Annotated in this window: 61 protein-coding genes, 1 tRNA gene and 1 pseudogene (2 of these 63 only partly in view); 21 read left to right on the top strand and 42 right to left on the bottom strand. The window is 36.9% G+C overall.

Going from position 1 to position 56548, the window contains the following annotated elements:
* Positions 1-806 carry the end of a tetratricopeptide repeat protein gene (locus AC5SLP_RS09380; protein ID WP_495254896.1) on the top strand. The gene continues 895 nt to the left of window position 1, outside the view, so only the last 806 of its 1701 coding nucleotides appear in the window; its start codon lies off the left edge, out of view; the stop codon is at positions 804-806.
* Positions 807-858: 52 nt separating this feature from the next.
* Here AC5SLP_RS09380 and AC5SLP_RS09375 read toward each other — a convergent pair whose 3' ends face one another.
* The 3 genes from AC5SLP_RS09375 to AC5SLP_RS09365 form a co-directional block, all read right to left on the bottom strand.
* Entirely contained in the window at positions 859-1299 is a 441-nt protein-coding gene (locus tag AC5SLP_RS09375; protein WP_495254895.1) for a heme-binding domain-containing protein, read from the bottom strand.
* 65 nt (positions 1300-1364) lie between these two features.
* Complete coding sequence (locus tag AC5SLP_RS09370; RefSeq protein WP_495254894.1) at positions 1365-3428, bottom strand: molybdopterin oxidoreductase family protein; 2064 nt, start codon at positions 3426-3428, stop codon at positions 1365-1367.
* Positions 3429-3431: 3 nt separating this feature from the next.
* Positions 3432-3716 carry a hypothetical protein gene (locus AC5SLP_RS09365; protein ID WP_495254893.1) on the bottom strand — a complete coding sequence of 95 codons (285 nt, stop codon included), beginning with the start codon at positions 3714-3716 and terminating at the stop codon, positions 3432-3434.
* 85 nt (positions 3717-3801) lie between these two features.
* On the opposite strand from AC5SLP_RS09365, the gene AC5SLP_RS09360 reads away from it, so the two are divergent.
* Positions 3802-4368: a YqiA/YcfP family alpha/beta fold hydrolase gene (locus tag AC5SLP_RS09360; protein WP_495254892.1), complete on the top strand. Its 567-nt coding sequence runs from the start codon at positions 3802-3804 to the stop codon at positions 4366-4368.
* On the opposite strand, the gene AC5SLP_RS09355 is transcribed toward AC5SLP_RS09360, so the two are convergent.
* The 5 genes from AC5SLP_RS09355 to AC5SLP_RS09335 form a co-directional block, all read right to left on the bottom strand.
* Positions 4331-5230, bottom strand: coding sequence for a DMT family transporter (locus tag AC5SLP_RS09355; protein ID WP_495254891.1), 900 nt, complete (start codon positions 5228-5230; stop codon positions 4331-4333). The genes AC5SLP_RS09360 and AC5SLP_RS09355 overlap by 38 nt on opposite strands.
* A gap of 79 nt (positions 5231-5309) precedes the next feature.
* Positions 5310-6203, bottom strand: coding sequence for a DMT family transporter (locus tag AC5SLP_RS09350; RefSeq protein ID WP_495254890.1), 894 nt, complete (start codon positions 6201-6203; stop codon positions 5310-5312).
* A gap of 36 nt (positions 6204-6239) precedes the next feature.
* Positions 6240-7043 carry a helix-turn-helix domain-containing protein gene (locus tag AC5SLP_RS09345; protein WP_495254889.1) on the bottom strand — a complete coding sequence of 268 codons (804 nt, stop codon included), beginning with the start codon at positions 7041-7043 and terminating at the stop codon, positions 6240-6242.
* A gap of 51 nt (positions 7044-7094) precedes the next feature.
* The gene (locus AC5SLP_RS09340) at positions 7095-7481 is read right to left on the bottom strand and encodes a hypothetical protein (protein ID WP_495254888.1); all 387 of its coding nucleotides are present in this window, start codon (positions 7479-7481) and stop codon (positions 7095-7097) included.
* 68 nt (positions 7482-7549) lie between these two features.
* On the bottom strand, positions 7550-8032 hold the full coding sequence (locus tag AC5SLP_RS09335) for a DUF6622 family protein (RefSeq protein WP_495254887.1): 483 nt from the start codon (positions 8030-8032) through the stop codon (positions 7550-7552).
* 116 nt (positions 8033-8148) lie between these two features.
* On the opposite strand from AC5SLP_RS09335, the gene AC5SLP_RS09330 reads away from it, so the two are divergent.
* The 5 genes from AC5SLP_RS09330 to AC5SLP_RS09310 all read left to right on the top strand — a co-directional run bounded on the left by AC5SLP_RS09330 (position 8149) and on the right by AC5SLP_RS09310 (position 12252).
* Positions 8149-9234 carry an amidohydrolase family protein gene (locus AC5SLP_RS09330; protein WP_495254886.1) on the top strand — a complete coding sequence of 362 codons (1086 nt, stop codon included), beginning with the start codon at positions 8149-8151 and terminating at the stop codon, positions 9232-9234.
* 14 nt (positions 9235-9248) lie between these two features.
* Positions 9249-9791, top strand: coding sequence for an AmmeMemoRadiSam system protein A (gene amrA / locus AC5SLP_RS09325; RefSeq protein ID WP_495254885.1), 543 nt, complete (start codon positions 9249-9251; stop codon positions 9789-9791).
* Positions 9791-10783, top strand: a complete 993-nt coding sequence (gene amrS / locus AC5SLP_RS09320) for an AmmeMemoRadiSam system radical SAM enzyme (protein WP_495254884.1) — start codon at positions 9791-9793, stop codon at positions 10781-10783. Before amrA ends, amrS begins: the two co-directional genes overlap by 1 nt.
* The gene (gene amrB / locus AC5SLP_RS09315; RefSeq protein WP_495254883.1) at positions 10773-11564 is read left to right on the top strand and encodes an AmmeMemoRadiSam system protein B; all 792 of its coding nucleotides are present in this window, start codon (positions 10773-10775) and stop codon (positions 11562-11564) included. The genes amrS and amrB overlap by 11 nt, the downstream gene beginning before the upstream one ends.
* 82 nt (positions 11565-11646) lie before the next feature.
* Positions 11647-12252 carry a class I SAM-dependent DNA methyltransferase gene (locus tag AC5SLP_RS09310; RefSeq protein ID WP_495254882.1) on the top strand — a complete coding sequence of 202 codons (606 nt, stop codon included), beginning with the start codon at positions 11647-11649 and terminating at the stop codon, positions 12250-12252.
* A 398-nt stretch (positions 12253-12650) separates the two neighbouring features.
* Here AC5SLP_RS09310 and AC5SLP_RS09305 read toward each other — a convergent pair whose 3' ends face one another.
* The 3 genes from AC5SLP_RS09305 to AC5SLP_RS09295 all read right to left on the bottom strand — a co-directional run bounded on the left by AC5SLP_RS09305 (position 12651) and on the right by AC5SLP_RS09295 (position 17031).
* Complete coding sequence (locus AC5SLP_RS09305; protein WP_495254881.1) at positions 12651-14468, bottom strand: citrate/2-methylcitrate synthase; 1818 nt, start codon at positions 14466-14468, stop codon at positions 12651-12653.
* A gap of 10 nt (positions 14469-14478) precedes the next feature.
* Complete coding sequence (locus tag AC5SLP_RS09300; protein ID WP_495254880.1) at positions 14479-15795, bottom strand: ATP citrate lyase citrate-binding domain-containing protein; 1317 nt, start codon at positions 15793-15795, stop codon at positions 14479-14481.
* A gap of 264 nt (positions 15796-16059) precedes the next feature.
* On the bottom strand, positions 16060-17031 hold the full coding sequence (locus AC5SLP_RS09295; RefSeq protein ID WP_495254879.1) for a malate dehydrogenase: 972 nt from the start codon (positions 17029-17031) through the stop codon (positions 16060-16062).
* Positions 17032-17290: 259 nt separating this feature from the next.
* Between AC5SLP_RS09295 and AC5SLP_RS09290 the strand changes: the two genes are divergently transcribed.
* Entirely contained in the window at positions 17291-18859 is a 1569-nt protein-coding gene (locus tag AC5SLP_RS09290; RefSeq protein ID WP_495254878.1) for an L-aspartate oxidase, read from the top strand.
* A 44-nt stretch (positions 18860-18903) separates the two neighbouring features.
* Here the strand turns inward: AC5SLP_RS09290 and AC5SLP_RS09285 are convergent, their stop codons facing one another.
* The 4 genes from AC5SLP_RS09285 to AC5SLP_RS09270 form a co-directional block, all read right to left on the bottom strand.
* Positions 18904-19749, bottom strand: a complete 846-nt coding sequence (locus AC5SLP_RS09285; protein WP_495254877.1) for an AraC family transcriptional regulator — start codon at positions 19747-19749, stop codon at positions 18904-18906.
* Positions 19750-19850: 101 nt separating this feature from the next.
* Complete coding sequence (locus AC5SLP_RS09280) at positions 19851-20273, bottom strand: DUF3995 domain-containing protein (protein ID WP_495254876.1); 423 nt, start codon at positions 20271-20273, stop codon at positions 19851-19853.
* Positions 20274-20310: 37 nt separating this feature from the next.
* Positions 20311-20838 carry a histidine phosphatase family protein gene (locus AC5SLP_RS09275; protein WP_495254875.1) on the bottom strand — a complete coding sequence of 176 codons (528 nt, stop codon included), beginning with the start codon at positions 20836-20838 and terminating at the stop codon, positions 20311-20313.
* A 5-nt stretch (positions 20839-20843) separates the two neighbouring features.
* Entirely contained in the window at positions 20844-21410 is a 567-nt protein-coding gene (locus AC5SLP_RS09270) for a TetR/AcrR family transcriptional regulator (protein ID WP_495254874.1), read from the bottom strand.
* Positions 21411-21517: 107 nt separating this feature from the next.
* Between AC5SLP_RS09270 and AC5SLP_RS09265 the strand changes: the two genes are divergently transcribed.
* The 5 genes from AC5SLP_RS09265 to AC5SLP_RS09245 all read left to right on the top strand — a co-directional run bounded on the left by AC5SLP_RS09265 (position 21518) and on the right by AC5SLP_RS09245 (position 25919).
* Positions 21518-22066 carry a cysteine hydrolase family protein gene (locus AC5SLP_RS09265; RefSeq protein WP_495254873.1) on the top strand — a complete coding sequence of 183 codons (549 nt, stop codon included), beginning with the start codon at positions 21518-21520 and terminating at the stop codon, positions 22064-22066.
* A gap of 11 nt (positions 22067-22077) precedes the next feature.
* Entirely contained in the window at positions 22078-22611 is a 534-nt protein-coding gene (locus AC5SLP_RS09260) for a carboxymuconolactone decarboxylase family protein (RefSeq protein WP_495254872.1), read from the top strand.
* Positions 22612-22688: 77 nt separating this feature from the next.
* Complete coding sequence (locus AC5SLP_RS09255) at positions 22689-24281, top strand: aspartate:alanine exchanger family transporter (protein ID WP_495254871.1); 1593 nt, start codon at positions 22689-22691, stop codon at positions 24279-24281.
* A gap of 1 nt (position 24282) precedes the next feature.
* A complete protein-coding gene (cheQ, locus tag AC5SLP_RS09250) occupies positions 24283-24759 on the top strand; it encodes a cheVAW transcriptional regulator CheQ (protein ID WP_495254870.1) in 477 nt (158 codons plus the stop codon).
* Positions 24760-24842: 83 nt separating this feature from the next.
* A complete protein-coding gene (locus tag AC5SLP_RS09245; RefSeq protein ID WP_495254869.1) occupies positions 24843-25919 on the top strand; it encodes a methyl-accepting chemotaxis protein in 1077 nt (358 codons plus the stop codon).
* A gap of 350 nt (positions 25920-26269) precedes the next feature.
* Here AC5SLP_RS09245 and msrP read toward each other — a convergent pair whose 3' ends face one another.
* The 5 genes from msrP to AC5SLP_RS09220 form a co-directional block, all read right to left on the bottom strand.
* Positions 26270-27205 carry a protein-methionine-sulfoxide reductase catalytic subunit MsrP gene (msrP, locus tag AC5SLP_RS09240; RefSeq protein WP_067172650.1) on the bottom strand — a complete coding sequence of 312 codons (936 nt, stop codon included), beginning with the start codon at positions 27203-27205 and terminating at the stop codon, positions 26270-26272.
* Between the two features lie 20 nt (positions 27206-27225).
* Positions 27226-28362: a sensor histidine kinase gene (locus tag AC5SLP_RS09235; RefSeq protein ID WP_067172647.1), complete on the bottom strand. Its 1137-nt coding sequence runs from the start codon at positions 28360-28362 to the stop codon at positions 27226-27228.
* Positions 28355-29011, bottom strand: coding sequence for a response regulator transcription factor (locus tag AC5SLP_RS09230; RefSeq protein ID WP_067172645.1), 657 nt, complete (start codon positions 29009-29011; stop codon positions 28355-28357). Before AC5SLP_RS09230 ends, AC5SLP_RS09235 begins: the two co-directional genes overlap by 8 nt.
* A gap of 65 nt (positions 29012-29076) precedes the next feature.
* On the bottom strand, positions 29077-29487 hold the full coding sequence (locus AC5SLP_RS09225) for an HvfX family Cu-binding RiPP maturation protein (RefSeq protein ID WP_067172642.1): 411 nt from the start codon (positions 29485-29487) through the stop codon (positions 29077-29079).
* Positions 29488-29493: 6 nt separating this feature from the next.
* Entirely contained in the window at positions 29494-29730 is a 237-nt protein-coding gene (locus AC5SLP_RS09220; protein ID WP_495254868.1) for an HvfA family oxazolone/thioamide-modified RiPP metallophore, read from the bottom strand.
* Positions 29731-29840: 110 nt separating this feature from the next.
* Here AC5SLP_RS09220 and AC5SLP_RS09215 point away from each other — a divergent pair, with 110 nt between their 5' ends.
* Both AC5SLP_RS09215 and AC5SLP_RS09210 read left to right on the top strand, forming a co-directional pair.
* Complete coding sequence (locus tag AC5SLP_RS09215; protein ID WP_495254867.1) at positions 29841-30329, top strand: gluconate 2-dehydrogenase subunit 3 family protein; 489 nt, start codon at positions 29841-29843, stop codon at positions 30327-30329.
* Positions 30326-31969, top strand: a complete 1644-nt coding sequence (locus tag AC5SLP_RS09210; protein WP_495254866.1) for a GMC family oxidoreductase — start codon at positions 30326-30328, stop codon at positions 31967-31969. The genes AC5SLP_RS09215 and AC5SLP_RS09210 overlap by 4 nt, the downstream gene beginning before the upstream one ends.
* A gap of 61 nt (positions 31970-32030) precedes the next feature.
* Here the strand turns inward: AC5SLP_RS09210 and AC5SLP_RS09205 are convergent.
* The 6 genes and pseudogenes from AC5SLP_RS09205 to AC5SLP_RS09180 form a co-directional block, all read right to left on the bottom strand.
* A tRNA-Ser gene (locus AC5SLP_RS09205) sits at positions 32031-32118 on the bottom strand.
* 64 nt (positions 32119-32182) lie between these two features.
* Positions 32183-32794, bottom strand: coding sequence for a hypothetical protein (locus AC5SLP_RS09200; protein ID WP_145973089.1), 612 nt, complete (start codon positions 32792-32794; stop codon positions 32183-32185).
* 31 nt (positions 32795-32825) lie between these two features.
* A complete protein-coding gene (locus AC5SLP_RS09195; protein ID WP_067172630.1) occupies positions 32826-33206 on the bottom strand; it encodes a hypothetical protein in 381 nt (126 codons plus the stop codon).
* 35 nt (positions 33207-33241) lie between these two features.
* Positions 33242-33376 (bottom strand): annotated as a pseudogene (locus AC5SLP_RS09190) (sigma factor-like helix-turn-helix DNA-binding protein); the annotation flags it as partial.
* 402 nt (positions 33377-33778) lie between these two features.
* Positions 33779-34666, bottom strand: coding sequence for an HAD family hydrolase (locus AC5SLP_RS09185; RefSeq protein ID WP_067172625.1), 888 nt, complete (start codon positions 34664-34666; stop codon positions 33779-33781).
* Positions 34667-34702: 36 nt separating this feature from the next.
* A complete protein-coding gene (locus tag AC5SLP_RS09180) occupies positions 34703-35554 on the bottom strand; it encodes a DUF429 domain-containing protein (RefSeq protein ID WP_067172622.1) in 852 nt (283 codons plus the stop codon).
* A 140-nt stretch (positions 35555-35694) separates the two neighbouring features.
* On the opposite strand from AC5SLP_RS09180, the gene AC5SLP_RS09175 reads away from it, so the two are divergent.
* Entirely contained in the window at positions 35695-35907 is a 213-nt protein-coding gene (locus tag AC5SLP_RS09175) for a helix-turn-helix domain-containing protein (protein WP_495254865.1), read from the top strand.
* Here AC5SLP_RS09175 and AC5SLP_RS09170 read toward each other — a convergent pair.
* The 5 genes from AC5SLP_RS09170 to AC5SLP_RS09150 all read right to left on the bottom strand — a co-directional run bounded on the left by AC5SLP_RS09170 (position 35897) and on the right by AC5SLP_RS09150 (position 40343).
* The gene (locus tag AC5SLP_RS09170; protein WP_316721381.1) at positions 35897-37279 is read right to left on the bottom strand and encodes a YfjI family protein; all 1383 of its coding nucleotides are present in this window, start codon (positions 37277-37279) and stop codon (positions 35897-35899) included. The genes AC5SLP_RS09175 and AC5SLP_RS09170 overlap by 11 nt on opposite strands.
* A complete protein-coding gene (locus AC5SLP_RS09165) occupies positions 37276-37488 on the bottom strand; it encodes a helix-turn-helix transcriptional regulator (protein ID WP_316721382.1) in 213 nt (70 codons plus the stop codon). Before AC5SLP_RS09165 ends, AC5SLP_RS09170 begins: the two co-directional genes overlap by 4 nt.
* Positions 37476-37841 (bottom strand): hypothetical protein, encoded by a 366-nt coding sequence (locus AC5SLP_RS09160; protein WP_316721383.1) that lies wholly within the window; start codon positions 37839-37841, stop codon positions 37476-37478. Before AC5SLP_RS09160 ends, AC5SLP_RS09165 begins: the two co-directional genes overlap by 13 nt.
* A 127-nt stretch (positions 37842-37968) precedes the next feature.
* The gene (locus AC5SLP_RS09155; RefSeq protein WP_316721384.1) at positions 37969-39138 is read right to left on the bottom strand and encodes a hypothetical protein; all 1170 of its coding nucleotides are present in this window, start codon (positions 39136-39138) and stop codon (positions 37969-37971) included.
* Between the two features lie 80 nt (positions 39139-39218).
* Positions 39219-40343: a tyrosine-type recombinase/integrase gene (locus tag AC5SLP_RS09150; RefSeq protein WP_316721385.1), complete on the bottom strand. Its 1125-nt coding sequence runs from the start codon at positions 40341-40343 to the stop codon at positions 39219-39221.
* Positions 40344-41008: 665 nt separating this feature from the next.
* Here AC5SLP_RS09150 and AC5SLP_RS09145 point away from each other — a divergent pair.
* The gene (locus AC5SLP_RS09145) at positions 41009-42226 is read left to right on the top strand and encodes a tyrosine-type recombinase/integrase (protein ID WP_495254864.1); all 1218 of its coding nucleotides are present in this window, start codon (positions 41009-41011) and stop codon (positions 42224-42226) included.
* 535 nt (positions 42227-42761) lie between these two features.
* Here the strand turns inward: AC5SLP_RS09145 and AC5SLP_RS09140 are convergent.
* The 3 genes from AC5SLP_RS09140 to AC5SLP_RS09130 all read right to left on the bottom strand — a co-directional run bounded on the left by AC5SLP_RS09140 (position 42762) and on the right by AC5SLP_RS09130 (position 45301).
* Positions 42762-43682: a toprim domain-containing protein gene (locus AC5SLP_RS09140; protein WP_495254863.1), complete on the bottom strand. Its 921-nt coding sequence runs from the start codon at positions 43680-43682 to the stop codon at positions 42762-42764.
* Between the two features lies 1 nt (position 43683).
* Positions 43684-43950 (bottom strand): hypothetical protein, encoded by a 267-nt coding sequence (locus AC5SLP_RS09135; RefSeq protein ID WP_495254862.1) that lies wholly within the window; start codon positions 43948-43950, stop codon positions 43684-43686.
* A gap of 238 nt (positions 43951-44188) precedes the next feature.
* Entirely contained in the window at positions 44189-45301 is a 1113-nt protein-coding gene (locus AC5SLP_RS09130; RefSeq protein WP_495254861.1) for a plasmid recombination protein, read from the bottom strand.
* Positions 45302-45526: 225 nt separating this feature from the next.
* Between AC5SLP_RS09130 and AC5SLP_RS09125 the strand changes: the two genes are divergently transcribed.
* Positions 45527-48667, top strand: coding sequence for a type ISP restriction/modification enzyme (locus AC5SLP_RS09125; protein WP_495254860.1), 3141 nt, complete (start codon positions 45527-45529; stop codon positions 48665-48667).
* Positions 48664-49611: a DUF2971 domain-containing protein gene (locus tag AC5SLP_RS09120; protein WP_495254859.1), complete on the top strand. Its 948-nt coding sequence runs from the start codon at positions 48664-48666 to the stop codon at positions 49609-49611. Before AC5SLP_RS09125 ends, AC5SLP_RS09120 begins: the two co-directional genes overlap by 4 nt.
* A gap of 339 nt (positions 49612-49950) precedes the next feature.
* Here the strand turns inward: AC5SLP_RS09120 and AC5SLP_RS09115 are convergent, their stop codons facing one another.
* From AC5SLP_RS09115 to AC5SLP_RS09105, 3 genes are all read right to left on the bottom strand, one after another.
* Positions 49951-50484: a lipocalin family protein gene (locus AC5SLP_RS09115; protein ID WP_495254858.1), complete on the bottom strand. Its 534-nt coding sequence runs from the start codon at positions 50482-50484 to the stop codon at positions 49951-49953.
* Positions 50471-50857: an SRPBCC family protein gene (locus AC5SLP_RS09110; RefSeq protein WP_495254857.1), complete on the bottom strand. Its 387-nt coding sequence runs from the start codon at positions 50855-50857 to the stop codon at positions 50471-50473. The genes AC5SLP_RS09115 and AC5SLP_RS09110 overlap by 14 nt, the downstream gene beginning before the upstream one ends.
* 146 nt (positions 50858-51003) lie before the next feature.
* Positions 51004-51609, bottom strand: a complete 606-nt coding sequence (locus AC5SLP_RS09105; protein ID WP_495254856.1) for a TetR/AcrR family transcriptional regulator C-terminal domain-containing protein — start codon at positions 51607-51609, stop codon at positions 51004-51006.
* A gap of 252 nt (positions 51610-51861) precedes the next feature.
* Between AC5SLP_RS09105 and AC5SLP_RS09100 the strand changes: the two genes are divergently transcribed.
* Together AC5SLP_RS09100 and AC5SLP_RS09095 are read left to right on the top strand one after the other, a co-directional pair.
* Complete coding sequence (locus AC5SLP_RS09100; RefSeq protein WP_495254855.1) at positions 51862-52278, top strand: CidA/LrgA family protein; 417 nt, start codon at positions 51862-51864, stop codon at positions 52276-52278.
* Positions 52275-52988, top strand: coding sequence for an LrgB family protein (locus tag AC5SLP_RS09095; protein WP_495254854.1), 714 nt, complete (start codon positions 52275-52277; stop codon positions 52986-52988). The genes AC5SLP_RS09100 and AC5SLP_RS09095 overlap by 4 nt, the downstream gene beginning before the upstream one ends.
* 11 nt (positions 52989-52999) lie before the next feature.
* Here the strand turns inward: AC5SLP_RS09095 and AC5SLP_RS09090 are convergent, their stop codons facing one another.
* The 5 genes from AC5SLP_RS09090 to AC5SLP_RS09070 all read right to left on the bottom strand — a co-directional run.
* Positions 53000-53743 carry a phytanoyl-CoA dioxygenase family protein gene (locus AC5SLP_RS09090; RefSeq protein ID WP_495254853.1) on the bottom strand — a complete coding sequence of 248 codons (744 nt, stop codon included), beginning with the start codon at positions 53741-53743 and terminating at the stop codon, positions 53000-53002.
* Between the two features lie 80 nt (positions 53744-53823).
* Positions 53824-54456 carry a tetratricopeptide repeat protein gene (locus AC5SLP_RS09085; protein ID WP_495254852.1) on the bottom strand — a complete coding sequence of 211 codons (633 nt, stop codon included), beginning with the start codon at positions 54454-54456 and terminating at the stop codon, positions 53824-53826.
* Between the two features lie 10 nt (positions 54457-54466).
* Positions 54467-55138 (bottom strand): hypothetical protein, encoded by a 672-nt coding sequence (locus AC5SLP_RS09080; protein WP_495254851.1) that lies wholly within the window; start codon positions 55136-55138, stop codon positions 54467-54469.
* A gap of 114 nt (positions 55139-55252) precedes the next feature.
* Positions 55253-55759: a 3-isopropylmalate dehydratase small subunit gene (locus AC5SLP_RS09075; protein WP_495254850.1), complete on the bottom strand. Its 507-nt coding sequence runs from the start codon at positions 55757-55759 to the stop codon at positions 55253-55255.
* Positions 55756-56548 carry the 3' portion of a 3-isopropylmalate dehydratase large subunit gene (locus AC5SLP_RS09070; protein ID WP_495254849.1) on the bottom strand. The gene runs 473 nt beyond the window's last position, so only the last 793 of its 1266 coding nucleotides appear in the window; the start codon falls outside the window, past its right edge; its stop codon occupies positions 55756-55758. The genes AC5SLP_RS09075 and AC5SLP_RS09070 overlap by 4 nt, the downstream gene beginning before the upstream one ends.

Raw genomic sequence — 56548 nt, 5'->3', positions numbered from 1 at the left:
TTTGGCTAGGAAAAGAAGATTTAAAAGATAAAACACTCCTTATTCATGCAGAACAAGGTTTAGGTGACACCATACACTTTTCTCGCTATATCGAACGATTAGCTCATCTTGATAGCAAAATCATTTTTGAAATCCCAGAACCTTTATACCAATTATTTCATCAATTCAAAGGGGTTCATCACTTCGTTTTAAAAGGTGATGTCTTACCGCATTTTGACTATCATTGCCCGTTGATGAGCTTGCCTTTAGTCTTTCAAACATCTTTAGATAATATTCCTTGTTCCATGCCTTATCTAACAGCTAATATTCACAAGAGAGATTATTGGAGAGAAAAACTCAAGCATCTCATCAAGCCAAAAATTGGACTTGTATGGAATGGTAGCCCCCTGCATAACAACGATCATAATCGCAGTCTCGCTTTATCGCTATTGTTAGCTTATTTACCTCAAAGATTTGAATATATTGCCTTACAAAAAGAGATACGAGCAAAAGATAGACCGATACTGCAAAACAATCCACATATTCACTGTTTTGAGGATGAATTAAATGATTTCACCGATACGGCTGGACTTTGCGATTGTATGGATTTAATCATCAGTGTCGATACAAGCGTAGCTCATTTAGCATGTGCCATGAACAAAGAAACGATTATTTTGCTACCCTTTGTACCCGATTGGAGATGGATGAGCGATAGAAGCGATAGTCCATGGTACCCTTCCGCACAATTGATGCGACAAACAAAAATCAATGATTGGGATAGCTGTTTGGTGCAGTTAAAGGCTTTTTTGGACGATAAATTTCACTAAATAACGATTCGTGTATTTAGAAGTTCTAAATACACGAAATGATAAAACATCATTATGATTGTTGAAGTTGTTGGAGTTGTTGGTCGAAAAATTGCTCAAGTGTCTTTTTATCTTCTGCGTTTAATTTCGATTTTTCATGCATGAACGTATAGCTTCCTAATGGCATTAAGCCATTATTGATAAGCTGTTTTGCACGTTCAATTCTTTTTATTCTTATATCCGCATTGATATTTGCCCATGTTGAGAAATTAAGCGCTTTTCTTCCCTCATCAATATGGTCAGCCATAAACCAAGAAATAGGTGCGACATTGTGATACCAAGGATATGTTGTTTCATTGGAATGACAATCAAAACAGGCTTTTTTGAGAACCACCATCGCTTTGTCATCCGCTTTTAATGCAATTCTTTCATCAACTTTTGGATTATTAAAATTGGGGCGTATAAATTGAATCACTATCACAAGAGCAAATAATCCAAAAAGTATTTTTTTCATCGAAAGCTTCCTTAAAATTAAAATATCATTATTTTAACACGCAAGTATAAACAAAAACCAAATTGTTAAACATTGATGACTTCCACTTTGATGGACTTAAACGCTGCCGTTAAGATAAGTTCATCACATCTGTCGCCAAAAAGAGTGTTGATGTGTGAATTGGCATGATGAAAGGTGCAAAAAAGCGTTTTGGGTTGGACTTTATCGGTCAATTTGACTCTCAGTGGTGCGCTTTGCCCATACGGCGTTTTTAAAATTACTTTTTCACTGCTAAAATCAGCCACGTCGTTTTCATTGACCAGCAAGATGGTCTCATCGTAACGTTTGTTGAGTTTTTCACAGCGACTGGTTTGAGAAGCGTTATTGTACTGCGCAAGGGTTCGCCCCGTCGTGAGATGATACCCTACAAGTCGCTTTTCACTCAATTCTTGCACCATGCCTCGTAGTTCATATTGGTGGTAATGAAATCTACCATACCCATCTTCCGTTCGAAAGTCCAGTTGATGCAACACAGGCGTATCTTCGGTATGCACAGGCCATTGAAGCCCACGCACACGGTGACGCTCAAGCCGATTGTAGCTTGCCCCTGAAAAACGTCGGTACGCCACTTCGCGCACTTCATCCCAAATCTGTTTGGAATCTTTGTAGTTGTACTTTCCGCCCAGTTTAGTATCAATCAATTGAATTACTTCCCAATCGTCTGGCAAGTCCGATTTCACGAGCGGTTGCGAAAGATGCAGCCGTCGCATAGCATTGACATAAACACCTGTTTTTTCATATGCCGATTTGACGCCCACGACAATGTCTGCACGTTTTGCGATTTCCGTCATAAACAGCTCTTGAACGAAAATAAACTCCAGTGTATCGAGTGCGGCATTGACTTTATTGCTATTGGGATGCACATGCGTCAAGTCTTCACCCATATTGATTACCGCTTTAATACGCCCTTCAAACATTGCCTCCACGAGTTGCGGTGTCATCAATCCAATCTCTTTAGGCGTTTGATAATCGGGGTCGTAGTAAGGAAGCATACCCATATCGCACGCCCCTTGGACGTTATTTTGTCCGCGAAGAGGCATCAAGCCTGCGCCCACTTTTCCAATGTTGCCTGTCATGAGTGCAAGGTGCGTGATTGCCATGACTGCGTATGAACCGTCAATGTGCTCCGTAATGCCAAGCCCCCAGAAAATCATCGACTTTTTGAGCGCATATTCGCGTGCCACTTTGGGAATCAATTTGCTTAGGTATTCATAACCTTCAATCGTTTCAAAATACTTCGGATTGGCAAAAGGGTCGTTCAAAATTTTCTCTTTAAACGCATCAAATCCAAGCGTGCGATCTGCTAGGAAATGCTCATTGTAAAGCTCTTCGGTGATGATGACATACGCCATCATATTTAAAATCAGTAGATTAGACTCGTGAGGAATGATGCCTTTGTATTTTGCCAAACGATGCAAGGTAATTTCACGTACATCAAAGACGGCTAAATTATCGTGCTTCGTTGCCATATCGACGATACGATTGGAAATGATGGGGTGCGCTTCGGTGGTATTGGAGCCAATGACAATCATAAATTCTGCTTGATAAATATCGTTGTACGGATTGGTCGCAGCACCCTCGCCAATGGTCGTGCGCATCCCTTTAAGGCTAGGCGAGTGGCAGATGCGCGCACAGTTATCAACATGGGGAGAGTTTAACGTGTGGCGAGTAAATTTTTGAAGCAGGTATGAACTTTCGCACGAGGTTCGCGCCCCACCGATGGAACAGACACTTTTTTGCCCGTATTTCTTTTGAATCTCGTGAAGTTTCATCGCTGCTGCAGTGGTTGCGGCATCCAGTGTGGTTTCAACCCATTCTTCATCCAATTCGTTTACATGTAAAGCGATGGCTTCGTAAATGGCAGGGTTATTCGCTAAAAAACGCTTGCGAATCCGTGGCGTTCTGAGACGATCGGGGGCATTGACAAACTCAAAACCGTATTTGCCTTTGACACATAAATTGCCCTCTGAAACGACACCCTCAGGGTGAGCAAAAATGCTTTGAATCGTATTGTCTTTGACGTTGGCGGCAATATCACACCCCACACCACAATAAGTACAAACGCTGTCTATGACTTCCATTTGCTCCATGTTTTATTCACCTTTGGTATAGTAAAAATCTCCGTGAACGGATTCATTTTTAATTTTTTTAATAGCACTCGCTTTGAGCGCATCGTAACGTACTGCATCTATTTTTTGCTCAATCATCGTCGCTTCTTTATCTTTACCAGAGACCTCTGTATTTAAAACTTCGCACTCTTTTTTGGTCAATCGCTTTTTAAGAAGCAGTGCCAGCTCTTCATCGCTTTTTGTAAGTTCACGCTTCTCACCCATCACCATCTGAATGATTTTTCGAGCCTCTAATTCATTTAATTTCATGCTAACCTCTTGAAGTAATTGTGCGTATTATAGCCTAACGAAACTTTTGCTATACTCACCTTTATTTGTTACATAAAGGCATGCTATGATTATTTATATTCACGGATTTGGCTCAAGCGGAGAGGCAAGTAAAGCGAAACTGCTTCGTGCATATTGCCAAAAAGAGGGTATTCGTTTTATTGCACCATCCTTGCCCACCATTCCCGATCTTGCGATTAAAACACTCAGCGAACTGATTGAATCCTATCAAGAACCTGTGTATCTAATGGGCTCATCTTTGGGCGGCTATTACGCGCTTTATCTCAGCGATAAGTACAACCTTAAAGCCGTGCTGATTAACCCCGCCATCAATGCCCCTGAGACACTGGAGCGCGCCATCGGACATGGGGTGAATTATTACGATAACTCAGCGTACGAGTGGAACGAATCGCATCTTGAAATGTTAGAGAGTTACGAGATTGAAGAACCCAATCTTGAGAACCTGCTCGTCTTGCTTCAAACAGGCGATGAGGTACTCGATTACGAAGAGGCGTTTGATGTTTTAGAGGGTGCAAAAATAATCGTAGAAGAGGGTGGCACTCACAGTTTTGAAGGACTAGAGCGCCACTTTGAGACTATTCGACGTTTTTTCGGCGTCGCTTTAAAATTGTAATATTATTGAGTAACTTGACCGCATAAAGCGTTAAAACCGTTCCAATGATGATGAAAAGATCGACTTTTTCACCTAAAAAAACGGCACTGAGAATGATCGCCGAAAACGGTACCAAAAAGACGAACGAGCTCACCTCGGCAGCGCCTAATTTTTCAATACCTAAGAAAAAGATCGTATTGGCAAAGGTAGACGCTGCGAGAGAGATCAACAGCGTGTTAAGCCAAAAAATGCCATCAAATGATGCAAAAGGTATCGTGCTCACATCGACAAAGAAAAGCCAATCAAAGACAACGGACATAATGTACATGTAAAACGTAAACACGATGGGCGAAATCTTGGTTGATTTGGAACTGATAATCGTCAAAACTGCCCACAAAATAGCCGCCAATAAAAAATAGAGATTGTGAATCACTAAAATATGGGCTAAATCAAACGTCCAAATATGCAGCATCGTCAAAACTCCCACCGCACCCAAACCTAGCGCAAACAGGTCTTTAGAACTCACTTTTTTAGTGCCTAGTAACGCTAAAAAAACAAACGTTAAAATAGGAATCATCGTCGTCACCATCGCACCACCCAAAGAGGCCGTACCAAACTTCGTTCCAAGGTAATAATATTTGTTGTAAAAAATCAATGCCAACGCCGCCAATACAACCAACCCAAAGCTTTTAAGGTCAATTTTGAACGAATGCTTAAGCCACACAATGATGGGAATCATCGTAATCGCCGTAATGCCAAAACGCAAGAAAATCATCTCAAAAGCGCTGATGTAATGTCCTAAAACTTTCACATTGACCCACGAGCCACCCCATGCAACCATCGCAAGAAACAGTAAAAAAAAGAAAATATTTTTTTGTGTCATGGAAACTCCTTGGCGCGAATTTTACTCTTTTTGGTTGTCGTTATATAGAATGAAATTGCTTTTTATAACACATTTTCATTTAGGAGCGTACTTTTTTTCTTCCTATGCGAATGTTATTGAGAAGTTTCACTGCCCACAGCGTGAGAATGGTACCCAACACAATAAACAAGTCCACTTTTTCATCCAAGAAAATGGCGCTGAGAATAATCGCTGAAAACGGCACCAAAAAGATAAACGAGCTTACCTCCGCCGCACCCAGTCGCTCGATGCCCAAAAAGAAAATGGTATTGGCAAAAGCGGTTGAGAGAACAGACATGCACAGCATATTGAACCAAAAAGATGTATCGTACGTATGCGATAGTATCGTATGTGTATCAATCGCAAAAATCCACACCAAAACAACCATCACAACGTACATATAAAAACTAAAAATAATGGGCGAAACCTTCGTGGCTTTGGAGCTGACAATCGTCATAATCGCCCACAAAAGAGACGCCACCAAAAAATACATATTTTGAATCACCAAGATATGTTTTGCGTCCAAGCTCCAAACATGCAGCATCGTTAAAACGCCTACAGCCCCTAAAGCTAGCGCAAAGGTGTCTTTTCGACTCACTTTTTTTGAACGCAATAGCGCCATTAAAATAAAAGTATTAATCGGAATCAGTGTCGTCACCATCGCGCCACCCAGCGATGCCGTACCAAATTTAGTTCCTAAGAAGTAATAATTCATGTATGCAATCATCACCAGAGCTGAAACAACGGCTAACGCAAAGCTTTTGGCATCAATTTTAAACGATTTTTTCAGCACGATAATAATCGGCACCATCGCCACGACTGTGATGAAAAAGCGTATAAACATCATTTCATACGCATTCACATAATGGCTGATGACTTTCACATTGACCCATGAGCCGCCCCATGCAATCATCGAAATAAACAGTAAAAAGAAAAATAGATTTTTATTTGCCATGCAAACTCCTTGCGCGAAAGTTTACAGCTTTTTGACTCAAGAATATAGAATAAAATTGCTTTTTTGAAGCAGTGTTTTAGGGGAATAGCCATAAATCTTGCGGAAATTGCGGATGAAATGCGACTGGTCACTAAATCCTGCTTGCAGTGCGGCATGGGTGAGTGAAGCGCCTTCAAGGACCAAAGACTTGGCTTTATAGATGCGCTCTGAGAGAATATATTGGTGCGGTGTGATGCCCATGTGGTCTTTAAAAAGCCTGACAAAATGGTACTTACTGAGCATCGCTGTTGAAGAGAGTTCATCGAGTAAAATCTCATGGTCAAGGTTTTCATGAATGTATTCCACAACCATCGAAATACTCTTTTTATTTTTACATGTAAAAGGGTAAGGAATGGTCTTGTGTGCGTAATGCGTGATGAGATACGAAAGGGCATCCATGAGTTTAATCTCTGAGCTCATCGCCTCTTCTTTGGCATAAACACTGTGAAAAAAGTGGCGCAAGCGTTGATAGAGTGTCATATCTTCAATGATGTGTTTTTCAAAAATAACCATCTTGGACTCGCCATACATCTGCTCGTATAAGTTGCTGAGAAGTTCACTACTAGGGTAAAAGTTAGTGTATTGCCATGCGTGCGAATCACCATAATGCACTTCACCAGGGTTGATAATCCGTGTGGCGTATTGATAAGCACAACTGGTTTTGTGTCCATGAACCGAAGACTCAAACATACCATCATGCGTCAGCCCAATGGTGTAGGTATCGTGAAAATGGCTCGTAAACGTGCCGTTGGAATGGATGATATTTTCAAAAACAGTGTCGTGCAATAAAGAGGGTTTCATGACAAAATTATACCCGAAATGTGCTCATTAACAATAGAACAAAGTTGCGCTCTAGTACCGTGAAAATTTCACAGCTATCGCATTGCCTTCGATACCACTGAGACGATTCCATGAAGCACCGAGTTTTGTGTAATGCACGTAAATCAGAGCGTCCGCTCCTTTTTTCAACGCTTCTTCTTTAAGTTTGGCTTCGACCTCGGCTTGCGTTGGCTCTTCTCCCCATGGATTGAGTTTGGTCACACTCGCACTTAGCTCACCTAAACTCTTATAAGGTCTATCGGTAATATCAAGTTCGTACATCAAAATAGAAGAAGGAAGCGTCATTTTTACTTCTGTTTTTTCAGTGGGCGCAGGTGCCTTTTGACTCCAAAAATTCATATTAAGGGAACACCCTGAAAAAAGTGCGACACAGGTTGCCATTACGATCCATTGTCTCATGAAAACTCCTTCAAAAAATAGCGAATAGTGTACCATGTTTTTTTACATGTAAAATAAACAAGCAAAGCCTAAATCTGTTGTAAACGCCTTAAAATCATGGCGCGTGCCACGAAAATACCGCTGAGGCATCCATATAAAAAGCCAATGCCAAGACTAAAAGAGAGCTCATGCAAAAGAGGAAGTTCGCGAGCAATGATAACACCTACGATAAATTTAATCCAAAAAATAAGCATCATCGCAACAAACCATATCCAACTACCTTTGAGGGCAAAGGCATTTTGTTCATGCAGATACATAGCGTGATAAAATGCTTTAATGCGAATTCCAAGAAACGACATAAGCATCATGCCCAGTAACCACATCAAGAGACTAGCATTTATCCCAAACGATGAAATGACACTGTATAAAGAGAAAAGAACCATAAAAAGCGGTACGATAAGGGCTCTTTTAAATGAGACGATATGGTCTTTGCTTTGTTGATACCCCAGTATAACCAATGCGATAAAAATTACAAACACATATAACGGGATATGTTTTATAAATTCCTGCATGGCGTTCCTTCTTTAAATAGTGAAAAGTATTATAACGCAAATCGACTTTTGCATCTTTTGAGCCTGAATTGAGATATAATAATTTACGATTAACCTTCTTGGAATAAGGTCAAAGAATGCTCAAAATACTCTTGTCTTGCTTTTACATGACAGCACTTCTTCACGCACAAAACAGTCTTTCACCCATACCCAAGTTTAATCACATCCATGATGTCAAAGTCGTTCAAGCCTTTGATATTCCTACCCTCAAAGCCAATTGGAAATCGCGCATTGAAGTGATGCGAATAGAAGGGGATGTCCCCATTATTGATGTGGAGTCTTCTTTTAATGCTCAAAAATTCAACCCCAAAGAGTATGCCGGGTTGATGGATAAACTCCATGTAGCGCTCATTGCTTTTTCACCCCAAGTTTCAACCAAAGAGTTTGAAGACCATGCAAAAACGTGGGATGATTCCGTACATCGCCTGATTGAAATCGACCCGTACCGTTACGTGCCAACTACTACCGCGGGTATCTATCCTGTGTGGACGCAAGAACCGTTGGATTTTGCAAAAGAGAGCACATCCCGCGCTGTACAAGAAGCTTATCCGTTATTGGGAGAATTTGAGTTTCGTCACTATCCTTCACCACGACAAGCCAAGCGCAATGAAACCACTAGAGACGTTAGTATTCCTATTGACTCGCCCGCAGCGCACGAACTCTTTCAGTTCTCAGAGCGTACGCGCATTCCTTTTGAAATTCATTATGAAATTGAAGATGGGCTTTTAGCACCGCTTGAAAAAATGCTTCAAACCTACCCTCGGTCTAAAGTCATTTGGTGTCATTTGGGGCAAATTCGTTACAGCGAGCGTGCGAAACACTACTCTGCCGCCTATGTGAGAGAACTCATTGAGCATTACCCCAATTTGCATTTTGACCTTGCCTTTGGCGATTGGAATTCTATTTATCCACCGAGCAAAGAACATCAAGCAACCTTGTGGGATACAGAGAACAAACGCCTTAAATCCGAATGGATTAAACTCATCGAAGACCATCCTTATCGCTTTTTGATGGCTTTTGATATCGGTGGTGACCGTCAAGGAAATTTAGAAGATAAAGTACGCGTTGCACGCGAAATTTTAAGCAACTTCTCTCCAAAAATTCAGGAAATTCTTGCCTATAAAGCTTTTTGGAGACTTGTGTTTCAAGAGGATTTTAAATAATCCAAGGAGATACCATGCATCAGGTGATCCTAGCGATTGCAAAACAAGCAATTCAAGATGAATTCAACCATACCCACACGCTCAATGTTCAAGAGATGGTGGAGCGCTATCCTGATTTTGCCAAGCCCAAAGCTACCTTTGTTACCCTCACACTGGATAAGCAACTTCGAGGATGCATCGGCTCTCTCATCGCTCACCGTTCTTTATTAGAAGACCTTATCTACAATGCTAAAGCCGCCGCTTTTGATGACCCACGTTTTTATCCACTCTCTTTAGAAGAATTTTCACGCGTTCACATTGAAGTTTCCTTACTGAGTGAACCTGAACGTGTTGATTATGAGACGATTGCAGAACTTCAAAGTAAAATTAAGATGGGAGAAGATGGCATCATTTTACAAAGAGGAACACGCAAAGCCACATTTTTACCCCAAGTATGGGAACAACTTCCTAGCTTCGAGCTTTTTTTCTCTCACTTATGCCAAAAAGCGGGATTAGAAGAAAATTGTTTACAAAGTCACCCTGATATTTGGCGTTACAAGGTTGAAAAGGTTACTTAATGCACTACTATAAACCAGAAGGCAGTCGTTTAGTGTGTCTCTTGTGTGCACACTATTGTCATCTTAAAGAGGGTCAAACGGGCATTTGTGGGGTCAATCAAAACGTCGATGGTAGTATCAAAAACCTTGTTTATGGCTATCCTATCGCACTTCATGTCGATCCCGTTGAGAAAAAACCGCTGTACCATTTTTTGCCGGGGAGTAGGGCTTTTTCACTGGGAACCATCGGCTGTAATTTTAAATGCCCGTTCTGTCAAAATTGGAGTATTTCGCAAGAAAAAACATTACATGTAAAAGAGTTTGTAGCGCCTGAACAAATTGTAGAAATGGCACTTAAATACGAATGTGCTTCCATTGCTTACACTTACAATGAACCCACTATTTTTTATCCTTATGCGCACGACATTGCCATTTTAGCTCATGAAAAAGGCATCAAAAACATCTTTGTGACCAACGGTTTTGAATCGAGTGAAGTCATCGATAACATGAAAGGCGTGATTGATGCGGCCAATGTTGATCTTAAATCTTTCAATCCTGATTACTACAAAAAAGAGCTAGGAGGAGGGCTTGAGGCTATCTTAGAGAACCTTAAACACTTTAAGCGCAATGGCATCTGGCTTGAAGTGACCACACTGATTGTCCCCACAAAAAATGACTCCGATGAGGAGTTAAAAGCCATCGCTTCATTTATTGCAAAAGAATTAGGATGTGAAACGCCTTGGCATATCAGCGCTTTTCATCCTGATTATCACGAGCAGAGTTTACCCAATACATCGCTTCAAACGCTCCAACGTGCACAAGCCATCGGCCACGAAGCAGGACTTGCGCACATTTACATCGGTAATGTCGGGCTCGAAAATCCTACCCGTTGTTTTACATGTAATGCCATTTTGATTGAGCGAAAAGGGTATGAAATCTTGGAAAATAGACTGGTCGAGGGCTGTTGTCCTCACTGTCATAAACCTTTAGCAGGAGTTTTTGATGAAATATAGACACAGTGCTGTCGCGGGCATGTTTTACCCCGATAGTTGTAGTGACATCAAACACTACATTGATCACTTTAGTCAAGGCATTTTGCCAAGCTCACTTGACGTGATTCCTAGAGCACTTATTGTTCCGCATGCGGGGTATATTTACAGCGGGTTTACCGCAAATCTCGCTTACCATTACGCTGCATCAAAGTGCCATGAAATCAAACGGGTGATTGTCATAGGACCAAGCCACCGTGTGTACATTGCAGGAGCATCTATTGCACTGTATGAGCAATATCAAACGCCCTGTGGCGATATAGAAATTGATTTGGAATTCTCACATGAGCTTCAAAAAAATCACTCTTTTTTAGAATTTATGCCCTCAGCCCATGAAGAGCACTCCACCGAAGTTCAAATGCCCTTCATTCAGCACTACTTTAAGCAGGCTAAAGTCGTTGAAATCGTTTACGGAGACCTCTTAGCCCAAGAACTATCACCCTTAATAGATGCGGTCTTAGGCGACGAGCACACTCTCATTGTTATCAGTACCGATTTGAGCCATTTTTATACTGAAGAAGAGGCAAATAGGCTTGATAATATCTGCATACAAGCCATTAAACATCTTGATATTCATGGGTTAGCAGGCGGATGTGAAGCGTGTGGTATTACGGGAATTAAAGCGCTGGTTCAAAGTGTGCAAAATTCTAATTTAAAACCATATTTTCTGGATTATCGTACCAGTTTTGATCGTACAAAAGATGATACAAGAGTTGTAGGTTATGCGTCATTCGTCCTTGGTTAAACATAGAAGCTAGTTTCATGCGTTAATCTCTTTTTCCTCTGTCTCTATGCTATACTTTTCGCACTTTTAACAAAGGGTGAGAATGAAAGACTATTTTACAGAAAAATCAAAGATATATGAAAACGAAGCAGCACGTACAAACAACGTTAAAAACATTGGCGAAGCTATTTTGGAGAGGCTTACTTACGATAAAACGGCAACCCATGTGATGGATTTTGGCTCAGGCACAGGACTTTTGACCGAGCAAATCGCCCCGTTTGTGCGCAAAATGACAACCATTGATGTTTCCCCTTCGATGAATAAACAACTCTACGCTAAAAAAGAGCAATTAGCGTGTGAGCTCAACATGCTTGAACTTGACTTAGTCAGCAATGAACTTGACGAAACTTTTGATGGCATCATCTCTTCAATGACGATTCATCATGTTGAAGACGTGCAAGCCCTTTTTCATAAATTTTACCGCTTGCTCAACAGCGGCGGAACCATCGCTTTAGCGGATTTGGACAAAGAAGATGGCACGTTTCACACCGAAGACATGGGTGTGTTTCACTTTGGATTTGACCAAGAAGAGTTTGCTATGTGGGCTCAAAAAGCAGGCTTTGAAGATGTGAACATTGAAATTGTTAGTGTGGCAAAAAAACCGTATGGCGATTATCCTATCTTTTTACTCACCGCATACAAACAGTAAAAAATACCTCCGTGGGATGCTTTTTATCCCACAACTTTGTTTACAGATGAATACATAATCTCTTCATAAACGACCTCTTTTTGCCTCTAAAATCTTTACATGTAAAGCCAAAATGACGATAAAATTACGTTTTAAAATACTACGTGTTGCAAAACGTAACGTATTTTTTACATAAAATTTTATTTCTTCATTTTTTTTGAATTTACTTCTAAAAAAGAGCCATTTTAAGCGTAATTTAGTAACAGTTACGTTTAAACCACTCTTTTTTACCGTCAATTAGGGCTCAAAAATACCCGTGTTTTATGAAAAAATGAAGTGTTCGGATGGTATAGAGAGCTTTTATTTTAAGAGTGAGGAAGAGTTCGCTATAAAAACTCTTCCTACTAAAAGTGTGCGTTTTAAAGCTCGTCTGCGAGCTCTACGTTGTATAAAATATCGTCTGTTGGATGGCGATACATCGGCATTCCAAGGCGTTTTTCATCCAAAATATGCCCGATAAATCCGATAGAACGTCCTAAAACAAACAGCGCATTGAGCGTTCCTGCCTCAATAAAATTGTCTATCTCATGCTCAGCATAGCCTAAAGAACGCCACATATCGACCATCAAAACACCGATTGTTCCATCGACATTTAAGATAAGATTGTCTTTTTTAGAGGTTGTTATCTTCTCAACTTCTAGGGCAAATTCGAGCAAAGATGTCTGTGGGAAATGCGCACGTGCGTACTTTTTCAAACCCGATACACGAAGATCTGGGTTGCGTACAGACTTGACACGATGACCAATGCCTGAGATAGTTTTGCCCTCTTTTTTCATATACTCCAAAAATTCATCAGGACTCATACCTTTATCGTTTGCGTATTTAAAATAGCGTGCCGCATCATCAATCGCTCCACCAAAACGAGGCCCAATGGTTAAAAGACCACTCACAAGTGAGCTGACCATATCTTTTCCTGCACGCGCAGTAACCTTTGCATTGTGTGCTCCAGAAACCGCTGGACCATGATCGGCGACGGTTTTTAAAACAGTTTCGATATAGTCTGTTGCCCATTTTGGGTAACGTTTTTTAAACCACAAGAGCGCTATCACATCGCCAATACCAAAGCCCGTTTCAGGCGTTGCCACAGAGCTGATAGGATAACCAGCATAGGTCGCTTCATCGCCTCTGTCATCCGAAATGGTACAGATGAACTCTTTGCTTCGGCGCACTTTTGGAATACTTCTAAGCTCAGGCTCTACGATCTTTTCAATCACGCCTTGCTCGCAAAGCATCGTATAAACTTTGGCAATCGTGTGTGGCAAGTCATTAAAACTAGCTGGCACATAGAGTCCTGCTTCTGCCATCGCTTTATTTTTAACCCCAGCCGTTTCGGCATCCGCATTGGCTGACGCTCCTGCATGACCAAACTGAACACCTGAGCTAAAATACTTCGCAATCGTCCCAATACACCACGCAATCACAGGCTTTTTGATGCGCCCTGATTTGACCGCTTCGATGACTTTATACTCTTCCAAACCACCCACTTCACCCAAAAGCACCAAATATTTGACATTGGGATTGTCTTCCATGCGAAGGAGATTGTCGATAAAAACAGAACCCACAAAACGATCCCCGCCGATGGCAATACCCTCAGCAATGCCATCGGCATTCATAGCGATAATATTGCCAAGCTCGTTAAAAAGCCCACCTGAACGCGTTACAAGCCCACCTGAACCGGCTCTATGAAGCTTTGAAGCAATGATGTTTTCTATCGTTCCACCGATATTGGCGATTTTAAACGCGCCTGGAGCGATACCGCCCACCGTTGCTGGTCCTATGATAACAACACCCGCGTCGCGACCCGCTTGATTCATCTTTCGAGCCAGTCGTTCTGGGATTCCCTCAGCGGTGACCATAATCATCCTAAAATGCCCTTTGATGCCGATGGCTTCCATTGTCACGTCATACGCGGTACGAAACGAAGCGAAATTAAGCAATATATCTGCTTGTGGGTAGGCGTTTGCGGCGTCATTAGTGTTTCTAAAGATAGGCACCATAATCTCATCAGCACCGTAAAAAAACTTTTCAAATTTGTTGTTGGATGTAGGCGCTACAATCGCCGCTACAGAAGGCTTTGTGCGATTGATTGTGTAGTCATAATCCAACATTCTTTGAATGGCACTGGTGTTGAGATTCCAAAAAATCGCCTGTGTCTCTTTGGTAAATAAAGCGCTCATTTTCCTCTCCTTAGTGCTCAAGTGCCATACGCACAATGTCAGTAATGTGCGTTTCAGGTCCGTACACTTCAATATATAAACCTAAACGATCCGCCGCTTCTTTGATGTCTTTAAGACCTTTTTCATAGTTAGGTCCGCCACGTCTTACATAGATGCGTGCTCCTACGGATTTTAACTTATCAGCATACACTTCAAGCGCTTGGATAATGCCAGTAAACGTCTTAGCAACATCCGTAAAATTGGCAATAGCCCCTCCAATAATCAGAATCTTATCGCGCCCTTTGGTATCTTTATGGCGGGTCATCAAATCAAAAACAGTTTCAGCATAAAAACGTGTTTCATCGGTTGTTGGGCCCCCTGAATACTCCCCATAATTTGCCAAATCGCTGATGTTGCCGCTCAAATCAGCAATCGTATCGGCATACACAACCGAAGCGCCACCGCCAGCGACCATCGTCCAGATGCGCCCCATAGGATTGAGCACCGTTAATTTCAACGAAGCCCCCGATTTGGCATCCGCTTCAGCGATGGCTTTTTCTTCTACGGATTGGTCTTCCATACCAAAAGCCGTTGGAAATTCTACGCCACACCAGTCCTCTTTCATCATAAAACCAGCTGTATCATCAAGACGTGCCACCACGTCCATAATGTGCATATCATTACCAATCATCACAATAGGATTGATCTCAAGATACGCAAAATTCATATCACGATAAAAGGTGTAAAACTGCTCTGCGAACGTAATAAAACGCTCTTTATTTTCAGTAGGAATACCCTCGGGTACATTGGCGCGAATGAGATGCGAGATATTGGCTTCATCCATCATGATGGGAATCACAACTTCATTGACTTTGCTCTCCCAACCCTCTTCGACTTCCATACCACCCTCAGCGGAGAGATACAACACATCATCCTCACCCACGGTCGTCGCACTAATGTAATACTCTTGGTCTTCGCGATGGGGTGTAAAAGGTTCCACGATAAAGCGATTTAACGTGCCTTTTTGACCTGAGAGAAGTATGGTTTTATAGGATATCTTCTCGTCTATCCACGTTGCCGCATCTTCAAGCGTGACATCGCCTGCTTTTTGCATCTTAAACAATACCAGATTGTTTTTGCCACGCTTGCCAAAAAGCATATCAGGTTTTGCCACCAAAGACCTTTGCTTGAGCCACTCAAACCCGTGTTCATTGGCTTTTGCACGCAACTCATTGCCACTGCTTACCGAAACGGATCGAAATCCATAGTGAAATCCGCTAAAGTATTTTTCCCAATGTTTAGAAAAAATAGCTTTCCCATCGTACTCACGAATTGCTCTTTGTGCCATCTGCTATTTCTCCTGAATTTTTATTCTTACACGTTTTATGAGCAAAGCTCAGAAAACTACACTGCACGAGGCACTAAAGCTTGCCTCTTTCGAGACAGAAGCTATTTCCACACGCTTCCTAGGCAAAGCCTAGAAAGCTACGCTGCGCTATGCCCTGAAGCTTGCCTCTTTCGAGGCAGAACAGCCGTTACTATACCTTACATGTAAAACTTAAATTTTGAAACTTGCCTCGGATGAGACAGAAATTTTTTTGAGACCTAGAAATTACTTCGTGTCAAAAAACTTATTCTGATTAAGGATGTCTATCAGTTCTCTGACTGACCGTATAGACTCGGCAAGAAGTCTGTCTTGTTCTGCATCCAAGCTAGGGGCGAACACCTGCTCTACACCACGTGCTCCTAGCATGACTGGAACACCACTGACAACGTCATCATACGAGTATTCACCCTCAAGCATCACCGCACAAGGGTAGACCAATTTTTTATCTTGTAAAATGGATTCGACCATCAAGGATGTTGCTTTCGCAGGTGCATAATATGCTGAGCCTGTTTGCAAATATCGCACAATCTCCGCACCACCGTTTTTTGTTTTGGCTACAATCTCATTGATTTCATTCCAATCAAGAAAATCCGTCAAAGGCAAACCCGCCACAGTGGTGAAGCGAGGTAGTGGAACCATTGTATCACCGTGTCCACCGATAACCTGCGCCCTAACTTGTCCACCAAATTCTATTTTATGTTTGTTATAAATGGCCTCTTGAATGTAATGTGCCATACGTGCACTATCCAAAATACCTGACATTCCCACGACTCTACTTCTATCCCATCCCGTCTCTTTGAGTGCCACATAGACCATAACATCCAGTGGATTTGAAACAGGAATAATAATCGCGTTAGGCGAATACATCTTGATATCATGTGCCACTTCCTTCATGATTTGAGCATTTTTTAGAAGCAAATCATTTCGGTTCATCCCAGGTAGCCTTGGACTTCCCGCTGTTACCACAACCAAATCACAGTCTATTAACTGTTCTGGCGTATCGGCAACTTTAACAGATGTACTCATTCTAGCGGCTTGGGCAGATTGACTCATATCAAGAGCCATCCCTTTAGCACGTTCAACCTTGTGATCACACAAGATAACTTCATGTGCTAAACCTCGCATAGCTATTGAGTAGCCAACGGTTGAACCCACATTGCCAACACCGACAATGCCAACTCTTTTACTTTTACCCATGCTATGCTCCTTTCTTAATGAATGTAATTTCTTACAGAGCTGTTTAGATTTAATTGAAATAGTGTTTCAATAAATCACCTTTTGTTAAAATAGATATAAGTATAACATATGATCCAATAAAAAAAGCATGCACTAGAGAAAAAAGGAGTAAATACGTAACTTATAAACCCTTAATTACTCACAAAAAACCCATGAATATTTTTTAAAGACAATTTATAGCTATACTTAATGGGTATATTTGAAACATAAAGGCACAAAAATGAAATACGACGTCATTGTGGTTGGCAGTGGTATCTCAGGAATGAGAGCTGCCATAGAGGCAAAAGAGCTTGGTGCCAATGTGGTTCTAATAACAAAATCTTCCCCATCAGCCAATAATTCATTTATGGCAAAGGGTGGCATTAATGCTGCTTTTGGAAACATGGGCGATAGCGATAACATTTTTCAGCACATCAACGAAACGCTCAAAAGCTCTGTTGATATAGGTAATGAAGAATCTATTCGTATATTTTGTGAACAAGCCCCTACGGCTGTACGTGAATTGGTTAGTTACGGTGTTAAGTTTAGCAGACTTGAAAGCGGTAAACTTGCTCAACGACCCTTTGGTGGTTCAAAGTTTAAACGTACGGTGTATGCCTCTGATGAAACGGGCTCAGCCATTATGAAAGCGCTGTATGATGTTATCAAAGAGTATGAGATAGACATCATTAAAAATCACATGGTGATCAATCTTATGACCAAAAACAACATTATCTCTGGCATAACGCTCTTTGATGAAGAGAGCCAAAAAGTGGTTGTTTGTGAAGGCAAAAGTATCATTTTAGCAACAGGAGGCTTTGCCGCCATCTATAAAAACTATACTTCCAATGTCAAAGATGCAACAGGCGATGCTATCGCTATGGGGCTTAGAGCTGGACTTAAAGCGATGAACTTGGAGTTTGTACAGTTTCATCCCACAGGTTTAGAAGGAACTAACTTTCTACTTAGTGAAGCCGCACGTGCTGAGGGCGGAAAACTGGTTGATGAAAACGGCGACTCTTTTGTAGATGAGCTTAATACCCGCGACTTTGTTACACGTGCTATCTTTAAAGAGATGCAAAAGGGCAATAAAGTCTATTTGGATTTAAGAGACATACCTCAAGAGGTGATCGATACTAAACTTATTAGCATCAAAAAGAGGGTACATACACTCAAAAAAATAGACCCTAGCAAAGATTTGATTCCTGTTACACCTGTGGCTCACTATACTATGGGCGGCATTCAAACCGATGTTATAGGAAAAACCAATATCAAAGGGCTTTTCATCATTGGAGAAGCGGGAGACAATGGTGTGAATGGCGCCAATAGACTAGGAGGTAATTCACTCAGTCAAGGAGCGGTATTTGGAAAGATTTCCGCTTATGAAGCGATCAAGTTTGCTAATAAAATGAAAAAATTTAACGGTGTGGATTATTATGACATCACCCAAGATATTCATTTTGTCAATCACTTGGAAGAGTTAGCCAAACACGTCGATGCCAACGCCCTTCGTAACGAGATTGGGCAAATCATGTTTGAAAAAATCGGCATCATACGCACAGAAGATGAGCTTCAAGAGGCACTGAAAAGATTTGAAGAGATCGAGCAGTCATTAGAGAGCATGCAAAGTGATAAACCCTCTACGATTAAAAACATGCTTGAGCTTATGAATATTCTTTTAGTCGCAAAAGCGGTCACAAAATCTGCACTGCTTCGAGAAGAGAGCAGGGGTTCTCATTTTCGTATTGATTACCCCGAGAAAGACCGAAAATTTAAGACTAACACGCTCATAGGATTAGGTGATTTATAACTTTACATGTAAAGATTTATACCATCGCGTAGCACCATCCATAACTACGCGATGGGCACGTAAATCTCGGTGCGCAGGTTCTCAGGTTTCGTACGCCTTGGGTCGCGGTTAAGGTATTTCTCAAACAAAGGTGCATCACGAAGCCCAACACCTTCACTCACGACCCAATCCATAATCTGAGCATACGTCGCTTTGAGGTTTTCATACGCGCCTTTGTGCAAAAACACCGCGCATTTTCCGCCATCAAGCATCTTTTTAAAGACTTCACCCTTAAGCTCGATGCTCTCATCCTCACAAGTAATGCACGCATCGTAGCGCAGTAAATTTTGCTCGACCAAACTGGGATTATCGTGCCCAACACCAAAGTGCATCGTCTCTTTGCCCATAATATTTTTATGAAACTTCATTCTCTGCTCATAGGCAAACGCCATCAAGACACTCCACGCCTCACACGAAGAAGTTTCGTACGCACCCATTTTTCGCACGTAAAAAACACTCAAAGGTTTAAACTCGACCATGGTAGGTTTTAGCATCACAACTCCTTTTTTCGCTTTCAGCTGAGTGGCGTAGGTGCGCGGACTCACTCCGAAGCGGTTTTTGAACGCTTTGCTAAACGAGGCGTTGGTTTCAAACCCGCAGGAGAGCGCTACATCGGTGATTTTGGGTTCGGTTTTGAGCTTCCACGCCGAATAAACCAACCGCACCCGAGCGATAAAATCGCCAACGTTTTCTCCCGTCACGGCTTTGAAAATGCGATGAAAATGGTACTTTGAAAAGCCCACCACCTTGGCTAACTCTTCAAGACTCAGTTCTTTGTCGGCGTTTTGCTCGATGTAAAAAACGACCTTATACACCAAACGAACGTAATCTTCCCTGGTACTTGCTTTCATCGCACCTCTTTTGCTTTGCGTTTGGAGTATTGTAGAAAAATCGGAGGAATAAAACTACTCCGATATTGCTAAGTTTTAAAGACTATATAACGTATAACTCTTTACACTTGATAAGATAAAAGTGCAAATACAATTCCGATAAATAGGACATAGGGCGAATAAAACTTTGTATCATATAATGCAAAATCCGAAGTTTTTATTTTTTTGAAAAAACCAATAGTATTAAAATCTCCAATAGCACGCATAATAAATATCCCCGATACAATCCGTCCAAAATATACTATATACTTACCGTATGAAGTTGAATGTAAATCGCCAAAAGAAAGCGCAGATGCAATCCAAGCAAATCCAATCAAAACTATACCTACAACAATGGTCGCAATTTTTCCAGGGTGAAACGAAGGTTTTCCATTGATCGTCGGTATTGACTTATTAAGCCAAGCCTTGCCACCCAATGCCCAATAAAAATGTAATACTCCAATGCCTATCAAAGAGACAATAGCAACTATCGTGATAATGTTCATTTATTTCCTTAATAATAGAATAATCGCATATTTAAAACTACTCCAATATCGCTAAGTTCTGAAATTGGTATACGGCTCCATTGCGAGGAAAAAATATTGTATCGCCATCAAATCCATGCTTTTTCAGAACTTTTATGATCGTTTTCATCACAAAGCCATGAGTAATAATCACCATATCTTGGTGCATATCGCATGTGTGAAAAAACTTTTCAATCCTTTGAATCGTATCGATTCTATTTTCACCTTTTGACGCATTGAAATACCACTGAATTCTTGCTATAAATAACCAAAGCCATTTTGGAAGAGGTAACAAAGCGTGCATGAACACTTTGGCATCAACCTCGACCAATAAGTCGTTTGTTTGGTAGTTACATGAAAGAAAATCCGCCGTTTTAATCGCCCTTTGACACGTAGAAATATACACCGTTTCGATGTTAGGAAATTTTATAGGTAAATAATCGAGCTCAAAAGTATCATACGCTTTCACCCATTGTTCAAACTGAGCACTATTCATCCAACATTTTTTCGTATCTTTGACTTTAAAATGTCGTATGAGATAGATCATCGCTGTTACCGCTTCCCCTCAATATGCTCAATCAACTCCTCAATCACATCGACATAATCTTGCGCATTGCCAGTCGCTTTGGCGGAAAGTATTGCGCCTTCAATGGTCGAAGTCGTAAATAAGGCGAGTTTGGTGGTGTCGCAGGGTTTCATCTCTCCTATGGCCACCGCTTTGTCGAAAATGGCTTTGACGTTGGAGCGAAACGCGCCGTAGATGGACTGCATCAAGGTGTTAAAATCTTCATCGATGTTAGACATCTCTTGCACAATGTTGGCGATGGGGCAGCCACGCTTAAAATCGCGTGCGGAAGTGTCGCGCAGGCGTGTGTAAAACTCTTCCAACAAGCCGCTCGTGTAGGTTTCGACGTAGCGGTATTTTTCGATATTTCGATTGAGTATGGTTTCTTCGATTGCGGCGAGTGCCATCTCTTTTTTGTTGGCGAAAAAGTGGTACATGGAGCCTTTGTGCACGCCCGCTTTGGCTAGGATGTCAGCAAGCGACGCGCCTTGGTAGCCATGTGAGAAGATCTCTTCAAATGCCGCGTGAATGAGTTTGTCGCGTGTATTTTCCATTGATAGTTCCTTTATGATTGGGTTGATTATACCATATTTTTCGCCTACTTGACTAATCGGTCAATTTTGGTTACAATGCCACTTGACCGAACAGTCAAGGAGGTTTTATGAAACGTGCTCTCATCGTTGTCGATGTCCAAAATGAGTATTTTGGGGGTGGTGCGCTACCTATTACCTACCCGTCAAACAGTTTTGAGCGCATCAAAGAGGCAATTGCCGCGGCTCAAAAAGCGGGGGTTTTTACCGTTTTTGTGCAACATACCAGCCTCAAAGAAAATGCAGGTGCATTTGTTCGCGGAAGCCATCTGTGGGAATTTCATGATGAGATTAAAGGGCTTACGCCTGATTTAGTCATCGAAAAAAACCATGCCAGCTCGTTTGTCGGGACGGATTTGAACTACCGACTGCGAAGCCTCGGCATCGACACCATTGCCATTGTCGGCTATATGACACAAAACTGTTGCGATGCCACAGCGCGCGATGCTTCACAGCTTGGCTTTAATGTCGAGTTTTTAAGCGATGCCAATGGCACGCTAGCATTTTCCAACAATGCTGGAGAAGTGAGTGCAGAAGAGTTACACCGCTCTTTTTTAGTGGCACAAGCTTTTGGATTTAGTCGCGTTTTAACGCTTAATGAATGGATACCATTACTTTAAAAGGAGAAGTTATGCCTTTAATCAATACAATTAAACCTGAAGACGCTACGGGAGAACTCGCCGCGTTGTACGACCAGATCAAAACGATGCGAGGACGCGTGGGAAATAACGCCCAACTCTTTAGCTCAAGCCCCGGACTTTTAAAACAGCAGATGAGTTTCATCGGGCATTATATGAATCACGAAAGCCTCTCCACTGCACTTTTGGCTTGCATGCGTATGCTCATCTCCGATAAAAACAACTGTTCTTACTGTATCGACTTTAACGCTTCGATGCTCATCAATCTTTTGAATTGGACGCCAAAAGAGGTCGAAGCGATGCGCGCCGACCCAAGTACTGCGAAGCTAAATGCCAAAGAAAAAGCGATGCTGCTTTTCGTCCTTAAAGCCGTGAGAACGCCACATGACGTTAATGCCGAAGATATCCAAAAACTACGCGATTTAGGCTACAAAGACTCCGACATTTTAGATGCGACCAACCACGGAGCACGTATGAGCGCTATCGACATTATTTTTGACGCGTTTAAAATAGAAAAAGATTTTTAATCTTACATTTACTTTAGCCTTAAAAGTAGTTACAAATTTAGTGTATAATTCCGTAACTTTTTTAAGGCACTTTTTTTATGATTCATAACGAAATTTTCTATCTTTTTGCTATCATCTCTGTTGGCTATATCCTTGGCAATATTAAAGTCAGGGGATTTTCACTGGATGTCACCGCTATGCTTATTGTTGCGCTCATTGCTGGGCACTTTGGCATGGTTATTTCTGATGCATTTCAATACTTTGGTTTAGCGATTTTTATCTATGCAGTAGGGCTTCAATCAGGACCTGGTTTTTTTGATACCATTAAACATGAAGGCTTTAAGCTTAATATCCTAGCGACACTACTTTTGCTACTGATTTTTGGTTCTATTTTTACTATAGGGTATCTGTTGCAAATGCCTAAAAATATCATCGATGGTATTTTTACAGGGGCATTAACGTCTGTTCCTGCACTCGCTGCGGCACTTGAAATCAAACACACGCCAACCACTTCAGTTATTTTTGGTCTTGTTTATCCTTTTGGCATTGTCGCAACTGTTTTATTTATACGTTTATTGCCTATGCTTTTTCGTGTTGATTTGCAAAAAGAAGTGGAAGAGTATGAATCGGCACAGCGTAGTCGTTTTCCTGACATCTTAACGCGTAACTTTCGCATCACGAATGAAAATTTCAAAACAACGCAAATTAAAAAATCTCAAATAGAGACGATGACTTCAACCGTCATTGAACGTATGAGTACGTGTACGGCTGAAAAACAAGCCATGCCTGAAATTGATGATGTCTTATTGTGCTATGGCGATGTTATCCGTGTTTCTGGCACAGAAGAGCAGTTGGCAAATCTCAGTATTGTTTTGGGTGAAAATATTAGCGAAGAACATGTCTTTCAAGACAATATGAAAGTTTTGCGTCTTTTAACCACGTCTAAAGAGATTGTCGGCAAAAAAATCGGCATGCTCAAAGAGCTTAAATCCCTTCGCGCAGTTATTACCAAAGTCAGACGTGCGGGTATTGATATTCCTGCTTATCCCGACTTGACATTACGACTTGGAGATAAACTCTACGTGGTTGCGCCCGATATCTACAGTGAAAAAGTAACACGGATTATCGGTAATGACTTGTTAAAATACCCTGCGGCTGATTTTTTACCTATCGCACTGGGTGTTGTTTTTGGCATCCTTCTAGGAAGTATTCCTTTTGCGATTCCTGGTATTGGCACGATTAAACTAAGCTTTGTAGGGGGAATCCTTATCTCTGCGCTTGTGCTTGGAAGATTAGGACGGGTAGGGCCTATCGTTTGGAACCTTTCTCCTCACTCAACCACGCTGTTAAAAACACTAGGGCAGCTGATTTTTATGGCAACACTGGGAACAAATGCGGGAAAATACTTGGTTGAGTCATTGGAGAGCAATGGATTTACACCTATTATTATCGCACTTGGGGCATTGATTTTTTCATTAAGCGTTGTTGCGTTTATTTGTAAAAAAATGCTCAAGATGAATTTTTTAGACATTATGGGACTGCTTTCTGGCGCGATGACTTCGACACCATCGCTCACTATGGCAAACAATATTACAAAGACAGATTACCCTTCGATTGCTTACGCGGCTGTCTATCCTTTAGGGCTTGTCTTGGTCATCGTACTTGCACAATTTGGAATGAAGATTATGTAACATGCAGATGAACATCCTCACGCATAATCATTGGCTTAACAATTATGTTTTAAATAAAGAATTTAGCCTGATTGCGGGGATTTCATCGAATGCTTATCGCTATTGGAAGCGTGTTGAAGCTGCTAAATTTGATGATGCACGCGTCGTTTTTTTACGTAAAGAGAGTATTCTGCCAAAATATAAAGAGATTATTGCACAATGTACCGACCTAACAGGCATGGTACAATCGCAAGCCTTTTGCAAATACACAGGTCTTGCGCCTTCACATCTCATAGAACACAACCAATCATGCATCTACAAAGTTTTGGATATTATAGACGTGTGCGATGTTAAATTTGTCAATCTCAAGAAGTTTTATGATGACTTGGAGTTAGACTATAACTATCATATTTATATCGAGAAATGTAAATATTTCGGTCCTTCCCCTTTAGAGAAAAAAATTCAACTCTCCAACGGAATCTGTGTAGGTTACTATTGAACTTACAATCCTCATAAAATGCAACGCGAATGTCACTTTTTCTCTGCTATAATTTAATTCTTATCAAACCTTAGGAGAAACACATGTTTGGCGGACGACGCATAGCGGAATTAGAGAACGAGAACCAAACGTTAAAGAATGAGTTGCAAAAAGCCCAAGCTTCTCTTGCAAATAGTGAACAATCATATCAAGCATTACGCATCGAAAAAGAAACAACACCCGTTGATCAAACCAAAGAAGAGTTGTTAGCAATACTGCTAGCCAGTTACGAAGACGGTATGACGTTTTTACAAAATACCGTTGAAGAAAGCCTAACGATGCTGAATGAAATCAATACACTCAATGATGCATCCATGAAAGGCGGACAAAATGTTGAGAAGCAAACCAAAGAGATATCCTCATCGCTTGAAAAAGTTCAAGGTCTTACGCAAAATTTTGCCCGCGATGTTGAAAACCTTTCAGGAAGTGTCTCGGCCATCTCAGATATTATCAACCTGATTAAAGATATTTCTGACCAGACCAATTTACTTGCTCTCAATGCAGCCATCGAAGCAGCGCGTGCGGGTGAACATGGACGCGGTTTTGCCGTCGTTGCAGATGAGGTGCGAAAACTTGCTGAACGTACGCAAAAAGCAACCCTTGAAGTTGAGTCAAACATTAGTATTCTCAAACAAAATACCAATTCTATGGCAGACACCAGTGAGACTTTCCAAAAAGAGTCTCAAAATTCTATGGCTATTTTAGATGGATTTTATAATGAGATAAACGTGATGTTATCCAACTCAACAAGCATCACCAATAAATGCGATAACGTTACCAATGAAATCTCTGTCAGTAACGGTAAAATTGACCATATTATGCTCAAACTCAAAGGCTACAATGCAGCCCTCGGACGTACAAAAACAGATATTTTGGCGCATACTGCTTGCCGTTTTGGCAAATGGTTCTCCGGTATTAACCAACGCTTAAATCCAAGCATTGTGAATGAAGTCAATGAACATCATATCCGTGTGCATGAAGGTCTCAAAAAAGCCACTGAAATCTTTGCCACCAACGGTAATGTACATGAAGGTATTGAAATGTTTAAAAAAGTTGAAAACGCAAGTAAAGTGGGTTTTGAAAAACTCATTGAAGGGTTTAAAGCGATTCGCAAGTCTTAATAAAAAAGGATTAATGGTTTTACATGTAAAGCCATTAATCCTCAAATAAGCACAAAATCGTTATACTTTCACACTTTAGCCATAGAGAGGTGTCCGAGCGGTTGAAGGAGCACGCCTGGAACAGGCGATGTGCCATCACGACACATCTTCACATATCTCGCCATATACCTTCTTCATTTAACTGAATTATCATCCAATACTCTACATAACAAGCTATATATGGAAAATTTTATTAGCACAAGGTTAGCATAGAAAAATTATTGGAGGTGATGATTAATAATCTCATCAATTAGCGCTGTTGTGAAAGTATCTATAGTAATCAATAAATTTATCATGATGAAGCAAGAATTTCAAAAGAATTTCCTTAAGTCCATGCCTGCATACAGTGAGGCGACCTCTTTTTCGTACCCATTGAACATCAAGGTATCTTGTTTCGTGAGTTTGCCGAGTAAGCGCTCTTTGGCTTGTGTCCATCTTGGGTGGTCAACTTGCGGATTGACATTAGCATAAAAGCCGTATTCTTTGGGGTTTTGTTCTTGCCATGTGTTGAGTGGCTCTTTTTCAACGCACTCAATGAGCTCGAGCGACTTGATAGACTTAAAGCCATATTTCCACGGTACAACAAGACGAATGGGTGCGCCATTTTGAGGAAGTAGTCGCTTGCCATACATGCCAACAGCGATGAACGTAAGAGGATGGCGTGCTTCATCCATGCGTAAGCCTTCAACATAGGGGTATTTGATGGCTGAGAAGATGCCTTTGGCTTGGTCTGGAAACATCGCAGGGTCGTAGCGTGTGGTAAACTTCACGTACTTGGCGTTGCTGTTTGGCTCAAGATAATCTAAGAGTTTATAAAGAGGAAAGCCTATCCAAGGTACAACCATCGACCAACCCTCGACACAGCGAAAACGATAGATGCGCTCTTCAAGTCCAAACTTGGCGATGAACTCTTCCACATCAAGAGATTGTGCGGTTTTTATCTCACCGCCTAAGCGAACATTCCAAGGGTTAGTCTTCATCTTTTGGGAGAGTTTGACGGGGGCACCTTTGTCCGTAGAAAACTCGTAAAAGTTGACATAGTTACTGGCTTGCTCAAACGTGTTAAGGGTGAGTTTCTGCGGGTTTGCATCAGGGGTATAGTTTAGATTCGCTTCTTGTGGTAGGTCTGCTAAAAGGTTGGAAATGGCACTACTGCTCACCAGTGCGCCCGCACCTAATTTTAAAAAATAGCGACGTGCTTCAAAAAGAGCTTCAGGGGTGATATTAGCAATACGTGAAATCTTCATAATAGTACCTATATAAGTATTTATACGTTAGGAAACTGCAAATAAAAGGTCGTTTCCTTATTTGGAATAGATTCAATCCAAACTTTAATGTGATACATTTCACACACAGAATTAACAATGTCCAATCCTATTCCGAAACCTCCAACAGTAGTACTCCTTCGTTCAAAACGCTTGAAAATGTTTTTTTTATTTTCTTCGCTAATGCCTATACCCTTATTGGTAACCGTTAAAAGATGCTCAGAAAGTTTAACGGAAATGGTTGTTTTAGGATAACTGTATTTGATAGCATTTGATAAAAGATTATGAATGACTTTTTGAATACGAGACTTATCTATATGAATAAATGTTGTTTGAAGTTGCGCAGTAATCGTATTTTCTTTTGTTGCGGCTATCTCGTTGAAGTAGCTAACGCTTTCTTGAATTAAAAGAGCAAGATCAAATGATTCTTCAAATACTTCGTCAATATCGTTAAAAGCAATATAACTTAAGCTATTGTAAATCTGCGAAATGAGTTTCGTACTAATAGAAATATGATTAATAACGCGCCTATCTGGAAAAGAACTTTGTTTGAGATTTGAGACGCTCATCATCAAAGCAGCTATAGGAGTATTGAGTTCATGTGAACTATCTTTGATGAATTTATTGAGTTTGTCAATACGCGAATGAACAGGCTTAAGCAAAAATCGACTTAAAAAATAACCCTCAATACCAACAAAAATAGAAGATATCAAAATACTTAAGGCAATAATAAAATTTAATTTGAATATTTCTTGTTCACTCTTTTTTTCATCGACAACAATATAGGCGACTTCATTGATAGGACTTGATAGCTCGTGAAAAGTGTAACGCGCAGTATCCAAATCAGAAATTTGACTATTTACATTTGAAAAAAGAGGTTTTTTCCCCTTATCTAGCAATACGACATTAAAAAAGTCTTTTGGTGGATGAAATTCATAAGGTACTTTATCCATTTCTGCTTGCATAAGCTCTTTCTCGTAGCTCATGATGACAGTTTTAATTTCCATCGTACGTTTTTCGTGAATTTTATTTGTTTCATTATTGTGATATAAAATGGCAATAATAATCATGAGAATAAGTGCTGAAGATGTATAAATGATTAAAAATCCCAATAATGCTTTAAGTTCTTCTCTATTCAAAAATATATCCATTCCCTCTAACGGTTTGAATTTTTTCTTTGCCTAAAATATTGCGTAAATTTTTAATATAGACTCTAATGGTAGCTTCACTGGGCATTTCATGGTAATCCCATAAATTTTGGATGAGTTCTTCTGAAGAAATGACTTTCCCTTTTTGATTACACAGATAAAGTAAAATTTTACACTCTTTACGCGTGAGTGTGTAGGATATTTCATCTACAAACAAGCGATTTTTAGAAACGATTAGCAAAATATTATCGTCTAATTTTATAGCTTCTTCATTGACAATATGAAACCGTTTTTGAATATTTTTAATTCTTAAATCAAGCTCTTCAAGATCAAATGGTTTTTTAATATAGTCATCACACCCATTTTCAAAACTTTTTTTTAAATGAGCGGTATCTTGAAATGCAGTTATAACAATGGCAGGAGTATTGTTTTGATAGGTACGAATTTCTTTAAGAAGGTCGATACCACTTAATTTTGGAACATTAATGTCAAGAATCAAAAGGTCAAATTTTTGATCGTTTAGTGTATTACAAGCAAGTTGTCCATCATTGAAATGAGTTGTTTGATGCATATGTTTATTCAAATGACAAAGCAGAATATCAGATAAAATAGGATCATCTTCTAGTAATAAAATTTTCATCAAATACCCTTTGGTTATTGTACCAATTATACCATAGCCTCAAGAAGCTATGGTATAGATGAAGTTTATTTCCTTCTTTCGGCAAAGAAGTAATCTAAGCTGATTTTTCCCGCACCAAAGGAACTGAGTATGCCAAGAAAAATTAGATAGTAAAGAGGAATTTCATAACCTCCATCTGCTGCACTAAAACCATTAGGCAGGTGTACAGTAATGATTGCAACAATCATAATAACACTTAGGGGTAATGAAATCCACCTTGTAAATAATCCCAAAGTTAACAAAATAATACCTAAGGTTTCAGTACCTACCGTGATATAAGCCATGGGTGAAGATAATGGTATACCAAGTGTACTAAACCAATCGGCAACTGATTGAATATCTTCTAGTTTTCGTATTGCTGGTTCATAAAATCCATATGCCAATGCGAATCGTACACCTAGCAAAATACTCGATTGTTGAATATTAACCATATTCATTTTAAATTATTTTTTTTCTCCACCGCACTTAGCAGCACCACATTTTGCATCAGCAGCTTTTTTCGCATCAGCAGACATCTTATCACCACCACACTTTGCATCAGCAGGTTTTTTCATCTCTTTTGAGTCTTTAGTAGAGTTCATGTCACCTCCACATTTACCATCAGCTGCCATAGCACCACTTACAAACATTGTAGCTACTAATAATGCTACAAGAGGCTTAACTCCAGAAAATACTTTCATAAAATCTCCTTTTTTGGGTTTTGGATAGTGAAAGTATAATGATTTTTTGTGTAGTGATTATGTAGTTTTATTACACAAACGTTTTACAAGAGTGTGTTAGAATGTTCGGTATGAAGAGACGAACCTTTATAGCACTTATTGCTACATCACCTGTATTTTTGAGAATCAATATGCAAGCTAAAGAAATTCCTACGCATGCATGGAAAACTATTGCAAGTGTTCAAGACACTTTATTACCCAAAACTGAACACATGCCATCTGCACAAGATATCAACGCACTTTTTTATTTGGTATCGAACTGTTCATCTGAGTATTTTGATGCAAATGATTTAGACTTCCTAATAAAAGGAGCTTCTATGTTTCATCAAAATTTTCCAGATTTCTCGCATAAAGACACTGAATCTAAAAATAAAATTTTAGAAACAGCAACTGAAAGTGATTTCTTAGAAAAATGGTTATCAAAACTTATTTATTATACGATTGAAGCTATGTTTAGTGACCCTATATATGGAGGGAATACTCATGAGTTAGGGTGGACTTCAACCTTGCATACCACGGGAAATCCTCGTCCCATAAATAAATATGGAAGAAAAATATGAATTATGATATTTGTATTATAGGTAGTGGAGCTGGAGCTGGGCCACTTGCTTATGAACTTTCGCATGCTGGAAAAAAAGTGGTTATTCTTGAAAAGGGCGATATTTATAGAGAACAAGATTTTTCAAAGGATGAAATCGCTTATACGAAACGAAATATTTTTACGCCACAACTAAGCGATGAATACCATACGATTGAAACGTTGGAAGAGGGAAAATGGATAAAAACACCTACTTATGAAAATAATTGGAATTTTTGGAACGGTAGTCTTTTGGGAGGATCCTCCAACTTTATGAGTGGCTTTTTTCATCGTTTGAAACCAAATGACTTTAAGTTGAAATCTATTTATGGCATGTATGATGGAGCTAACATTGAAGATTGGCCTATAAGTTATGAAGAGATCGAACCTTACTATGATTTAGTAGAAAAAATTGTTGGTGTTTCAGGGCATGTTACCGAACATGTTCATCAAGAACCAAGAAGCACTAACACATATCCATATCCTCCTTTGGCAGAACACCCAATTGTTGAAAAATTTGACACGGCATGTAAAGCTTTAAATTTTACCCCTTTCATGACACCAAGAGCTATTCTGTCAGAATCTAAAGAGAATCGAAATCCCTGTTACTATTCTAACTATTGCGGTTCTTATGCATGTTCAAGTGGTGCAAAAGGAAGCTCAAGAGCTGCTTTAATTCAACCTGCTTTAGCCACAGGGAATTTACATATTATAGCAAATGCATTTGTCGTAAAATTGGAAACTGATCATACGCAAAAGGTAAAGAAAGCACTCTATCTTACAAAAGAAGGTACTCAAAAAGAGATAAAAGCAAAACTCTTTATCCTTGCAGCACAAGCGGTCGAGAGTTCACGTTTGCTGTTAAATTCCAAAAATGCAGCATTTCCAAACGGGTTAGCCAATTCTTCAGGAGCTGTTGGGAAAAATCTTCTCTTTTCAGGCGGAGGCATGGGGTCTGGGGAATTTGATTTGAGCCATTTTAGTCAAGAAGTTCTTTTACAATCAGGGCTTTTCGTGAATCGTGCTTTAAAAGATTGGTATTTCACGCCAAAATTTAAAGGCGGATTGATTGATTTTTTATTTGAGCATTCTAATCCAATTCGACGTGCCAATAGCTTGAAATGGGAAAATGATAAATTAATCTTTGGACAAAAGCTTCAAGATAAAATCTATCAAACATTTACAACAAAAAGAGTTCTTAATTTTGAAATATTTAATGATTGGATGCCTAATGATAACTGTTTTGTATCCGTTGATGAGAAATATAAAGATAAATATGGAATCCCAGTTGCAAATATACGAATAGGGGCTCATCCAGAAGATGTCAGAGTAGGAGAATTTTTAGCGACAAAAGCCGTAAAACTACTTGAGCATATGGGTGCCAAAAATATATCATACACAATTTCTCCGTTACCATCTCAAAATCTTCAAGCAGGAGGATGCCGCTTTGGAGATAACCCCAAAAAACATGTGCTTAATCGTTATTGCCAAAGCCATGATATTTCTAATCTTTTTGTAACAGATGGTAGTTTTATGCCAACAGGAGGAAGTGTTCCTTACACATGGACTATTTATGCGAATGCATTCCGTGTTGCTGATTACATCAAACAAATATTAAAGTAGTGCAATAGACACAATGTAACTCTATGTAGCTATTGCCTTGTAAGTTTTAGTGAAGAAAAAGTGGCGGACAGAGGGGGATTCGAACCCCCGAAGGCTTGCACCTTACACGCGTTCCAGGCGTGCTCCTTCAACCGCTCGGACATCTGCCCACTTTTGTAGAAGGCGATTTTAGTCAAAAATGGCTTAAAGTGTGATTGTACTACACTAAAATAGTTAGAAAGTGTAGTTATGAAGTCTCAAAAATGCTTCGCTTTCTTCACTGTATGTTTCCACTGCCAATAAGTTTCCATGGATATTGAAAATATGCTTTTTCCCATCGGGATGGAAAAGGATATAAAGATGAATTTTCCCCCACATTGCAAGATAGCCTTGTGTCATCGCATAATGCTCTTTGATATGGTGTGCCACATAGGCTTCAATACTTTCTTTCGATTGATTGAGAAAAGCTTCTTTGGGCAACATCATACGACGCTTTGCATCCATTAATGCCAATACAAAGAGTGGTTCATTCACCCTTTTAAAGTACGTCTCCATGAAGAGATAGGGTGTTTTCATAGCTTCTAACTGTTGTATGGCATTTAATAAAGGCTCATAATAGTGCTTTTCAATCGATAAAATCTCACATAGTACCACAAGAAATGTTCTGTTTGTATGTACATAATCATAATGTGCTGAGGCGAGCCAGGTTTGCAGTGTGCTACATCTCAACAACGAATTCAACTTGGATATTCCTTTTGAAATCACATGATAACCGAGTTGTTTTAGCACCGTTGAAACTGCATGCTGTTCAAGCTTGAAATTAATTTGTTCTATTAGTTCGTGCATACTTTTTCTCCCAAGCTTTAATCAAAAATTTTTAATCTTCTGAGTATGGTATCCATACCTTATTTCTTTTTAGGTGTTTCATAGTTTTACCGCTAGCTTTAGAGTAATCTGTGTAGCGTGTTGTCCCCTCTATGATTTGTTTGATTGACGATATTTCAATTGTGCATATTATTTCTCTCATGATTTTCAGTATTTTAACCATTTCCTCTCGTGTAAAATCACCTTCTGATCGCATATTTTCTGAATATCTTTTTGATTTTTTCATTTGCTTTTGCAAAGTTATTCTTATCTCTAAAAGCTCATTTCTAGCTTTATCCTCAATTGAAATTTCACCTATTAGTCTTTTCCCTATAAGACCGTTAATATGCATAATTTCTTTGAATAACGCCTGCTCAAAAATTTGCAATGGCATGGTGCTCTCCGTGATTTCTGTTTTATGAAAAATTGCTATATCTCTAAATAAGTTTTGAGTTTTCTACCTATTTTTGGATTTTTAATCTTTTTAATAGCAGATGTTTCAATCTGGCGTACTCTTTCACGTGTTATACCCATCGTTTTAGCAATTTCTTCTAATGTAAAATCTCCAACGATGCATGCATTTGAAGAGGATCTTTTTAATTCTTCTAGTCGATTCTGTAAAGTTGCTTCGATTTCTACAAGTTCATTTTTAGCTAGCGTATCAATTGAAATTTCACCCATTGCTTCTTTTCTAAAGAGCTGTTGAATATGTTTGATTTCTTTGATTAACTCTTGCTCTAAAATTTTAAACGGCATAGTATTGTCCTTCATTTAGATTCTGGGCATAGAAATTGATTTCTATACATATATATAAAAAGCCAAGATGTGATTTTGTTAATAGTAAAAGGTGATTTTTTGATTTTTTAATGAAAAATGTAACAAAGCTACCCATTATTTTGAGTAGCTTTTCCTATTATGAAGGAATTTGAGATTAATTATTTTACGAGAGAAAGATGACTTTTGTCTTCAATTTATCCTTTTAGCCATTTTCTCTACATAGCTCAAGAGAGCCATTTTGAGTGGTTTCCCTGCTGAGTAATCCGCTGGAAGAAGTTGTTCTGCTCTTTTAGATTCTATCGCCAAATGATACCCTTCGTTGTATGGTTTCATGGTTGCTTGTTCATCTATCGTGCCATCAGCGCGTTTGATTTCACGGTAAACCGCTATAGATGTTCCACCACTTTTATTGATAAGGGAAAAAGCAGGTATATCGGTTTGTCCATCTCCAAGGAAGATCATATTTTCAAAAGGAATACGAAGATTTTTGCTCACTTCATTAACCTTAGATGGGTTATCCCCTCTTTTAGGTGAAACACCCTTTGCGATCATGTAAAGCTTTTGTGTCTTGATGGTATGACCAACAGTCTCTTTGATATATGCCAACTTTCCATGCTCATCTTCATCAAGGGAACATGCAAATATCTCTTTAAAGTGGTCACTCAAATTGTGTTCATCAAAAGCACCTTGAATCATCTCGGTAATGCCACCACTAATGCAGTAATACTCTAACTTGATGTTCTTTTCTTTGTGCTCTTCTTGCTCAACAATCATCTGCAAATCATCAAAGATAGAATGACTGCCATTTCTTCGGCTCAAGCCATCGTAAAGATTGACTTTTTTACCGTATTTGTATAGCGTTTGATTATTAAGTGCATACTTTGGGTCTCGTTTCCCATAATCAATGAAAGTTTTTAAATAAGCATGCTCCATATCATACCCTTGAGCAATCTTTTGGGCACTTTCTTCCCAAAATATTTTTGCCTCGACACCCCAATCATCAAAGATAACTTCTTGCTGGAACTTTGGGGACAGCGTAATATCAAAATCAAATATGATAGCTATAATGTTGGACATTTTGACCTCATGTATATTTAAAGTTAGTGTTAATTTTTATTTATATTCTTCTAACTCGGATTGCCATTTTTTACTAACTTCTTCTTTCTTGTCGGTAGGTAGTAGCATTGCGCCCGTATTTTTATTGCCTACTAACAATACTTCATTTTCTATTTTTAACCATAAAGTTCCTAATAACCATGCGATATAAGCATCAAGATGGTCATCAGTCATCGTTTTTTCTTTTACAGATTCGTTTTCATCTTTAATTACAGTAACTTCAACTTTATATTTTGCATTTGCCTGATTTGTGGATTCCGTTACAGCTTGTGGTTTTTCGAACTTGTCAAGTAATTGTCTAACCAATATATTGAATGTTTCTTTATTTTCTTTATAATCCCAGTCAAATTCCGTTTTAGCTTTATTGTTTTCTTTTAACCAAAGCCATAAAGCAAGGGCAGGGTGAACTTCAATAACATATTTGCCTTTTAGAGATTTTTTCTGCTTTATCGTAAGCTGTTCGGTGATAAGCTGAAATGGCAAATTAGATTGAGGAACCTCTGGCTGAAATATTTGTGGAAGCCCTAAGCAATATTGAGTAATTGACCAATGAGGACACCCAGCATAGCCCATAGTGGATATCCCTTTAACTTGAACGGTGGCATTAATCAACTGTTCTATTTTTCTTTGATAGAACGGGTTATATTTTTCTATTTTCTGATTAAAATTAATTGGCTTTCCTCCTGTTAAAGGCGCATCCCAGCATATTAATATATCTTCTTCTGAATTTTTAAATTCATCATCAAGATACTTTTTTAACTTATCAGCTTCTATTTCAGTGAATCCATCAATATCATTATAAATAACAGTTTTTTTAGAAGGAGCAGGGTCGATACCTATAACTTTCATAATTATCACCATCCTTTTTTGGACGATGATAACATTCTGCAACTTAAGTTTAATCACATATATATGATTGTTTTGAGTTTATTCTTGCAATAAAATGTTTTATGAATAATTTTAAGAATTCTGACGAATACAAGCAATATATGGATAGTTTAACTGATAAAATAAAGCTTTTTCGCAAAGATAAGAAGATAAGTCAGTTGGCACTGGCTAATATTTTAGATCAAAGCTCCACATCTTTTATAGCGCGCATTGAGCTAAGAAAAGATGGGCATAATTACAGTTTTGCCCATCTGCTTATGATCGCGAAAGCTCTAAATATAGATATTAAAGATTTAATTCCTTCTAGCTTATAGTTTCATCATCCCAAATTGATGATTCCACAAACAAACCTTTTTTTTCACTTACAATTGAATATACACTACATCTTTTATTCTTCTTTACTTCAACATATTGCGCATACGCCATAACTTGTTCAAAATTACTTGCCGTTAAGCCTCTAATAGCATTTGTTAGATCGCTTTTCGTTTTTGGTTCATGTGATTTTGCTAGATATGTGTGTACTTTTTCTGCTAATTGTTCATGAAAATTCTTGAATGATCCCATTTTGAAACTATTACTTGTATTTTGAAGCGTCTCTTCATTAAACGTGTTATGCAAAGAGTTTATAAAATAATCGGCAAGCTTTATTCCAATTTCCATGTATGTTTTGTTTAGTATAAAATCAAATTTTTTTTGTTTAAACGCACAATCGTATATCTGACAAATTACTGCATACTTAATGGCACTAGTTGCTTGACGCATGACGCTTGCAGATAAGCCTTGACCCGAGCATAATTTTGCATTTTCAAGCATTTCAACTGACTTCATATTAAACCAAGACTTGTAAACATTTTTTGCATCGTCACTAATGCAACATTCCTTTGGATCAAATGTATGAAATGATTTAAAATCTACATCCAATTGGTTCAGTACTTCAAGAGATATATTTTGAAAAATACTGGGATCTAAAGAATAATCATAATGAAAAGCTTGTAAAGGCGTCAGACTTTCAAGTGGTATTTTTATGATATTGAACCTATTTAGAAAACCACTAAGAAAGTCTGATATCTTAACATCTGAACGAAACCACTCTTCATTAGTAGCGGCAATAATCGAAAGAAATGGGTTTAAAATAACAATACTTTCACCCATTCCATGAACACCAACAATATCTTTTGAATATGGTTCACAGTCATACAAAGCTGTTATTGAGGCTTTTGTTTCCTGATTTTTATTTAATTTTGTCAAAAATTCTGATGCTTCATCAATAAGGAGTAGCGCACCATGATTTGAATTTTCTAAAAATTTTATCATTCCTTGAAAAGAAGAACCTGCACCAAGGACAAATCTGTTGGAAGCTATTTTTGTTTCTTTCGTTTGAGACTTATTTTTAGCTTCTATAGTCATTTCGAGTAATTTCTTTTCAACTTTTTCAATAATTATTTTTCTTAGAAATTTAATTGTTGTACTCTTTGAACTAATCGTACTTGGTGCGACAATTAACGTCCACACATTAAGTCCTAGCTTATTGGTTGCACCATCCATGGTATAAACACGTGAACCAATGACTGAACTCATAAAAGATAATGCCGTTGATATGATTATAGGCTCTGCAACATCAATATGCTTTGACGATTCACGGAGTAATGCGTCTATAAAATATGAAAAGTTTGGCTTATTATTCATCGTAAACCTCTAAAAATTTTCACTTTTTTTGATGCAATATATTTGTCAAGATCGTGAATATCATAAACAATACGCGAACTATGAGCATCTCCTAGTTTACAAAACTCTAAATTGATTCCTATGGTTCTCCATTTTTGTAAAGTAGATTCTGTCACACCTACATATTGAGAGGCTTCCTTTGGCGATAAATATCGTTTTACACATTCCATGGTAAATCCTCATTCGATACTCTTGAGACTTTTTCTGCCATGTGACTATTTTGACAAACACCATGACCAATTAAAGCTTGCTCAAGCAACGCTAAAAGTTCTTTATCTTTTGAGTTAGTTAGATACGTATTAATTTGATTTTGATCGCTTCTTAGATGATATGAGCTATTGAAAATGAATTTTTTGCCATTTTCGGACAGAGTTTCTGCTTGCCCTTTCTCTTGCCTATTTTTTATAAGACCAATCAGATCTTTCAGCAAAATTGTTTCTTTGTGGTGTGTGGCTTTTTGAGTAAGTTCAACATATCGTGCTTCAATAATATTGAACTTACATGTAGCTGTTTCAAATAACATTGTAACTCCTTTATTTTGTTAATAAAGGGAATCATATAATTATTGCTAAGAAGAAAATAGATGCCTGAAATATGTGAATTCATGACATGTTTTGACTTGAGAAATAAATATTGTAAGTATTTTATAATTACATTTTGTCTAAATTAAGTGTTGTTTTAATCGTTTTTGCTAACTTTCTCCTTGCTGCTATCCTCGATTCACTATGAATCAAGACTTTATTTAAATTTTTTAAAGAAAATTTCTCATCATCATTAATCGTAATATCTTTATCATCTTTATCATCATCAAAGAACGTAGCATCCTCAGCACCAAAGAACGTAGCATCTTCAATATACAATTTCATCATCAAATAATCCATGGCATGTACGGCTTTTATATACGTAGTAATACCATATTGGTGCATCAATAGATAGCAAAGTAAACATTGAAATATCTCAAGAACAACAGTTCTTCTCTCAAGTATTTTTTGTATATCTTTAAAATGTGACATAAATTTGTCTCGGCTTAAATCGATCAACTCTTCTTTATAAATTTCATTCAAGGCGTTTTCTTTATAATGCTTTGTCAAGTCACACATTGACGCAATACGATTTTTCACTAATTCGTCTTTTAAAAGAGCGTCGATAAGTTTATTAATATTGTCTGGTAATTCTAGTGGATTTAATTCAATGTAAAGCGATCTTTGCGATAACATAGCCAGCAATGGGCGATCTGTATAATTCTTGTATATAAGTTTTCGCTTAAAAAAGCTATTGAAATTTCCTTCTTCTATACACTCCATTTTTTTAAGATAATCTCCTGGATTTTCTTCTTGACACTTTTCAATGTATTTCATATCTTTTTCTTTTATCATTTGAACCAAACTATCATATTCACAGTATTCAATAACATCTACACCATATTTTTTGTACATTTCATCAGCATATTCTTCTAAATTCTCAAATTTGCCATTCTCTTTTATCCTTTTTTCAAAAGATTCTATGCAACAAAGATTACAATCTATTGTAACTTGCCTAAATCTTGATCCATTATTTTTTTCTATTGTGAGTTTTAGCTCAGCTGAAGCATTCTTATCAATTAGCAAAAATTCCCACAATAAATTGTTCAATATATTCAATTTATCATCATTTGCAGTGAGTATTTGAGGGATGCGATTTTTGATAAATAGGAGAACTTCGTTTTGTTCATCCTCGGATAAATCAACTTTATCTATGGTATTAATTATTGAATTTGTCTCTTCATGGTAAGGTAATTTACTCAATTTTTTTCTTAGTTTGCGCAATTCATCATACCGCATGAATCTCTCCATCACTATCTTCATAAATTAAAGTTTTAATTTACTACTCAAAGGAGGACTTTACAATCACATACTTATCACTAAAATAATTTTTTCTCCAAATTTCGTACTGCATTTGTACCAATATCAGGACTTAATTTTGCATACCTCATTGTTTGTGTAATATCTTTATGCCCCATAAGGTCTTTTATTGTGTAAATAGGAACACCATCTATTGCTAACCAACTTGCGAAAGTATGTCGTAATGTATGAAAGACAACTCTATGTTTTGAGTCTGCAACATCTAATCCAACATTAAATAATTTGTTTGCAACTCTTGAAAATAGGTCGGGGACATCTAATAGTTTTGTCTTAAATTCCGTTTGAAATATATAATCATTCGGCTTTCCTTGAGGCATAGCTAATAGATATTTCTGAATAGTTTCCACCATATTTATTTTTCGACTGGTTCCATTTTTAGTTTCTGGCAATGTGATGAATCCATGTGTATAGTCAATATCTTTAAATTGTATTGACAAGATTTCACCAGCCCTTGCACCCGTCAATAAAGCAATTAATGCCATTAAGTAAGTTCTATAACTTCTTTTTTCTAAATGGTCTAAAAGAAGTTTTGCTTCTTCTCTTGTTAAAAATCGCTCGCGGTTATTGTTGATATTTCGCTTATTTCTGCGCATGATTGAAACGGTATCATTTCTATCTAAACTAGCAGGATTATATTTACACTTTTCATTGTATTTTGCCAAGTTAAACATCGCGGATATAGTTTGTCTTGAACGATCAACTGTGCCAGGAGTAAGCCCTCTTGATAGCATTGCTTTCACAATAACTTCAATATCTTGTTTGGAAATAGTATCTAATGCTTTATGTCCAATATAAGGCTTTATATGGTCTTCATAGCGTTGCTCACTACCTCGTTTATCTTTATAGCTCAACTTGCTATTTTCAATAAAATCATTTGCTATTTCATCAAAAGTGACTGGACGTTCAATCTTTGGTTTGATTGTTTCGCCATGCTTGATTTGAATAATTCTTTCACTTCGTAATTGCTTGCTGTATTGTGGAGTTATCCCATCTGACTTTTTGCCAACTTTTTCCCAAATCAACTTTCCAAACTGGTCTTTATATGAAATATAATACGTTAATATTCCCTTGGTATCAACCCTTTTATAAATTCCTTCTGCAATTCTCTCTCGTTTAATTGACACCTGATTACCCCTAGAATTCAATTTATATATTTATATAAATGGGGTTATTTATCTATTTAATGGATTTAGATGCCAAATATCTTCATTAAGACATTAAGATGTTAAGACGCTATCAATAAACTTGTTGTCTACTATGTAATGCTCTTATATAATTAAAATTGATTTATTATTGATTATTGTCATTTTATTTTGAGTAGTCCTACGTCTTAATGTCTTAACATCTTAACGAAGAGGTATTTTGATATAGGTTTGGAAAATATTTTGTTATCAGTAGGTTAGCACGAGGAGATTATGCAATACAATCAATCTCACGCAAAATACGTCTTTATCGAGGTTTGGAATAATTTGATTAAGATAACAGCCACGCGCCTGGAACGCGTGTGTGGGGCAACTCACCGAGGGTTCGAATCCCTTCCTCTCTGCCAGTATATCCTCAAACCCCCATAAATAGCCACTTTCAAGAGATTTCAGATTTTAATAATTTAAAGTGTCCAACTTTTTGTCCAACACCTGTCCAACACAACACAAAATACCTTTATAAAAGAAATAATGTTTATTATTTTTCCAAAAGAATTCACAACATTCCTTTGAAAATTTCTCTAAAAAGTGATAACTTAGAATATTGTATAATGCTTAGAAATAAAATTTTAAAGAATTTAAATAATATGAAAAAAGAAGAAGAATTAGAAGAGGATTTAATAAAAAGATTTATTAGTGGTCAAATTAAACCAATGTTTGAACTTACACCTGAAGATTATGAAGAAAGAATTAAAGTTGAAAATTCACAAGAATTTTATGAATATTTATTTAGAGATGAAATTGCAAAAGATAAACTAAGAGAAAAAGAAAAACAAGAAATAGAACAAAAAATAAAAGATTTACAAGAAAATAAAGATAATCAAATTCTTGAAATTGTAAAAACATTGCAAAGACAACAAACACCACAAATTAGCACTAATAAAATTACATTTGAAGAACTTTACAATGAATTCTTAGAAAAGAAAAAAGCAGATAATGACATTGGGATTGAAAGTTATCAAAGCTATCAAGGTACTTTTAATTTTACAAAAAAATTTTTTGAAAATAAAAATTTAAATGAGTTGAATTACAAAAATCAAGATGATTTAAAAATCTATTTGCAAAATACAGAAAGTGAAAGCAAGGGGAAACTATTAAGTAAAGTTACTTTAAATAATCACATTCAAACACTTTCAAGTTTTTTTAAATTTGGTGAAGATAGAGAACTTTTAAACAAGAATTTTTTAAAAAATATCAAACAATTCAAAGAAGAAAAAGTTGAAAAAGACAACTTTTCAGATGAACAACTTTTAAAAATTTTAGAAATAGATAAAGACAAATTTTATTCTTATAATAAGCAAAGACAAAAAACATTTAACTACTACAATTTATTCAAAATTGCTATTTATAGTGGTTGCAGAATAAGTGAAATTCTCAAACTAAAAAAAGAGAATGTAGAAACAGATAGATTTATTGTTAAAGATGCAAAAACAGAGAATGGCAATAGAACAGTACCAATTCATTCCATTTTGAAAAAGAAAGATTTTACAGACTTAATAGATAAATTAAAAGTAAAATATTCAAATGAAAAAGAAGAAAAAGAAATAATAAATTATCACACTAAAAATGCCAATAAAATATTAAAAAGATTGGGAATAAAGTTAAAAGAAAAACAGACTTTCCACACTATTAGAGGCACTTTCATGGAAAAACTTATTAACAAAGATATTACTAAGAAGGTACTTGTACAAATGATGGTGGGACACTCTATCCCAGATGAGGACAAATTAACCCTAAAAATTTATGCAAAAAAAATTGATTTTGAACTTTATCAAGAACTTATTGAACAATTTGAATTAAAATGAGTAAAATTTGAGCATTATTTGGCTCTCAAATGGCATCATTTTAGAAAATTCCACTAAATATAGGGATTTGAAAAAAACCATAGAATTAGAGCCATTTTTAAACTTAGGCTAATTTGAGAAATTTTTCCCCTATATATATATTATAAAAAAGGGATACCCTTTTATCCTTTTTCCCAAGAGAAAAAGGCAATAGGGAAAAGTAGTTATTGGCAAGTAGTTATTAATAGAGTTAGCAAACTTATAAAGAAAAAGCTCTTTATTAACTACTAAGTTGTAAATTTAGAATATGTTAGTATTCTAAATTTGCAACACAATTTGTTAACTCTTTACATAGTAAAAGTTAACAAATTCCCAGAAAGGCAATAAGCTCTTATCTTATAAAAAGTAGAATCTGCTATATATTATATAACAAAGGGAGAAGAAGACCTCCCAACACACACAACTCAAAAAATGGCATTTTTAGCTAGTTATTTTTGAAAACTGTACTTTTGGTGGGATTTTCTAACAAACCTTGTAAAAAGTGGCAAAAAATGCTCTAAAACACACCTTTCTTTGTCTCTTTTAAATCTTCATTGAAGTCTTTTGTTTTTGGAAGCACTTTTTGGATGTTTTTGTTTAAAGATTTTAGGTCATTGATAATATCTTCTGTCATTTTATTGCCAGCATTATCTTTGTCTAAACAAAAATTGATGTTTTGAGATTTTGCACTCATGATAACAGCTTTTAGATATTCAATTTGTTTTGGAGCAACTGAACCACCTAGTGAGATATAAAATCCATCTTTTTTATGTAATTCTCTAAAGGCCATAGCATCAAATGCACTTTCAAAAATATAAATATCTTGTGAATTACCTATTTTTTGACCCCAAAGCCCTTTTTTGCCTTGTTGCCCTTTAAAATTTGTCTTCAAATTTTTAATTTCATAGCCAGATAAATTAAATTTGAATTTCCCATTTTCATCAAAATAATATTCTTTGTGAGGAAAACACAAATTTTCTTTAGTATCTTTTAGAATGACATCTTCAAATTCTTTCAAAGTTTCAAGAGATATTTTTCTTATAGATTCTATATTTTGGAAGTCTAAATTATCAAGTTTTTTTGTGATTCTTGTATATTCAAATGCCTCATCCACTCCAGAGCTAATTTCAAGGTTTTCATTTAGTATATAACCATTTTTAAAATACTTTCTAATGCCTATAACTGTACTTTTGAAATCAGCATCTTTTTTCACAACTTTTTGGTAAAAATCAATGATTGTGCCATTATTTGCAGTATTTAGTAAATCAAAATAAATATAATGCCCATTGTCATTTCTCTTCACAACCAATTTTGTATCATGAAAATCCATCAAAAATGAATTTCTTGTTGATTTATGTCTGTTGATAACACCACCAAAATATTCAATAAAATCCACTAAAGATATATTTTCTTTGAATAAATCAATTTCCTTTTTCATCTCACAATTTTCCTATTTGATTGAAGTTTTGAGTATTTAATAACTCTTCTTGTTTTTGAATATGCTTAATAAATATAATAACTTCTCTCAAAAATTGCTCTCTTATTTCTGCACTAACTTTTTCTTGTTTTTCTAAAAAATTTTTTAGAAGATTTTGTAAAATAATTCTGTTTGTTTCTTCATTCATTTCAAGCAACTCTTTTTGAATTTTTAAATAAGTTATAAATTCTTCATCATGCAATAATTTGAAAAATAATACTAAAATCATTCTTACTCCTTTAAAATATATATACTATAATTATAGGACTTTTTAATATTTTTTTAAGTTTTTTCATTTTATTTTTGAAATTTTTTTGCATATAATAAAAACATCCCCTCCACTTGCCTTTTTTTCCCTATTGCCTTTTCCCAAAGGGGAAAGGATAAAATCCCCCATAAGATTGATGCAATAGTTTAGAACAAATAACTCAAATTTGTCTGATACTATCACATCTTTTGGAGTTATTTTATCTATCAATATTTTTAGTTTTTTGAGAAGTGAATTGATTGTTGAGATTTGTAATAATTGTATTTTTTTCAGAAATTTTTTTATCTAAATTTGTAATTTCTTGTTTTAATTGATGTATTTTTTCTTGTAGTACATCATTTGCTTTTTCTGCCCTTTGCAGGTCTTTTTTCAAATTTTCATTTTCTTCAACCATAGCATCATTTTCAAATTTATTGATTAACTCAAGAGAGATTTTTTTAATTTCTAATAACTCAATATTTTCTTTTTGAAGTAAATCTTTTTGCAGTTTTAACTCATCATATTTTTTGATTTTTTCTTTGTCTTTGGGTGGCATAATGTCAAATTTTAGGGCTTTAAACACTTCCTTTTTAATATTTTGTTTTAAAAGTGTTTCATTGATTTTATTGCTAAAAATGCCTTTTTCTGTACTATTTTCAAAAATATTGTTGACACTTTTTTCAAGATATGTATTGACATCCTTAATTGCTTCTTTTTTAGCCCCTATGTACAATTTTCTTTCCAAATGGTCCTTTTCTTTGGTTTCTTTCTTTTCACCCCTTATAAAGTCTAATCCACTGTCTTGAAAACATTTAGCAGCTAAATCTTGCATTTTCCCCCACTCATCTTTTTTTATGTTTCTTAACACACTTTTTCCTTTTATAAAATTAAAATTGTAAAAACACAAATGAGCGTGAAAATTATGTACATTATCTTTTCCATTTTTATACCCCTCATCAGCATGAAAACTATAAAAAATATTGGTAAAGCCATATCTTTCTGATATTTTTTCCATTGTTGTTTTTAGGGCATTTTCTAGTTTTTTATATCCATCTTTTTCAGCTAAAATCTTTTCTGTTTGCTCTCTACTTAATGCACAAACAAATTCAATAATAGTATTTTCTTTACTTTGCTCCTTTGTGCCTTTTTTAGCCAAAATTTGGGCTTTTTGGCTACTTAAATTTTCAAAACTTGCAAATTCATAATTAAAATTTTTATAGTTTGAATTTTGAAGCTTATATGTCACATTTGATAATCTAAAATCATGCTCATATATGTGTTTGTAGTCAGCATTTTTGTAGTATTTTGCATTCAATGAAATGTAGTTACTCATATTTCAATCCTTAAAATGATATATGAGTAATTAGTAGTTTTATTTTTAATTTGAGAGTTTATTGATTTTAAAATTAAGGGTGATTTAGCCCACTAAATCACTACAAGTAGTGGTGAGTAAGGGGAAACATCCCCTTAACCCCTTTTAGATGCAAAAAATGCTCTTGACAACCTTTTAAAATATTATTTTTGATAAAATCAAAAAAACCATTTTAAAGATACATTTATGCAAATACTCAATGATTACATCCAAAACATCAACAGGCTCTATCAAACAGGTAATGCAAGAGAACATAGTTATAGAGGTGATTTACAACACCTTTTAAATGTTATTATCAATGACAAAGACATAGTAGTCACCAATGAGCCTGCAAGAATTAGAGATGTTGGTGCTCCTGATTATAGTATTACAAGAAAAGATATTCCTATTGGGTATATTGAAGCTAAAGACATAGATAAGCCACTTAATAGCAAAGATTATGAAGAGCAATTCACTAGATATAAAAATGCACTTGATAACTTAATCATTACTGATTACATGGATTTTTGGTTTTATAAAAATGGTGAATTAACTATCAAAATCCCCATAGCAAAAATTGAAAATGAAAATATCATTGCTATTGAAGAAAATGGTAAGTTATTTATAGACAACATCAAGAGTTTTACCACCTTTGTATCTCAAACCATAACTAGCCCTAGCAAACTAGCTAAAATGATGGCAGGTAAGGCTAGACTTCTTGAAAATATCATTGAAAATGCTATTGTAAGTGATGAACAAAGTGATGCAAATAACAGTTTGAGAAATCAATTAGAAATTTTTAAAGCTTCACTCATACATGATATAACTCCACAAAGTTTTGCAGATATTTATGCTCAAACCATAGCTTATGGAATGTTTGCAGCAAGACTTCATGACCTGACTCTTGAAAACTTCTCAAGACAAGAGGCAGTTTTCCTTATCCCTAAATCAAATCCATTTTTAAGAGGTTTATTTAACTATGTTTCTGGGGCTGAATGTGATGATAGGCTTATTTGGATTATTGATTCACTAGCAGAGATTTTTCTAGCAACAGACATTAGAAAAATTTTAGATGGTTTTAGTCAAAAAACAGGCATGGATGACCCAATAATTCATTTTTATGAAACTTTTTTAGCTGAGTACAATCCATCTTTGAGAAAAAGTAGAGGTGTTTGGTACACACCAGAAGCAGTAGTCAATTTTATTGTTAGGGCATGTGATGAAGTTTTAAAAACAGAATTTGGTCTTGCAGATGGTTTGAGTGATGAGACAAAAGTCAAAATCAAAATTGATGATTTAAATGCTGGCTACAACAAGCAAGGGCAAAGAAAACAAAAAGAAATAGAAGCTCATAAAGTGCAAATTTTAGACCCTGCAACAGGGACAGGCACTTTTTTAGCTGAAACTATCAAGCTTATCAAAAAAGATTTTTGGGGAGGTTCATGGAGTTCTTATGTAGAAGAACACCTTATCCCAAGACTAAATGGTTTTGAACTTTTGATGGCAAGTTATGCAATGGCTCATTTAAAACTGGATTTGCTTTTAATGGAAACAGGCTATCAACCAATAAGCCAAAAAAGATTTAATGTCTTTTTGACTAACTCATTAGAAGAGCACCATGAGGACACTGGGAGCCTTTTTGCTTCATATTTAGCAAATGAAAGTAAAGAAGCAGATAGAGTGAAAAAAGAGACCCCAGTTATGGTAGTCATGGGCAATCCACCTTATGCAATAAGTTCTAGTAATAAAGGGGAATGGATAGCTAAACTCTTGCAAGATTATAAAAAAGACTTGAATGAAAAAAATATACAACCTCTCTCTGATGATTATATAAAGTTTATAAGGTATGGACAACACTACATAGAAAAAAATGGTGAGGGAATCTTAGCCTATATCTCAAACAACTCTTTTATTGATGGAATTACCCATAGGCAAATGAGAAAATCACTTTTAGAGTGTTTTGATACCATTTATATTTTAGATTTACATGGAAATAGCAAGAAAAAAGAAGTAAGTCCAGATGGTAGTAAAGATGAAAATGTTTTTGATATTATGCAGGGTGTAAGTATCAATATTTTTATAAAAAAGAAATCAAAATCTAAAAAATTAGCAGAAGTTTATCATTATGATTTATATGGGAAAAGAGATTTTAAATATCACTATTTAATGAACAATTCACTCAACTCTATTCAGTGGAATAAGTTAGACTATAAAGAACCATACAGTTTTTTTGTGCCAAAAAATTTTGATGATGAAAAAAAGTATAAAAAAGGTTTTAGTACCAATAAGTTATTTAAACAATTTAATAATGGTATAGAAACTGGTAAAGATGAATTGTTTTACTCTTTGTGTAGGAATACACATAGCACTTCAATTTTTAGTTTATTTGCAAATAAACTAAAAACTATTATTGAATACAATATTAACAACACATCAAGTTTTAAATTTCTTGATAAGTTTAGTAGTGCAAATTTTGATGAAAATAACTTTAAGCAAATACATTATAGACCTTTTGATATATTATCTTGTTACTATGACACAAAATTACAAAGAAGACCAGCCATTGATACCATGAGGCATATGTTCCATGAAAATATAGCCTTATTGGTTCCAAGGCAGGTGCTAGAAAATTTTCATCATGTTTTTATTTCAAAATTTGCCACAGATTCTAATTTAACCGCAAGTGCCAAAAAATTTGGAAGTGCTCCAATTTTTCCATTATATTTATATCCAAATGATGATTCACTAGAAATAGAAAGAACACCAAATTTAAACCTAGAAATAGTAAAAGAAATAGAAGAAAAATTAAATTTAAAATTTGTAAATGAAAAAGAAGATAATACTTCTACTTTTGCCCCTATTGATATTTTAGATTATATTTATGCCATCCTACACTCTCCAAATTATAGGGAAACATACAAAGAATTTTTAAAGATAGATTTTCCAAGAGTGCCTTATCCAGATATTAAAACTTTTTGGCAATTGGTATCCTTGGGTGGAAGATTAAGAGCCTTGCACCTAATGGAAGATGAAAGCCTTAATGATAGGATTATAGACATTAAAGGTGAAGCAGCCCTAATCATATCAAATAAGCTCAATAAAAATGACACTATCATTGAAAATGGCATGATAACTCTCAATATCAACAAAGAGGTATCCATCATAAATATCCCACTTATAGCATGGGAATTTTATATAGGAGGCTACCAACCTGCTCAAAAATGGCTAAAAGATAGAGGAGGTAGAGAATTAACTAGAAATGACCTCAAACACTACAATAAAATCATAAATGCACTTTATAAAACAAATGAAATCATGCAAGAAATAGATGGAGTTTTGAAAGTATGATGATGCTTTTTAAATATGTTAGCAATCCTGATTTTATCTTAGAAGATGGTTATATAAGAGCTACTCAATTAAGTGCCTTAAATGACCCTTTTGAAGCAAATTATGACAAAAAAGGGTTAAGAGAACTTGCAAGTTTTTTTAATGATGATATGAATGGTGAAAAAATCATAGACTATATAGAAAAACACAAATATAAAATTGGAGTGATTTGTTTTTCAGAGACAAAAGATAACCTTTTAATGTGGGCTCATTATGCTAATGAACACAAAGGAGCTTTAATAGGATTTCATATCTCAAATGAAACAATTTTTGAAAATTTAATCAAACCACAAGATTCTTCTTTTATTGATTATTGTATGTATTTAGGAAAATGTTTACCTATAAAATACAGAAAGCAACCCTTGTATAAAATAGATAAATTTGATAGGGATTATAGTAATGTATGTGTTGAAAGAGAAGAGAGAATTTTGTTTGAAATATTTCAACAAAAAAGTGATGAATGGATTTATGAAAAAGAACATAGAATAACATTAAGGCTAGAACAAGCAGATAAAGTAATTTTAGATGATATTAATAAATATAAAAATATCAAATGGGTAAATGATATGCTTAATAATAAAAGTTTACTAGAAGAGGATATGGCAAAATACCTTGAAAAAGATAAAAATAAATTACATATCTTTTTGGAAAGAATAGAAGATGAAAGCAATAGAATTGTTTATGGAAGTTTATTAGCAGATTTAGCAAAAGATAATCCAAATATTCTATATTTATTTAAAGTATCAAGCTCTTCTATTTGCTCTATTGCTTATGGCAATAAGAGAGAATTAACAAGTATAAAAAATTATGATTTTCCTCAAAAAACAGGTTACTTTGAGAGATTTAAAACAAAAATAGATACCAACCACTATACTTTAAAATTTAATGGATTACATAAAAAATAATTTTATAGATTTCACCTCAAAAGCATCTTCTTTAAAAATAATCCTCTCAAAAGTTTATATTAGATTGTAATAATTCCAATAACATAAAAAAGTGTCCAACTTTTGTCCAACATTTTTATGTTATAATTTAACTAAAAAAGGAATAAAATGTTAGCAAATTCCCTACTTAAGGGATTTTGTGGATATAATAAAAAATGGCAAATTTTCCCTTCCTCTCTGCCATAAATCTAGCAAATCCTACTCCATAATCTCCAAAAATAATTTTATGATTCTACGTATACTGACAAAAAAGGACTCTGTTCTTTATTTAACATGAATAAATTTCTTCTGAGTATTTTTTTAGGGGCGAATTGGTGTCCAGTAAAGTTTTGTTGCATCGTATCCAAATGCAGGAAGTTTTTGTAAAATCCATTGCTTATCTTTTTCTGCAAGCTCTTGTGTACGTGACAATATCCATAAATAATTCCTACTAGGCTCGCCAACAACACTAAATCGGTAATCATCTGCAAGCATAATAATCTGATAATCGCCATAAAACGGCCAGAAAAAACTTACTCTAAGTTTTGCATTGGAAGCATCTGTGGCATAGGCATGTCCATGAGCTTGATTGATAAGTGTTGCCTTGTCATCGTAACATTGGTTAAGCACATCAATCGTGTCTTTTTTGATACTATAATCAGCAGTAGCACCCAAACAACCCTTTTCGAAACGATTTTCGTAACGGGCAATTTCAATCCATCTTCCCATATAACGAGCCACTTCAACTTTTTCGACCACAGGAAGAGCTATACTGGATTTTTGTGAACACCCTGAAATAATAAAAATACCGCACAAAACAATCCACGTTAAAAGAGATGTTTTAAGACGAGACATCCAAAGACCTTTTATGAAAATAATTTTGGGTCGCTTGATGGCGGTATGCGAACATCGCATCCATATCGCGCCGTATCAAAGGAAATGCCAAATTGCCAAGGCATCCAAATGGTAATGCCAATGTAATCGTCTCTTCCATCAGCGTTTTTGTCTCAGCTAAAGATGTAAATTTGCGTTCATGCCTAAAAAAATTAAACGGTCCAGACATCATTTTATCTGTAACATTATGTGGGCAATCAAGCTGTTCTATCTGCATTTTCCACTGGGTTTTAATACCAAACCGTTTAATATCTAAAATGACGCAACTACCCTTGATTATAGGTTGGTCAATGTGTTGGATTGAAACCGTTATCCATGGAGGTGTAATTTTCATGAGATTGTGAGTATCCATGTGAAAGTGGCATACCTCGTAGGATGAAGCTTCAAGAGTACATGAATAGTGAAGGGTATGTGTTTTCATACCTTGATTATACTCAATCTTAAAAAAAGAAGGAGCATTCTTGTAAAACTACTTTCTCTTTATTGGCGATACGCTGCCATAAAGACATCAACCGCACGTTTGACGATATTTTTTATCTCTTCTTCCGAAGTCTTTTCATTGATGAGCCACAAAAATTGTAAAATAAGTTCAGCTTCCAAGAGTCCATAAAAGTGTTTTGCGACAACAAGTGGCACTGCTTTTTTTAGTTTACCCGTATGCATGGCTTTAGCAAAATAGTCTGCTATTTTCATTTGGCTTCGTACAATGATGCCGCGCTCATATGAAATTTTTCCCAAATCCGTGCGCCCCGACTCAACAATAGCAAGACGCCTGTAATCTCTAAATTGCGCGGAATAGAGAAAATGGAGCAATCTTTGCCCCAATTCATATAAAGTTTGCTCGATCTCCTGTGAAGGATGATCAAGGACTTCGTGAACAAATTTAAATTCAGTTTCATTGGAAAGAGACATAACCTCAGAAAAAAGTTCTTCTTTTGAAGCAAAATAGTTATAAATCGTTGCTTTTGACCCTCCGACCCTTGAACAAATTTTTGACATAGAGGCTCGTTCAAACCCAAACTCTAAAAAAGTCTGTGCTGCAGCATCGACAATAGCTTGTCGTTTTGCTTCTGTTTTCTTTTTCATAAATTTTTCTTTAGGTAGAAGATATTAAGGATTATTTTAACACAAATTGTGATAAACTTCCAAAATATAAACTGTACTGTACAGTACAGTTTATATTGCATTAATTTAGGAACGAACCGTGAGCTATCAAATACTCCATGCTTGTTATTTGCGATTACACGCAAACAACTGTACTTTATCCCCTTATCCTTTTGATTGTTGCTGAAGCTTCAATCACTCGATTTCTAACTATTAAAGGTCTGATCTATTCCCATGCTTTTTCATAAACTTTTATTGACTAATAGACGGAAACTCCGTCAAAATCGTTTATTACAAATCGCTTTTATCAGTTTATTTTGGCTGTTAGGTGAAACCGTGTCGCATCTGTCTGGGAGTTCTATCCCTGGTGGTATTGTTGGTTTATTTATTGTGCTGATTTTATTGGCTATCAAAAAATTAAATCCTCATGACCTTCAACTTGGAACCGAATGGTTTTTAGCAGAAATGCTGCTTTTTTTTGTGCCTGCCGTGCCTGCTGTTTTAAATTACCATCAGTTTTTAGGATGGCTAGGGATTAAAATTATAGGGGTCATTATGGTTGGAACCATGATTGTCATGGTTGTCACAGCTATCACAGTCGATGCTTGTTATAAGTTAGAATCACGTTTAAAACAAGAGAAACACGCATGATACAATTTAACCACGCGACCCTTGTCGCACTCGAATCGATGCTTTTATGGTCTGCAACAACCATTGCACTGTACCTCTTTTCAAAATTATTTCACCGTCGATGCCCTCACTGGTGGAGTGCGCCTATTGTGATAACACCGCTTTTAGTGATACTTTGCATCATTGTGTTTCACACAAACTATAACATCTATATCAATGGAACACACTGGTTAATTACGCTCTTAGGCCCTGCAACAGTTGCTTTTGCCGTGCCGATTTATAAACAAAGAAAAATTGTTCAACGGTATTGGTTCACATTGACAATAGGCGTGGTTGTGGGAAGTAGCGTTGCTATTTTTTCGGCATGGATGCTTGCAAGCGCTATGGGATTGGACGATAGTTTGCGTCTTAGCTTATTGCCTCGCTCCATCAGTACACCGTTTGCCATCGTTGTTTCAGGCGATATTGGAGGCGTCCCTAATTTAACAGCCGTCTTTGTTGTTTTAACAGGCATCTTTGGCGCCGCTTTTGGTGAATTGCTGTTGCACTGGATACCGTTACGTTCATCCCTTGCGCGAGGGTCTCTTTTTGGTATGGGCGCACACGTTGCCGGTTCGCAAAAAGCAAATCAAATTAGCAGTGAGTTAGGCGCTATTGCGGGACTTGTTATGGTGTTTAGTGGCATTTTGAATGTTCTTGCGGCACCTTTATTAGTCTATTGTGTGCAATGACGTTCTTTGGCTTATTGTTTATCCTCTAAAATGATTTCATCAAAGTCACTGCGCGAATTTTTAAGAGGGCTTGTATGGAGCCCTTTTGTCGTGTAGACAAACGATATTTTCGGCGCATCGGTGATATTTTTGTTGGCGTGATGCAGTGTTTTACAGTGAAACAGCACAACATCTCCACGTGAAAGATTCGTGTGGACTTTGGTTGGAATGAGCACTTTGTTTTTAGGGTGCTCATCTAAAAAATTACTCTGTGCATCAAAGCGTTCTTTTTCAAACGTAAGCTTATGCGAACCAGGAATAAACTCCAAAAGACCGTTTTCTAAATACTCATCTCCCAATGCCAACCAGACAGAAATCAAATTATCGTTTTCATAATGCCAATACCGCGCATCTTGGTGCCAAAATGTTCGTGAACTCTCTTTGGGCATTTTCGTCATAATGGAATTGTGATGCGCAAGAACAAGGACGGGCGTATCGTTTAAAAGTGTTTTGAGAATAGGGCGAATTTTGGGATACGTCATCCACTCTTGAAAAAGACTCTCTCTGTGAAAAACTTGTCTCAATCTTCGCACGGTCACATGAGTATCATTGCTTTGAAGGTACTCTTGCTCACTTTCAATAGGAGCAATTTTGGCACTTAAATGCTCTTTTGCTTTTTCTAAAATTTTTTCACACAGGTGCGCATCGGCAAAGTTTTTGAGGACTAAAAAGCCGTCTTTATGGAATGTGTTAATTTGTGCTTGTGTTAATTGCATGGTTTTCTTCTAAAAATAATATGGGACGTATTTTACTATGCGTTTTGTTAAAGAAAAGAGGGAAGTTCCCTCTGATTGTTTTATTGCATCTCGCTTCTGAGTTTGCCATAATTTTTACAGGCAATCGAGAGGTTTTGCTCGCACGCTTTTTTAAATAATTCGAGTGCTTTTTGCACGTCTTTTTCCACGCCTTGACCCTCACGGTACATCACGCCTAGATTAAAACAACTTTTTTCATACCCTTGATCACATGTTTTACGAAACAATTCTGCCGCTTTAACGTAGTCTCGTTGTACGCCTTCTGCTTTATAATACATGAGTGCTGTGTTGTAACAGCCTCTCGTATGTCCTTGCTCGCACGTTTTGTAGTAGAGGGTAAATGCTTTCACGACATCTTTGTTCACACCTTCACCGCTTTCGTACATCATGCCAAGGTTGTAGCAACTGTCGGCAAATCCACCATCACAGGCTTTATTAAAAAGCGTAACGGCTTTTACGTCGTCTTTGTAAACACCCACGCCCGAATCGTACATATTGGCGAGGTTATAGCATGCTTCCATGCTATCATTCGTGCATGCTTCTTCAAAAAAAAGGCTCGCGGCAATGTAGTTGCCTTTTTCATACGCACCCAATCCATCCATCAAGGCATCGGCATGTAGAGCATTTCCTAGAAGAAAAATAGCTAAAAGCATACGTTTCATCCAGTGTTTCATCAACAACTCCTTATTTATATTTACCCTTATAGGTAATTTCATCAAATAACAACTCTTCCACCAACTCTGGAAACAGCCGCATACTCATAAACAGAGCGACATTTTTGGCTATCGACATCGGTGTATTAGCTGTTGAAATAGCATGATCTAAATAGTCTTGATCCTCTTTAGCAAAGTGCTTGATTGAGTAGATAAAATCTTTCACTTCCTCTTTGGCAAGCGCGTCGTTGGCACTTTGCTGGTACTTTACATGTAAAGATTCTAGATTCCAAATCGAAGGGGCAAAAATAGCTTGTATCGCTTTATTACCAAGAAACTCTTCAAAGGCTGTTTTGACGTCAAAGTCAATAATAAGACTCGGTTTGCCATCACCTATAAAGTAGATATTTTCACGGCTAATCGTTCCACCGTAAATATTTTTTTCTTTAAAACTATGTGCGATAAAAACAGCTCTTTTTTTAAGTCGTTCAGAAATTTTATCGCTGCTTTGCAATTTTTTCCAAGAGACTTCTTGATACGATTTGGCAGGATTTTTACCTTGTAAAATCAGCTCTTTAATCGCATTTTGGTAACTGACTTCAACGGTTCCAACACTGTTTTGTGCCTGTTTTTCATCTTCTTTGCTAGTGCAACCGCTTAAAAGCAGGACAAAAAACACGATGCCAAGTATGGTATAACGCATTTTAACGCTCCTTTGCACAACCGATGTATTTAATTGTATAACGCCTCAACTTAAAGCTTAAGAAGGTGTGTCGGTTTTTACATGTAAAAGTGGTCAAAAGACCACTTTTACGTATTATACGTGCTTGGCTTGGAGCTCTGCTTTGATGAGAGATTTAATACCGCCACTTTCAAGGATGGTTAAAACATACTCGGAGAGTGGTTGAGCGATGGCTATGACGCCTCTTTGATTGCGAATTTCGCCACTGTGCATATCAACATAAAGCGTATCGCCTGTTTGAATCAATTGTGAGATAGAAGGGCAAATGAGTAAAGGAAGTCCCAAGTTAATGGCATTGCGATAAAAAATGCGGGCAAACGATTCGGCGATAATCGCACCAATGCCAACCGCTTTGAGGGTAATCGCGGCGTGTTCTCGACTACTGCCGCATCCAAAATTGGTTCCTCCAATCATCATATCACCGGGTCTTACTTTATGAACAAAATCGGGGTCGGCTCCATGCATCGCATATTTTGCTACGTCCTCAACATCCGTGAATTCAACAAAACGCCCTGGATAAATCTGGTCGGTATCGACATTATTGCCAAAGACAAAAGCCTTGCCTTCAAGATGCTGTTTCATGCGTTCTCCTTTGCGATGTAAGGGGTAGGATCGACGATTTCTCCTATTAAAGCCGCAGCGGCAACCGCGGCAGGAGAACCTAGAAAAATCTCTGCTTTAGTATGCCCCATGCGTCCAGGAAAGTTACGATTGGTTGTGGTAATGCATGTCTCTTCAGAAGCGAGCATTCCCTCATGTGTTCCAAGGCATGCCGCACATCCAGGTGTTACAAACGTCGCTCCTGCTTCTACAAGTGTTTGGACATAGCCTTTTTCCATCGCTTCTAAAAAGACTCCTTTGGAGGCAGGGACGATAACAAAACGCGTACGAGGCGCGACATGTTTGCCTTTTAAAATGCCAGCAGCTATACCAATATCCTCGCACCGTCCTCCTGTGCACGAACCCAGATACGCTTGGTCAATATGACGACCAATGAATTGGCTGATGTCATAGACATTATCGACACTAAAAGGGGCTGAGAGTTGGGGTTTGAGGTTACGCACATCAAACGTCGTTTCAGAGGCATACGCAAAATCGGCATCGGTCTCGTAAATCTCATACGGACGTGTCACTTTTGCATCCAAAAAAGCCATCGTAATGGCATCAGGTTGAATATAACTCGTTTTGGCTCCCATTTCTGTGCTCATATTACACAGTGCCATACGTTCAGAAATACTAAGGTACTGTAAGCTTGAGCCGCTAAACTCAACGGCTTTATAGACTGCAAAATCTGCACCCAACTCCCCAATAGCATGCAAAATCATATCTTTTGCGTACACCCCATGCGGCGGTTTGCCTTCAAAATTGATT

The organism is Sulfurospirillum sp. E15m (genome assembly GCF_059415145.1).
This window is presented reverse-complemented; position numbering and strand designations above follow the sequence as displayed.

Bases quoted from the DNA above. Each gene is read 5' to 3' on its own strand.
- AC5SLP_RS09375 (WP_495254895.1), bottom strand. From the start codon at position 1,299: ATGAAAAAAATACTTTTTGGATTATTTGCTCTTGTGATAGTGATTCAA.
- AC5SLP_RS09370 (WP_495254894.1), bottom strand. From the start codon at position 3,428: ATGGAGCAAATGGAAGTCATAGACAGCGTTTGTACTTATTGTGGTGTG.
- AC5SLP_RS09365 (WP_495254893.1), bottom strand. From the start codon at position 3,716: ATGAAATTAAATGAATTAGAGGCTCGAAAAATCATTCAGATGGTGATG.
- AC5SLP_RS09360 (WP_495254892.1), top strand. From the start codon at position 3,802: ATGATTATTTATATTCACGGATTTGGCTCAAGCGGAGAGGCAAGTAAA.
- AC5SLP_RS09355 (WP_495254891.1), bottom strand. From the start codon at position 5,230: ATGACACAAAAAAATATTTTCTTTTTTTTACTGTTTCTTGCGATGGTT.
- AC5SLP_RS09350 (WP_495254890.1), bottom strand. From the start codon at position 6,203: ATGGCAAATAAAAATCTATTTTTCTTTTTACTGTTTATTTCGATGATT.
- AC5SLP_RS09345 (WP_495254889.1), bottom strand. From the start codon at position 7,043: ATGAAACCCTCTTTATTGCACGACACTGTTTTTGAAAATATCATCCAT.
- AC5SLP_RS09340 (WP_495254888.1), bottom strand. From the start codon at position 7,481: ATGAGACAATGGATCGTAATGGCAACCTGTGTCGCACTTTTTTCAGGG.
- AC5SLP_RS09335 (WP_495254887.1), bottom strand. From the start codon at position 8,032: ATGCAGGAATTTATAAAACATATCCCGTTATATGTGTTTGTAATTTTT.
- AC5SLP_RS09330 (WP_495254886.1), top strand. From the start codon at position 8,149: ATGCTCAAAATACTCTTGTCTTGCTTTTACATGACAGCACTTCTTCAC.
- amrA (WP_495254885.1), top strand. From the start codon at position 9,249: ATGCATCAGGTGATCCTAGCGATTGCAAAACAAGCAATTCAAGATGAA.
- amrS (WP_495254884.1), top strand. From the start codon at position 9,791: ATGCACTACTATAAACCAGAAGGCAGTCGTTTAGTGTGTCTCTTGTGT.
- amrB (WP_495254883.1), top strand. From the start codon at position 10,773: ATGAAATATAGACACAGTGCTGTCGCGGGCATGTTTTACCCCGATAGT.
- AC5SLP_RS09310 (WP_495254882.1), top strand. From the start codon at position 11,647: ATGAAAGACTATTTTACAGAAAAATCAAAGATATATGAAAACGAAGCA.
- AC5SLP_RS09305 (WP_495254881.1), bottom strand. From the start codon at position 14,468: ATGAGCGCTTTATTTACCAAAGAGACACAGGCGATTTTTTGGAATCTC.
- AC5SLP_RS09300 (WP_495254880.1), bottom strand. From the start codon at position 15,795: ATGGCACAAAGAGCAATTCGTGAGTACGATGGGAAAGCTATTTTTTCT.
- AC5SLP_RS09295 (WP_495254879.1), bottom strand. From the start codon at position 17,031: ATGGGTAAAAGTAAAAGAGTTGGCATTGTCGGTGTTGGCAATGTGGGT.
- AC5SLP_RS09290 (WP_495254878.1), top strand. From the start codon at position 17,291: ATGAAATACGACGTCATTGTGGTTGGCAGTGGTATCTCAGGAATGAGA.
- AC5SLP_RS09285 (WP_495254877.1), bottom strand. From the start codon at position 19,749: ATGAAAGCAAGTACCAGGGAAGATTACGTTCGTTTGGTGTATAAGGTC.
- AC5SLP_RS09280 (WP_495254876.1), bottom strand. From the start codon at position 20,273: ATGAACATTATCACGATAGTTGCTATTGTCTCTTTGATAGGCATTGGA.
- AC5SLP_RS09275 (WP_495254875.1), bottom strand. From the start codon at position 20,838: ATGATCTATCTCATACGACATTTTAAAGTCAAAGATACGAAAAAATGT.
- AC5SLP_RS09270 (WP_495254874.1), bottom strand. From the start codon at position 21,410: ATGGAAAATACACGCGACAAACTCATTCACGCGGCATTTGAAGAGATC.
- AC5SLP_RS09265 (WP_495254873.1), top strand. From the start codon at position 21,518: ATGAAACGTGCTCTCATCGTTGTCGATGTCCAAAATGAGTATTTTGGG.
- AC5SLP_RS09260 (WP_495254872.1), top strand. From the start codon at position 22,078: ATGCCTTTAATCAATACAATTAAACCTGAAGACGCTACGGGAGAACTC.
- AC5SLP_RS09255 (WP_495254871.1), top strand. From the start codon at position 22,689: ATGATTCATAACGAAATTTTCTATCTTTTTGCTATCATCTCTGTTGGC.
- cheQ (WP_495254870.1), top strand. From the start codon at position 24,283: ATGCAGATGAACATCCTCACGCATAATCATTGGCTTAACAATTATGTT.
- AC5SLP_RS09245 (WP_495254869.1), top strand. From the start codon at position 24,843: ATGTTTGGCGGACGACGCATAGCGGAATTAGAGAACGAGAACCAAACG.
- msrP (WP_067172650.1), bottom strand. From the start codon at position 27,205: ATGAAGATTTCACGTATTGCTAATATCACCCCTGAAGCTCTTTTTGAA.
- AC5SLP_RS09230 (WP_067172645.1), bottom strand. From the start codon at position 29,011: ATGAAAATTTTATTACTAGAAGATGATCCTATTTTATCTGATATTCTG.
- AC5SLP_RS09225 (WP_067172642.1), bottom strand. From the start codon at position 29,487: ATGAATATGGTTAATATTCAACAATCGAGTATTTTGCTAGGTGTACGA.
- AC5SLP_RS09220 (WP_495254868.1), bottom strand. From the start codon at position 29,730: ATGAAAGTATTTTCTGGAGTTAAGCCTCTTGTAGCATTATTAGTAGCT.
- AC5SLP_RS09215 (WP_495254867.1), top strand. From the start codon at position 29,841: ATGAAGAGACGAACCTTTATAGCACTTATTGCTACATCACCTGTATTT.
- AC5SLP_RS09210 (WP_495254866.1), top strand. From the start codon at position 30,326: ATGAATTATGATATTTGTATTATAGGTAGTGGAGCTGGAGCTGGGCCA.
- AC5SLP_RS09200 (WP_145973089.1), bottom strand. From the start codon at position 32,794: ATGCACGAACTAATAGAACAAATTAATTTCAAGCTTGAACAGCATGCA.
- AC5SLP_RS09195 (WP_067172630.1), bottom strand. From the start codon at position 33,206: ATGCCATTGCAAATTTTTGAGCAGGCGTTATTCAAAGAAATTATGCAT.
- AC5SLP_RS09185 (WP_067172625.1), bottom strand. From the start codon at position 34,666: ATGTCCAACATTATAGCTATCATATTTGATTTTGATATTACGCTGTCC.
- AC5SLP_RS09180 (WP_067172622.1), bottom strand. From the start codon at position 35,554: ATGAAAGTTATAGGTATCGACCCTGCTCCTTCTAAAAAAACTGTTATT.
- AC5SLP_RS09175 (WP_495254865.1), top strand. From the start codon at position 35,695: ATGGATAGTTTAACTGATAAAATAAAGCTTTTTCGCAAAGATAAGAAG.
- AC5SLP_RS09170 (WP_316721381.1), bottom strand. From the start codon at position 37,279: ATGAATAATAAGCCAAACTTTTCATATTTTATAGACGCATTACTCCGT.
- AC5SLP_RS09165 (WP_316721382.1), bottom strand. From the start codon at position 37,488: ATGGAATGTGTAAAACGATATTTATCGCCAAAGGAAGCCTCTCAATAT.
- AC5SLP_RS09160 (WP_316721383.1), bottom strand. From the start codon at position 37,841: ATGTTATTTGAAACAGCTACATGTAAGTTCAATATTATTGAAGCACGA.
- AC5SLP_RS09155 (WP_316721384.1), bottom strand. From the start codon at position 39,138: ATGCGGTATGATGAATTGCGCAAACTAAGAAAAAAATTGAGTAAATTA.
- AC5SLP_RS09145 (WP_495254864.1), top strand. From the start codon at position 41,009: ATGAAAAAAGAAGAAGAATTAGAAGAGGATTTAATAAAAAGATTTATT.
- AC5SLP_RS09140 (WP_495254863.1), bottom strand. From the start codon at position 43,682: ATGAAAAAGGAAATTGATTTATTCAAAGAAAATATATCTTTAGTGGAT.
- AC5SLP_RS09135 (WP_495254862.1), bottom strand. From the start codon at position 43,950: ATGATTTTAGTATTATTTTTCAAATTATTGCATGATGAAGAATTTATA.
- AC5SLP_RS09130 (WP_495254861.1), bottom strand. From the start codon at position 45,301: ATGAGTAACTACATTTCATTGAATGCAAAATACTACAAAAATGCTGAC.
- AC5SLP_RS09125 (WP_495254860.1), top strand. From the start codon at position 45,527: ATGCAAATACTCAATGATTACATCCAAAACATCAACAGGCTCTATCAA.
- AC5SLP_RS09120 (WP_495254859.1), top strand. From the start codon at position 48,664: ATGATGATGCTTTTTAAATATGTTAGCAATCCTGATTTTATCTTAGAA.
- AC5SLP_RS09115 (WP_495254858.1), bottom strand. From the start codon at position 50,484: ATGTCTCGTCTTAAAACATCTCTTTTAACGTGGATTGTTTTGTGCGGT.
- AC5SLP_RS09110 (WP_495254857.1), bottom strand. From the start codon at position 50,857: ATGAAAATTACACCTCCATGGATAACGGTTTCAATCCAACACATTGAC.
- AC5SLP_RS09105 (WP_495254856.1), bottom strand. From the start codon at position 51,609: ATGAAAAAGAAAACAGAAGCAAAACGACAAGCTATTGTCGATGCTGCA.
- AC5SLP_RS09100 (WP_495254855.1), top strand. From the start codon at position 51,862: ATGCTTTTTCATAAACTTTTATTGACTAATAGACGGAAACTCCGTCAA.
- AC5SLP_RS09095 (WP_495254854.1), top strand. From the start codon at position 52,275: ATGATACAATTTAACCACGCGACCCTTGTCGCACTCGAATCGATGCTT.
- AC5SLP_RS09090 (WP_495254853.1), bottom strand. From the start codon at position 53,743: ATGCAATTAACACAAGCACAAATTAACACATTCCATAAAGACGGCTTT.
- AC5SLP_RS09085 (WP_495254852.1), bottom strand. From the start codon at position 54,456: ATGAAACACTGGATGAAACGTATGCTTTTAGCTATTTTTCTTCTAGGA.
- AC5SLP_RS09080 (WP_495254851.1), bottom strand. From the start codon at position 55,138: ATGCGTTATACCATACTTGGCATCGTGTTTTTTGTCCTGCTTTTAAGC.
- AC5SLP_RS09075 (WP_495254850.1), bottom strand. From the start codon at position 55,759: ATGAAACAGCATCTTGAAGGCAAGGCTTTTGTCTTTGGCAATAATGTC.